The sequence below is a fragment of the Streptomyces sp. NPDC003635 genome (assembly GCF_053587635.1).
Genome location: NZ_JBSFOK010000016.1, coordinates 1 through 57,118, shown reverse-complemented (window position 1 = coordinate 57,118; position 57,118 = coordinate 1). Strand labels below are relative to the sequence as shown.

47 protein-coding genes (1 of these 47 cut by a window edge) are annotated in these 57,118 nt (G+C 72.6%); 29 read left to right on the top strand and 18 right to left on the bottom strand.

The window, feature by feature from the left end; all coding sequences use genetic code 11:
* From ACWDRW_RS17370 to ACWDRW_RS17345, 6 genes are all read left to right on the top strand, one after another.
* Positions 1–479, top strand: the 3' portion of a protein-coding gene (locus tag ACWDRW_RS17370; protein WP_451724047.1) for a sugar kinase. The gene continues 115 nt to the left of window position 1, outside the view; only the last 479 of its 594 coding nucleotides appear in the window; its start codon lies off the left edge, out of view; the stop codon is at positions 477–479.
* A 92-nt stretch (positions 480–571) separates the two neighbouring features.
* Positions 572–3,409 (top strand): SNF2-related protein, encoded by a 2,838-nt coding sequence (locus tag ACWDRW_RS17365; RefSeq protein WP_451724044.1) that lies wholly within the window; start codon positions 572–574, stop codon positions 3,407–3,409.
* The gene (locus ACWDRW_RS17360; RefSeq protein ID WP_451724043.1) at positions 3,406–5,853 is read left to right on the top strand and encodes an SWIM zinc finger family protein; all 2,448 of its coding nucleotides are present in this window, start codon (positions 3,406–3,408) and stop codon (positions 5,851–5,853) included. Before ACWDRW_RS17365 ends, ACWDRW_RS17360 begins: the two co-directional genes overlap by 4 nt.
* Positions 5,854–6,007: 154 nt before the next feature.
* The gene (gene pcaDC / locus ACWDRW_RS17355) at positions 6,008–7,315 is read left to right on the top strand and encodes a bifunctional 3-oxoadipate enol-lactonase/4-carboxymuconolactone decarboxylase PcaDC (protein ID WP_451724041.1); all 1,308 of its coding nucleotides are present in this window, start codon (positions 6,008–6,010) and stop codon (positions 7,313–7,315) included.
* Positions 7,316–7,364: 49 nt separating this feature from the next.
* Positions 7,365–8,000 carry an MBL fold metallo-hydrolase gene (locus ACWDRW_RS17350; RefSeq protein ID WP_451724040.1) on the top strand — a complete coding sequence of 212 codons (636 nt, stop codon included), beginning with the start codon at positions 7,365–7,367 and terminating at the stop codon, positions 7,998–8,000.
* A 30-nt stretch (positions 8,001–8,030) separates the two neighbouring features.
* Entirely contained in the window at positions 8,031–8,810 is a 780-nt protein-coding gene (locus tag ACWDRW_RS17345; RefSeq protein WP_451724038.1) for an exodeoxyribonuclease III, read from the top strand.
* 10 nt (positions 8,811–8,820) lie between these two features.
* On the opposite strand, the gene ACWDRW_RS17340 is transcribed toward ACWDRW_RS17345, so the two are convergent.
* Both ACWDRW_RS17340 and fdxA read right to left on the bottom strand, forming a co-directional pair.
* Positions 8,821–10,587, bottom strand: coding sequence for an SGNH/GDSL hydrolase family protein (locus ACWDRW_RS17340; RefSeq protein WP_451724037.1), 1,767 nt, complete (start codon positions 10,585–10,587; stop codon positions 8,821–8,823).
* Between the two features lie 117 nt (positions 10,588–10,704).
* Positions 10,705–11,028, bottom strand: coding sequence for a ferredoxin (gene fdxA, locus ACWDRW_RS17335; RefSeq protein WP_451724035.1), 324 nt, complete (start codon positions 11,026–11,028; stop codon positions 10,705–10,707).
* A 238-nt stretch (positions 11,029–11,266) separates the two neighbouring features.
* Here fdxA and ACWDRW_RS17330 point away from each other — a divergent pair, with 238 nt between their 5' ends.
* The 4 genes from ACWDRW_RS17330 to ACWDRW_RS17315 all read left to right on the top strand — a co-directional run bounded on the left by ACWDRW_RS17330 (position 11,267) and on the right by ACWDRW_RS17315 (position 14,538).
* Complete coding sequence (locus ACWDRW_RS17330) at positions 11,267–12,205, top strand: DMT family transporter (RefSeq protein WP_451724033.1); 939 nt, start codon at positions 11,267–11,269, stop codon at positions 12,203–12,205.
* 687 nt (positions 12,206–12,892) lie between these two features.
* The gene (locus tag ACWDRW_RS17325; RefSeq protein ID WP_451724032.1) at positions 12,893–13,042 is read left to right on the top strand and encodes a hypothetical protein; all 150 of its coding nucleotides are present in this window, start codon (positions 12,893–12,895) and stop codon (positions 13,040–13,042) included.
* Complete coding sequence (locus ACWDRW_RS17320) at positions 13,039–14,358, top strand: glutamate-5-semialdehyde dehydrogenase (RefSeq protein WP_451724031.1); 1,320 nt, start codon at positions 13,039–13,041, stop codon at positions 14,356–14,358. Before ACWDRW_RS17325 ends, ACWDRW_RS17320 begins: the two co-directional genes overlap by 4 nt.
* Positions 14,359–14,373: 15 nt before the next feature.
* Entirely contained in the window at positions 14,374–14,538 is a 165-nt protein-coding gene (locus ACWDRW_RS17315) for a hypothetical protein (RefSeq protein WP_451724029.1), read from the top strand.
* Positions 14,539–14,666: 128 nt separating this feature from the next.
* Here the strand turns inward: ACWDRW_RS17315 and proB are convergent, their stop codons facing one another.
* From proB to ACWDRW_RS17300, 3 genes are read right to left on the bottom strand one after another with little or no spacing between them, the layout of a single operon-like run.
* On the bottom strand, positions 14,667–15,878 hold the full coding sequence (gene proB, locus ACWDRW_RS17310; RefSeq protein WP_451724028.1) for a glutamate 5-kinase: 1,212 nt from the start codon (positions 15,876–15,878) through the stop codon (positions 14,667–14,669).
* Positions 15,875–16,885, bottom strand: a complete 1,011-nt coding sequence (locus tag ACWDRW_RS17305) for an alpha/beta fold hydrolase (protein WP_451724026.1) — start codon at positions 16,883–16,885, stop codon at positions 15,875–15,877. Before ACWDRW_RS17305 ends, proB begins: the two co-directional genes overlap by 4 nt.
* Positions 16,882–18,654: a WhiB family transcriptional regulator gene (locus ACWDRW_RS17300; protein ID WP_451724024.1), complete on the bottom strand. Its 1,773-nt coding sequence runs from the start codon at positions 18,652–18,654 to the stop codon at positions 16,882–16,884. The genes ACWDRW_RS17305 and ACWDRW_RS17300 overlap by 4 nt, the downstream gene beginning before the upstream one ends.
* Positions 18,655–19,096: 442 nt before the next feature.
* On the opposite strand from ACWDRW_RS17300, the gene ACWDRW_RS17295 reads away from it, so the two are divergent.
* Positions 19,097–20,158: a PhlD gene (locus tag ACWDRW_RS17295; protein WP_451724021.1), complete on the top strand. Its 1,062-nt coding sequence runs from the start codon at positions 19,097–19,099 to the stop codon at positions 20,156–20,158.
* A gap of 165 nt (positions 20,159–20,323) precedes the next feature.
* Here the strand turns inward: ACWDRW_RS17295 and ACWDRW_RS17290 are convergent, their stop codons facing one another.
* From ACWDRW_RS17290 to ACWDRW_RS17255, 8 genes are all read right to left on the bottom strand, one after another.
* On the bottom strand, positions 20,324–21,049 hold the full coding sequence (locus ACWDRW_RS17290) for a TetR/AcrR family transcriptional regulator (RefSeq protein ID WP_451724019.1): 726 nt from the start codon (positions 21,047–21,049) through the stop codon (positions 20,324–20,326).
* Positions 21,050–21,184: 135 nt separating this feature from the next.
* On the bottom strand, positions 21,185–21,754 hold the full coding sequence (locus ACWDRW_RS17285) for a TetR/AcrR family transcriptional regulator (RefSeq protein ID WP_451724017.1): 570 nt from the start codon (positions 21,752–21,754) through the stop codon (positions 21,185–21,187).
* Positions 21,755–21,872: 118 nt separating this feature from the next.
* On the bottom strand, positions 21,873–23,495 hold the full coding sequence (locus ACWDRW_RS17280; protein ID WP_451724016.1) for an FAD-dependent monooxygenase: 1,623 nt from the start codon (positions 23,493–23,495) through the stop codon (positions 21,873–21,875).
* On the bottom strand, positions 23,479–24,750 hold the full coding sequence (locus ACWDRW_RS17275; protein WP_451724015.1) for an MFS transporter: 1,272 nt from the start codon (positions 24,748–24,750) through the stop codon (positions 23,479–23,481). Before ACWDRW_RS17275 ends, ACWDRW_RS17280 begins: the two co-directional genes overlap by 17 nt.
* A gap of 40 nt (positions 24,751–24,790) precedes the next feature.
* Positions 24,791–25,636 carry an SAM-dependent methyltransferase gene (locus tag ACWDRW_RS17270; RefSeq protein WP_451724013.1) on the bottom strand — a complete coding sequence of 282 codons (846 nt, stop codon included), beginning with the start codon at positions 25,634–25,636 and terminating at the stop codon, positions 24,791–24,793.
* 1 nt (position 25,637) lies between these two features.
* Complete coding sequence (locus tag ACWDRW_RS17265) at positions 25,638–26,432, bottom strand: class I SAM-dependent methyltransferase (RefSeq protein ID WP_451724010.1); 795 nt, start codon at positions 26,430–26,432, stop codon at positions 25,638–25,640.
* Positions 26,433–26,471: 39 nt separating this feature from the next.
* Complete coding sequence (locus tag ACWDRW_RS17260) at positions 26,472–27,188, bottom strand: hypothetical protein (RefSeq protein WP_451724009.1); 717 nt, start codon at positions 27,186–27,188, stop codon at positions 26,472–26,474.
* Positions 27,189–27,670: 482 nt separating this feature from the next.
* A complete protein-coding gene (locus tag ACWDRW_RS17255) occupies positions 27,671–27,832 on the bottom strand; it encodes a hypothetical protein (protein WP_451724008.1) in 162 nt (53 codons plus the stop codon).
* A gap of 426 nt (positions 27,833–28,258) precedes the next feature.
* Here ACWDRW_RS17255 and ACWDRW_RS17250 point away from each other — a divergent pair, with 426 nt between their 5' ends.
* Together ACWDRW_RS17250 and ACWDRW_RS17245 are read left to right on the top strand one after the other, a co-directional pair.
* Complete coding sequence (locus tag ACWDRW_RS17250; RefSeq protein ID WP_451724006.1) at positions 28,259–28,699, top strand: DUF6278 family protein; 441 nt, start codon at positions 28,259–28,261, stop codon at positions 28,697–28,699.
* A gap of 126 nt (positions 28,700–28,825) precedes the next feature.
* The gene (locus ACWDRW_RS17245) at positions 28,826–29,569 is read left to right on the top strand and encodes an amino acid ABC transporter ATP-binding protein (RefSeq protein ID WP_451724003.1); all 744 of its coding nucleotides are present in this window, start codon (positions 28,826–28,828) and stop codon (positions 29,567–29,569) included.
* Positions 29,570–29,796: 227 nt separating this feature from the next.
* Here the strand turns inward: ACWDRW_RS17245 and ACWDRW_RS17240 are convergent, their stop codons facing one another.
* Positions 29,797–31,356 (bottom strand): CocE/NonD family hydrolase, encoded by a 1,560-nt coding sequence (locus tag ACWDRW_RS17240; RefSeq protein WP_451724002.1) that lies wholly within the window; start codon positions 31,354–31,356, stop codon positions 29,797–29,799.
* Between the two features lie 116 nt (positions 31,357–31,472).
* A complete protein-coding gene (locus tag ACWDRW_RS17235; RefSeq protein WP_451724000.1) occupies positions 31,473–32,231 on the bottom strand; it encodes a hypothetical protein in 759 nt (252 codons plus the stop codon).
* Positions 32,232–32,313: 82 nt separating this feature from the next.
* Here ACWDRW_RS17235 and ggt point away from each other — a divergent pair, with 82 nt between their 5' ends.
* Complete coding sequence (ggt, locus tag ACWDRW_RS17230) at positions 32,314–34,113, top strand: gamma-glutamyltransferase (RefSeq protein WP_451723999.1); 1,800 nt, start codon at positions 32,314–32,316, stop codon at positions 34,111–34,113.
* On the opposite strand, the gene ACWDRW_RS17225 is transcribed toward ggt, so the two are convergent.
* Positions 34,114–36,651 (bottom strand): ATP-dependent Clp protease ATP-binding subunit, encoded by a 2,538-nt coding sequence (locus ACWDRW_RS17225; RefSeq protein ID WP_451723998.1) that lies wholly within the window; start codon positions 36,649–36,651, stop codon positions 34,114–34,116.
* A gap of 192 nt (positions 36,652–36,843) precedes the next feature.
* Between ACWDRW_RS17225 and ACWDRW_RS17220 the strand changes: the two genes are divergently transcribed.
* From ACWDRW_RS17220 to ACWDRW_RS17180, 9 genes are all read left to right on the top strand, one after another.
* Positions 36,844–37,095, top strand: coding sequence for a helix-turn-helix domain-containing protein (locus ACWDRW_RS17220; RefSeq protein WP_451723996.1), 252 nt, complete (start codon positions 36,844–36,846; stop codon positions 37,093–37,095).
* 129 nt (positions 37,096–37,224) lie between these two features.
* Positions 37,225–39,189, top strand: a complete 1,965-nt coding sequence (locus tag ACWDRW_RS17215) for a hypothetical protein (RefSeq protein ID WP_451723994.1) — start codon at positions 37,225–37,227, stop codon at positions 39,187–39,189.
* 159 nt (positions 39,190–39,348) lie between these two features.
* Positions 39,349–40,191: a nitrilase-related carbon-nitrogen hydrolase gene (locus tag ACWDRW_RS17210; protein ID WP_451723992.1), complete on the top strand. Its 843-nt coding sequence runs from the start codon at positions 39,349–39,351 to the stop codon at positions 40,189–40,191.
* Positions 40,188–41,477, top strand: a complete 1,290-nt coding sequence (locus ACWDRW_RS17205; protein WP_451723990.1) for an aspartate aminotransferase family protein — start codon at positions 40,188–40,190, stop codon at positions 41,475–41,477. The genes ACWDRW_RS17210 and ACWDRW_RS17205 overlap by 4 nt, the downstream gene beginning before the upstream one ends.
* 13 nt (positions 41,478–41,490) lie before the next feature.
* Complete coding sequence (locus tag ACWDRW_RS17200) at positions 41,491–43,032, top strand: PucR family transcriptional regulator (RefSeq protein WP_451723989.1); 1,542 nt, start codon at positions 41,491–41,493, stop codon at positions 43,030–43,032.
* Positions 43,033–43,187: 155 nt separating this feature from the next.
* The gene (locus ACWDRW_RS17195) at positions 43,188–44,030 is read left to right on the top strand and encodes a nitrilase-related carbon-nitrogen hydrolase (protein WP_451723987.1); all 843 of its coding nucleotides are present in this window, start codon (positions 43,188–43,190) and stop codon (positions 44,028–44,030) included.
* Positions 44,031–44,061: 31 nt separating this feature from the next.
* A complete protein-coding gene (hydA, locus tag ACWDRW_RS17190; RefSeq protein WP_451723984.1) occupies positions 44,062–45,456 on the top strand; it encodes a dihydropyrimidinase in 1,395 nt (464 codons plus the stop codon).
* A gap of 11 nt (positions 45,457–45,467) precedes the next feature.
* On the top strand, positions 45,468–46,487 hold the full coding sequence (locus tag ACWDRW_RS17185; RefSeq protein ID WP_451723983.1) for a TIGR03842 family LLM class F420-dependent oxidoreductase: 1,020 nt from the start codon (positions 45,468–45,470) through the stop codon (positions 46,485–46,487).
* A 143-nt stretch (positions 46,488–46,630) separates the two neighbouring features.
* On the top strand, positions 46,631–48,148 hold the full coding sequence (locus tag ACWDRW_RS17180) for an NCS1 family nucleobase:cation symporter-1 (RefSeq protein WP_451723981.1): 1,518 nt from the start codon (positions 46,631–46,633) through the stop codon (positions 48,146–48,148).
* Positions 48,149–48,167: 19 nt separating this feature from the next.
* Here ACWDRW_RS17180 and ACWDRW_RS17175 read toward each other — a convergent pair whose 3' ends face one another.
* Both ACWDRW_RS17175 and ACWDRW_RS17170 read right to left on the bottom strand, forming a co-directional pair.
* Complete coding sequence (locus ACWDRW_RS17175; RefSeq protein WP_451723978.1) at positions 48,168–48,836, bottom strand: hypothetical protein; 669 nt, start codon at positions 48,834–48,836, stop codon at positions 48,168–48,170.
* A gap of 147 nt (positions 48,837–48,983) precedes the next feature.
* Positions 48,984–49,985, bottom strand: coding sequence for a carboxymuconolactone decarboxylase family protein (locus ACWDRW_RS17170; RefSeq protein WP_451723976.1), 1,002 nt, complete (start codon positions 49,983–49,985; stop codon positions 48,984–48,986).
* 167 nt (positions 49,986–50,152) lie between these two features.
* Here ACWDRW_RS17170 and ACWDRW_RS17165 point away from each other — a divergent pair, with 167 nt between their 5' ends.
* From ACWDRW_RS17165 to ACWDRW_RS17140, 6 genes are all read left to right on the top strand, one after another.
* On the top strand, positions 50,153–51,247 hold the full coding sequence (locus ACWDRW_RS17165) for a sensor histidine kinase (RefSeq protein ID WP_451723973.1): 1,095 nt from the start codon (positions 50,153–50,155) through the stop codon (positions 51,245–51,247).
* Positions 51,244–51,909, top strand: a complete 666-nt coding sequence (locus ACWDRW_RS17160) for a response regulator (RefSeq protein WP_451723971.1) — start codon at positions 51,244–51,246, stop codon at positions 51,907–51,909. The genes ACWDRW_RS17165 and ACWDRW_RS17160 overlap by 4 nt, the downstream gene beginning before the upstream one ends.
* A 45-nt stretch (positions 51,910–51,954) precedes the next feature.
* On the top strand, positions 51,955–53,775 hold the full coding sequence (locus ACWDRW_RS17155) for a gamma-glutamyltransferase family protein (RefSeq protein WP_451723969.1): 1,821 nt from the start codon (positions 51,955–51,957) through the stop codon (positions 53,773–53,775).
* Between the two features lie 91 nt (positions 53,776–53,866).
* A complete protein-coding gene (locus tag ACWDRW_RS17150; protein ID WP_451723967.1) occupies positions 53,867–54,715 on the top strand; it encodes an inositol monophosphatase family protein in 849 nt (282 codons plus the stop codon).
* An 86-nt stretch (positions 54,716–54,801) separates the two neighbouring features.
* Complete coding sequence (locus ACWDRW_RS17145; protein WP_451723965.1) at positions 54,802–56,211, top strand: phytoene desaturase family protein; 1,410 nt, start codon at positions 54,802–54,804, stop codon at positions 56,209–56,211.
* The gene (locus ACWDRW_RS17140) at positions 56,208–56,717 is read left to right on the top strand and encodes an O-acetyl-ADP-ribose deacetylase (protein ID WP_451723961.1); all 510 of its coding nucleotides are present in this window, start codon (positions 56,208–56,210) and stop codon (positions 56,715–56,717) included. The genes ACWDRW_RS17145 and ACWDRW_RS17140 overlap by 4 nt, the downstream gene beginning before the upstream one ends.
* Positions 56,718–57,118: the final 401 nt, after the last annotated feature.

Here is a 57,118-nt window from a genome sequence, read left to right as displayed (position 1 = left end):
TCATCGGCGTCCCGGCCGGCTATCTGGTGATCTCCGCCAACCAGAGCCGGGACAGCGGCAAGGACAAGGAGGCCAAGTACTCGGCGAGGGGACTCACCGAGGGCTGGCCGTCCAAGGTCCAGCGCCGCCTCTATCAGGTGCCGATACCGCATCCGGCGAACCAGGTCGCGTACTACGAGACCAACAACTGGCGCACCAGCCGTCTCTACGTCCAGTTCCAGACCACGCACGCCGGTCTGGACGCCTTCCTGGCCGAACTGGGTCTGAGCCGGGACAACCTGAAGCGCGACGACATCACCATCGGCGGCCGCGACCAGAAGGTCACCGGCTGGAAGTTCGCGGGCGAGGGCTCCCGGCCCGGCGACAACTTCGGAGTCGTCCGCGAGCAGAAGAACCCGGCGCCCACCCAGGACATAGTGGTGAACACGGGCAACCCGACCTACCCGATGGTGTACGTCGTCTCCCGCACGGTGCCCTGACCGAAGAGTTCCTCCGGGGCCGATTGTCAGAGGCCGCCCGTAGAGTCGAAGACGTCCGATCCGACTCAGGTGACGGGAGGTGACAGATGCCCATGAGCGAGACGGCCGTGCTGGACACCGGACGCGGCGGCGATGTCCGTACGGCGGACTCGGTCCCCGTGCGGCTCGCCGCTGTCTTCCTGCCCGCGCCGCTGCCTCGTGAGGGCCGGATCGCCTTCTGGGACCCTGCGGACGGCCCCCTGCCCGCCGGTCCCGAGCCCACCGAACTCACGGTCGTACGACGGCACGGCTCCGGGGTGCGCCGCAGGCCCGCCCCCGCCCTGACCCTCCCGCTCGACACCGCGCTGCCCCTCCTGGTGCGCGCCCGGCGCGACCCCGCCGCCCATCCGGCCACCGCGGCCTGGGGGGCCGCCGCCCAGCACGCCCTGCGCCTGACCGCGCGCGGGCGGCTGCTGCCCGGACTGACCCCGACCGGCCACGACGCCTGGCGGGCCGGACCGCTCGACCCGGACGACATCGCGCACCTGCGGGCCATCGCCGCCGCCCTGCCCCACGAGGGCCACGCGGTACCGCTGCCCGGCCCCGGCCCGCTCCGGCTGCCCGAGCCGGAAGCGCTGATGCGTTCCTTCCTGGACGCGGTCGCGGACACCCTGCCCCGCACCCCGGCCGCTCCGTACGCCTCCGGCAGGCCCTTCGCGGACCGTCGCCCGCAGCGGCTGCCCGAGGCCCACGACTGGGCCGCCGAGGTCGCCGCCGGGATGGACGCGGGCGTGCGGATCTCACTGCGCCTGGACCTGGCGGCGGCCGACCTGTTCGACGCCGAGGAGGGCGTGCGCGGCGCCGGAGCCGCGATCGTCCAGGTGCACAGCCTCGCCGACCCCACCCTGGTCGCGGACGCGGCGGCACTGTGGGCGGGCGAGGCGGACGCCGCCTTCGGTCCGCGCGCGCGAGTCGACGCGGCCCTCGCGGTGCGCCGCGCGGCCCGGGTCTGGCCACCGCTGGACCGGCTCGCCGAGCAGGACGCGCCCGATGTACTGGCCCTGTCCGAAGAGGAGTTGGGCGATCTGCTCGGGGTGGCGGCGACGCGGCTCGCCGCGGCGGGCGTCGCCGTGCACTGGCCCCGGGACCTCGCCCAGGATCTGACCGCCACCGCGGTGGTACGGCCCGCGCCGGGCTCGGCGACCGACGGCACCGGCTTCTTCGAGAGTGAGGAACTGCTCCAGTTCCGCTGGCAGTTGGCGCTCGGTGGGGATCCGCTCAGCGAGGCCGAGATGGACGCGCTCGCCGAGGCGCACCGGCCGGTCGTCCGACTGCGGGACCACTGGGTGCTGGTGGACCCGGCGCTGGTCCGCAAGGCCCGCAAGCGCGAACTCGGCCTGCTCGACCCGGTCGACGCGCTGTCCGTGGCCCTCACCGGAACCGCGGAGGTCGAGGGCGAGACCGTCGAGGCGGTGCCCGTCGGCGCCCTGGCCGCGATGCGCGACCGCCTGACGGCCGGGATCCATCCCGCCGAGCCACCCCCGGGTCTGCGCGCCACCCTGCGCGACTACCAACTGCGCGGGCTGGCCTGGCTCGACCTCATGACCTCCCTAGGCCTCGGCGGCTGTCTCGCCGACGACATGGGCCTCGGCAAGACCATCACCGTCATCGCCCTGCATCTGAAGCGGGCCCGCCGCGAGCCGACTCTGGTGGTCTGCCCGGCCTCCCTGCTCGGCAACTGGCAGCGCGAGATCAACCGCTTCGCGCCCGGCGTCCCGGTCCGCCGCTTCCACGGCCCCGACCGCACCCTGGACGACCTGACCGGCGGCTTCGTCCTCACGACGTACGGCACCATGCGCACGGCGGCGCCCGCGCTGGCGCGGCAGGCGTGGGGCATGGTCGTCGCGGACGAGGCACAGCACGTGAAGAACCCCTACTCGGCCACGGCGAAGGCGCTGCGCACGATCCCGACGCCGGCGCGGGTGGCGCTGACCGGCACGCCGGTGGAGAACAACCTCTCCGAGCTGTGGGCGCTGCTGGACTGGACGACCCCCGGACTGCTGGGCCCGCTGAAGTCCTTCCGGGCGCGGCACGCGCGTGCGGTGGAGAACGGCGAGGACGAGGAGGCGGTGCGGCGGCTGGCCCGGCTGGTGCGGCCCTTCCTGCTGCGGCGCAAGAAGTCCGACCCCGGGATCGTTCCGGAGCTGCCGCCCAAGACGGAGACGGATCATCCGGTGCCGCTCACCCGCGAACAGGCCGCGCTGTACGAGGCGGTGGTGCGGGAGTCGATGCTGGCCATCGAGACGGCGGAGGGGATGGCGCGGCGGGGGCTGGTCCTGAAGCTGCTCTCCGCGCTGAAGCAGATCTGCGACCATCCGGCGCTGTATCTGAAGGAGCCCGCGGCGGCCGACGGGCTGCTCGCCCGCTCGGGCAAGCTGGCGCTGCTGGACGAACTGCTGGACACGCTTCTGTCCGAGGACGGTTCGGCGCTGGTCTTCACGCAGTACGTGGGAATGGCCCGGCTGATCACGTCTCACCTGGGGTCCCGCGCGGTGCCGGTGGATCTGCTCCACGGCGGCACACCGGTCCCGGAGCGGGAGCGCATGGTGGACCGCTTCCAGGCGGGCGGGACTCCGGTCCTGGTGCTCTCCCTGAAGGCGGCCGGCACCGGCCTGAACCTCACCCGCGCCGGTCACGTCGTCCACTTCGACCGCTGGTGGAACCCGGCCGTGGAGGAACAGGCCACCGACCGTGCCTACCGCATCGGCCAGACCCAGCCGGTGCAGGTCCACCGTCTGATCACGGAGGGCACGATCGAGGACCGCATCGCCCAGATGCTGGAGTCCAAGCGCGCCCTGGCCGACGCGATCCTCGGCTCCGGCGAATCGGCCCTCACGGAACTGACGGACCGCGAGCTGTCCGACCTGGTCTCCCTGCGGAGGCCGACATGACGAACCCATCGGACGAGGCCCGCCGCGCACTTCGGGAGGCGCGGGAGCGGGGGACGGGGCGCACGGGTGCGCCCGAGCGGCGCTTGACGCACGGGCTGGGGCAGGCGGCGGCGGGGGCGGCGACTGAGCCGACATCGAGTCGGGCTGACACGACGGCGGAGCTGGACGAGGGCGTCGGGGAGAAGACGGGGGCGGCGGAGAAGGCCGGGGCGGTGGCGGAGGTGACGGCGGGGGCGGCGTCCGAGCCGACGTCGAGTCAGGCTGACGCGACGACGGAAGCGGAAGAAGAGCCGCAGGCGTACGACGGCGCGAAGGCGGAGTCGAGGGCGAAGGCAGGCATGGCGGCCGAGGCGGTGGACACCGTGGCGCGGTCGGAGGAGGGGCGACGAGCCCGCCCGTCGGACGCGGCCCGGGCCGCACTGCGCCGGGCGGTCTCCGGTGGCCATGGCCCGCGTACGGACGTCGATTCCGAGACCACGGCGACCACGCCGGCCCCGGAGGCCGAGGGCCCCGGCGCCGGTCAGCAGACGCCACGCCCCGCGGACGTCGCCCGTGAGGCGCTGCGCGCGGCACGCCGTGAGCGGAGTCGACCCACTCCGGCCCCGGCGACCCCGGTCACCGAAACCACCCGCACTCCCCGCCACCCGGCTCGCAACGACGCGTCCGCGGTCCGAGTCCGCGCGATGCGGGAGCTACTCGCCAACGCCTTCAAGATGCCCCCCGACCTCGCCGACACCGACGAGCCGGACTCCCCGGACGAGTCCTCCGGCGGCCCGCGCCCGGCCCCCCGCCGCCGGACCGCTCCGGACCCTGCCACCCGTGCCACCGCCGCCGAGCCGGACTCCCCGGACGAGTCCTCCGGCGGCCCGCGCCCGGCCCCCCGCCGCCGGACCGCTCCGGACGCTGCCGCCCGTGCCACCGCCGCCGAGCCGGAGTCCCGGGACGAGTCCTCCGGCCGCCCCGCGCGACCGGCCGCCCCTCGCCGTACCGCCGCCCACAGCGCCACCCGCAGCGACGTCACACCCACGCCCCCCGCCCGTACCGCCGCCCACAGCGCCACCCGCAGCGACGTCACACCCACGCCCCCCGCCCGTGACGCCGCACACGCGTCCCGCGCCCGTGATGCCGCACCCACGCCCCCCGCCCGTGACGCCACATCCACGCCCCACGTGCCGCGCTCCATGGCCGCGCCCTCCCGGGACGGGGAGCTTCGGCGTACCTTTCCCGCGTTTCCGGCGCGAGGGTCCGGGGAGGGTGGGTTCGCTCGGACCTGGTGGGGGAACGCGTGGGTCGCGGCGCTGGAGCAGGGGGCGCTCGACGGCAAGCGGCTGGCGCGTGGTCGTGGGTATGCCGAGCAGGGGCATGTGGACGCCATCACCGTCACGCCCGGGCTCGTCCTGGCGTACGTCAAGGGCAGCCGACCCCGGCCGTACCGCGTGCAGGTGCGGCTGCGCACGCTCGACGACGCCGACTGGGAGCGGTTCCTGGACGTCGCCGCCGAGCGGCCGGGGCACATCGCCGCGCTGCTCGACAAGGAGATGCCGCACTCCCTCGCCGAGTGCGGAGTTCCCCTCCTGCCCGGGCCGGGGGAGCTGGACCCCCGGTGCAGTTGCCCCGACTCCGGCCACCCGTGCAAGCACGCGGCCGCCCTCTGCTACCAGACGGCACGTCTGCTCGACGCCGACCCCTTCGTCCTGCTCCTGCTGCGCGGTCGGGGCGAGCGCGAACTGCTGGACGCCCTGTCCCGTCTCAGCGCCGCCCGCGCGGCCCGTGCCGCCCAGGACCAGGGCCCGGCGCCCCTGCCGGGCGTACGGGCGAGCGAGGCCCTCGCGCCCCGCCGACTCCCGCCCCTGCCACCGCCGTTGCCGGTGCCGCCGCACCCCGAGCAGCCCCCGGTCTACCCGGCCGCACCGGGCGGCCCGGACCCGTTCGCGCTGGACCAACTGGCCACCGACGCCGCGGCCCGCGCCCACGCCCTGCTCGGCACGGGCCGCGACCCGCTCGCGGAACTGACGCTGTGGCAGGACGCCGTACGCCTCGCGGCGGCGCGCCCCGGTTCCGGCCTGACCGCGGGAACCCGCGCCCTGTACGCCGACCTGGCCGCCGCCTGCGATCGCACGCCGGCCGACCTGGCGCGGGCGGTCGCCGCGTGGCGGCAGGGCGGAGCGGAGGGGCTCGCCGTACTGGAAGAGCCCTGGGACCCGCCCGCCGGCCGTTTCGACCGGGCCCGCCCGCTCCTGCTCGCCGCCGACCTCCCCGCCTTCCGCCCCTGGCGCAACCACCTCACCCACCCGCGCGGTCACGTCCAGCTCCGCCTGGGCCGAGACGGCCTCTGGTACACGTACGAATCCGAACCCGGCCAGGAGGACTGGTGGCCCCGCGGCACCCCGGACCTGGACCCGGTCGGCGCCCTGACCGGCCTCGGCGGCCCGGTCGAACCGTGAGCGGGGCCGACGCGCGGGTTCCGCCCGGAGGCGGCGAAGGCGACGGCGCGCGTGGCGTGAAGGTTCTTCGCGGCGCCGTCACAAGGTGGGACGGCTTGCGCGGGGTTCCGACCCGCGCACGAAGGAAGTGGTGAGATGTGAGAGCGTGCAGGGCGTGAGTGAGACACCGACGAACACCCTGCAATACCGCTTTGACGGGCCGGAAGACGCCCCCGTACTCATTCTGGGTCCCTCACTGGGCACGACCTGGCACATGTGGGACCGTCAGGTTCCCGAACTGACCAAGCAGTGGCGCATCTTCCGGTTCGACCTGCCGGGACACGGCGGCGCCCCCGCGTACCCCGGTGGATCCGTCGCCGAGCTCACCGCACGGCTGCTCGCCACCCTGGACGGCCTCGGTGTGCAGCGCTTCGGCTACGCGGGCTGCGCGCTCGGCGGCGCGATCGGCGTCCAGCTGGCCCTGCGTCACCCCGAGCGGCTCGCCTCGCTCGCGCTGATCGCCGCCTCGCCCCGCTTCGGCACGGCCGACGAGTTCCGCCAGCGCGGGGTGATCGTCCGGACGAACGGCCTCGACCCCATCGCCCGCACCTCGCCCGAGCGCTGGTTCACGCAGGGCTTCGCCGCCGCCCAGCCCGCCATCACCGACTGGGCCGTGCAGATGGTGCGCACCACCGACCCCGGCTGCTACATCGCCGCCTGCGAGGCGCTGGCCTCCTTCGACGTCCGCGGCGAACTGACCGAGGTGGGCGTGCCCACGCTCGTCCTGGTCGGCTCCGACGACCAGGTCACCGGTCCCGCGGAGGCCCGCACGCTGGTCGCCGGCATCCCCGACGCCCGGCTCGCCGTGGTCCCCGGCGCCTCCCACCTCGTACCGGTCGAGCAGCCGGCCGCCGTCACCGATCTGCTGGTCAGGCACTTCTCCACGGCCTGGCAGCCCGCCCACGACTCCTCCACCGGCCAGGTCGCCATCCCCGCCGCCGTCAAGCCGGTCCTCCCCCAAGCGCCCGTCGCGCCGTTGCAGCCCGCGCCCATCGCCGAGATCGCCCCGGCGGTCGTCCCCGCCCCCCTGGGCGGCGGACGGCCCGACCCGTACGACGCGGGGATCAAGGTGCGCCGTGAGGTGCTCGGCGACGCGCACGTCGACCGGGCGCTGGCGCAGGCCGACGAGTTCTCCGGTGACTTCCAGGAGTTCGTCACCCGGTACGCGTGGGGCGAGATCTGGGACCGGCCCGGCCTCGACCGCCGCTCGCGCAGCTGTGTCACGCTCACCGCCCTGGTGGCCGGCGGGCACCTGGATGAGCTCGCCTTCCACACCCGCGCCGCCCTGCGCAACGGCCTGACGCCCACCGAGATCAAGGAGGTGCTGCTGCAGGCCGCCGTCTACTGCGGCGTACCGGCGGCGAACAGCGCGTTCACGGTGGCGCAGCAGGTCATCCGCGAGGAGACCACGCCGGCCGAATGAGGCTGCCCCGCGGCGAGCTCCCCCGGCCCCGCGGAGGCAGGATGGTGCCATGAGGTTCACGAAGAAGTCGCACGCCTGCGTCCGTCTCGAGAAGGACGGGCGCACGCTCGTCCTCGACCCCGGAGTCTTCAGCGAGGAGGATGCCGCCCACGGCGCGGACGCGGTCCTCGTCACCCACGAGCACCCCGACCACTTCGACGAGGGTCGGCTGCGCACCGCCCTGGAGGCCGACCCGGCCCTGGAGATCTGGACCCTGAAGTCCGTCGCCGAGAAGATCTCGGCCGCCTTCCCGGGCCGGGTGCACACCGTCGGCCACGGCGACTCCTTCACCGCCGCCGGCTTCGACGTCCAGGTGCACGGCGAACTGCACGCGGTCATCCACCCGGACATCCCGCGCATCACCAACGTCGGCTACCTCGTCGACGGCGGCCGTGTCTTCCACCCCGGCGACGCCCTCACCGTGCCCGACCACGCCGTCGAGACGCTGATGCTCCCGGTGATGGCCCCCTGGAGCAAGATCTCGGAGGTCATCGACTACGTGCGTGAGGTCAAGCCGCAGCGCGCCTACGACATCCACGACGCCCTTCTCACCGACCTCGCCCGGCCCATCTACGACAACCAGATCGGGGCACTGGGCGGCGCCGAGCACCTGCGGCTGGCGCCGGGGGAGAGCGCGGCGCTCTGATTGTCAGTGCCGCCGGGTAGGTTGTGAGGCATGCGCATCGCGACCTGGAACGTGAACTCGATCACCGCCCGCCTGCCCAGGCTCCTGGCCTGGCTGGAGAGCAGCGGCACGGACGTGCTCTGCCTCCAGGAGGCCAAGGTCGGCGAGGACGCCTTCCCGACCGAGCAGCTGCGCGAGCTGGGCTACGAGTCGGCGGTCCACGCGACCGGGCGGTGGAACGGCGTGGCGGTGCTCTCCCGCGTCGGCATCGAGGACGTCGTCAAGGGCCTGCCCGGCGACCCCGGCTACGACGGCTCGGTGGAGCCCCGCGCCATCTCCGCGACCTGCGGGCCGGCCCGCGTCTGGTCGGTGTACGTGCCGAACGGCCGTGAGGTGGACCACCCCCACTACGCCTACAAGCTCCAGTGGATCGAGGCGCTGAAGGCGGCCGTCGCGGGCGACGCGGGCGGCAGCCGCCCGTTCGCGGTGCTGGGCGACTACAACGTGGCGCCGACGGACGACGACGTCTACGACGTGGCCGCCTTCGAGGGCCTCACCCATGTCACGCCGGCCGAGCGGGCGGCCCTCGCCTCCCTGCGTGAGGCGGGCCTCTCGGACGTGGTCCCGCGTCCCCTGAAGTACGACCACCCCTTCACGTACTGGGACTACCGCCAGCTCTGCTTCCCCAAGAACCGCGGGATGCGCATCGACCTTGTCTACGGGAACGAGCCGTTCGCGACGGCGGTCAAGGACGCCTACGTGGACCGCGAGGAGCGCAAGGGCAAGGGCGCGTCGGACCACGCGCCGGTCGTGGTGGACCTGGACGTGTAGGACCGCGCGGTCACGGCATCAGCGCGCGGAGGTCGATCGAGGCCGCGAGGGCCGCGAGCCCCGCGTCACCCGGGTGCAGATGGTCCCCGCTGTCGTACTCCGGCAGGATCCGGGCGGGGTGCGCCGGGTCGCGCAGGGCCGCGTCGAAGTCCAGTACGGCGTCGAAGACCTTGGCGTCCCGGATCCACGCGTTCACCTCGGTCCGCTCCGCGTCCACGGCCGCCGTGCAGCGGGCCTCGCCCCCGCACGGGACGATCGTGGCCGCCAGCATCCGCAGCCCGCGCGCGTGCCCCCGGTCCGCGAGCTGCCGCAGCCCCTCGATGACCTGTTCCGAGGTCGCCCCCCAGCGCACGTCGTTGACGCCCTCGAACACCACCGCGGAACGGGCCGACGGCTGGGCGAGGACGTCCCGGTCGAACCGGTTGAGGGCGCTGATCCCGGCGGTGTCGGTGGAGACCCCGTCGCCGGGGTAGCGGTCGGCGATCACACGGTTGCCGGAGATCCCCTGGTTGAGCACGCCGTAGTGCGGCACCTCGTCCTGTGCGAGCAGCCGGGAGGCCAGTACGTTCGGCCATCTCCGGTTGGCGTCGACCGTGGACCTGTCGCCGTCGGTGATCGAGTCCCCGAGCAGTACCACGGACCCGGGCCCGCCGCTGACGTCCACCGCCCCGAGCAGCGGCCAGTGCGTCACGGTCGAGGTGTACGCCGTCCCCGTCCCGTCGGCCGAATGGTCCCCCGGCTCGCTGACGTACGACCGTTGCTGCGCCAGCCGGTGCACGGGCGCCGCCGTCACCGTGCCGGGCAGATGAAAGCTGACCAGCAGATTCGTGTCGGCCGGCACCTCGAAGCCGAGCGGGTCGGCGAACACCTGCCCGCCCGCGGGGATCTCGGTGCCCGAGGCGCCGTCGAACGACAGCGGGACCGGCTCCCCCAGCGGCACGGCGCCCGACGCCTGGACGGCCACCGTGGCGCCGCCGATCCGTACCGGCGCCGCCGCGAACGTGTTGTCGAACCGGACGCGGACCCGCGACCCGCCCGCGGAGGTGTGCACGACCAGCCGCAGCGTCCGGTCCGTCCACGGGCCCACGGCCGTGTGACCGCCGGTCGCCGTGGTCCAACTGCCCGTCCACCCACGGGTGGCGGTGCGCACGGACAGCGCGAACACATGCAGTCCGGCCGCGCGCGGCAGCCGTACCGACGACACCGCCCGGCCCGCCGCGAGCGGCACTGTGACGACGTACAGCCGTGCCCGCTCGGCGAGTTGGCCGCCCGGGGTGTTGACGTGCGGAAGAGCCAGCGCCTTGGTGGCGAGCGGGCCGGTGCGCCAGTCGGGGGCGGTGAGGCGGTACGGCGTACGCGTGCCGTTCCCGTACGTGACGGTGCCGGCGCCGGTCACGTCCTCGCCGGTGGTGCCGGCGACGAGGAGGGCGAGGGCGTCACCGCTGCCGTGGACGCGAACGTTCTGGCCGTCGGCGAGAACGTTGTCGGGCTCGCCCGGCGCGCGGTCCGGCCAGGTGAGCCGGGCGCCCTGCACGGTGAGCGCCCGGCCGGGGCTCCAACCCGCGGCGGCCAGGTCCGCGGCCGACAGGGAGGCGCCGGAGCCGTCGAAGTCGGCCATCTCGGGGCGGGTGTCGGCGCTGATCGCGGTGTTGTCGAAGAGCCGCTCCAGGGGGACCGGTTCGGCCGCGGTCGTCGCGGCGGCGGTCGCGGACGACACGGGCAGCACACCCGTGATCAGCGCGCACACGACCCCCGCGCCCCGAAGACTCAAGCGCACGTCCCGCCCCTCTCCTCGGCCCTTTGCTGACGTGATGTCAGGCGGGCACGAAGCTAGGGACGTGGCGGGCGTACGTCAACGAGGGCCGTGTGAACAGCCGTCGAACTCACCCGTTCGTCACGGAGTGGCCGACACCGGCAGCTCGGCGACCACGGGGTGGTCGGACTCGACGGGGCCGAGGCCCGCGGCGCCGCCGGGGGAGCCGAGCTCGGCGAAGAACTCCGTGTCGGCCCGGCGGAAGTCCGTCCACTCGCCGGGGACGTCGTCCTCGAAGAAGATCGCCTCGACCGGGCAGACGGGCTCGCAGGCGCCGCAGTCGACGCATTCGTCCGGGTTGATGTACATCTTCCGCTGGCCTTCGTAGATGCAGTCGACGGGGCACTCGTCGACGCAGGCCTTGTCCTTGAGGTCGACGCAGGGCTGGGCGATGACGTACGTCATGGCGACTCTCCGTGGTCCAGGGTCCTTGCCGGGCTGGTGAGTTCGGTGAGGGTAGGCGGCGGGGCAGGAATCCCCGTGGACGTCGGATGGAGTCCGTCTCGAACCCCCTCCGGTGTGGCCGGGGGCACGGCTGTGCTGGTTGCGGGGGGTAATTCAGCGTCCGTAGACTTCAACGCAGAATGAAATACCGGACGATCGAAATATCCCGCTCCTGTGTCCGGCGCGGTGAAAGGACGTCGTGAACACCGTGTTCTCGGTTCTGGTGCTCGGCACGGCCTCCGCGCTCGCGTACGCGGCCGCGGCGGTCGCGCAGCGGGTGGCCGCGCTGCGGGCCGCCGGGCCGGAGGGAGTGCGACTGCGGAGGTCGGGGACGTGGCTGGCCGCCCTGCTGTTGAACGGACTGGGGGCGGTGCTGCACACGGCCGCGTTACGGTACGGCTCGCTCGTCGCCGTGCAGATGCTGGGGGTGCTGACCCTGGTGGCGGCGCCCCTGCTGTCGTCGCTCGTGCTGCGGCAGCGGATGACCTCGGCGCAGTGGTCGGGGACGCTGCTGACCGTGGCCGGGGTGGTGGGACTGCTCACGCTGGTGCCCTCGGCGGGGGAGAGCCGGACGCTCGATTCGGGGGAGCTGATCGGGGTCGTGGTGCTGACCGCGGTCGCCATGGGGGTACCGGTGGTCGCGGCGGCGGTGGCCCGGGGGGCGACGGTGGCGAGTCTCTCGTACTCGGCCGCGGCGGGGGTCGCCTTCGCGTCGGCTTCGGCCCTGGCCCAGACCGCGGTGCTGCGGGTGACGGGGGAGAGCTCCGGGAGTCTCGCGTCGACCGTGCTGGTGGCGGGCGGGGTGCTGTTCCTGGCTCCGGCGGGGCTGGTGCTGTGCCAGCTCGGTTACCGGGGTGGACTGGAGGCGCCGCTCGCCACGGTGACGCTGGTGAATCCGGTGTTCGCCGTGGTGCTCGGGGTGGCGGTGCTGGGGGACCGGTACGAGACGGGGCTGATGACGGTGGCGGGGGGCCTGCTCGCCGCGGTCGCCGCCGGACGGGGGGTGTTCGTGCTCGCGCGCGCCGAGACGGACGGAGCGCCGGAGGGGTCCCGTCCCCAAGTGGCGGCGCCTGGAGGGCACTTCTGGGGGATACGGCTGCGGCGGACCTCTTCGGCGGTGGTGGCGGGGCGCCGGTGAGTCGGTGGCCCCGGCCGCGGTTCGAATCCCGATCGGGCCACCCGTGCGGCTTTTGTGGTCGGGTGCGGGGGTCTGGCGGTGTTTGCTCGGCCCGGCTGTGCCTTCGGTTGTGGGTCATTCCCGCCCGTACCGCCTGTGCAGGGTGCGTGGTCGGGTGCGGGTGGACCCTGTGAGGGTGGTTCGCCGTAAGTGGCGGCGCCTGGCGGGCACTTCTGGGGGATACGGCTGCGGCGGACCTCTTCGGCGGTGGTGGCGGGGCGCCGGTGAGTCGGTGGCCCCGGCCGCGGTTCGAATCCCGACCGGGCCACCCGTGCGGCTTTCGTGGTCGGGTGCGGGGGTCTGGCGGTGTTTGCTCGGCCCGGCTGTGCCTTCGGTCGTGGGTCATTCCCGCCCGTACCGCCTGTGCAGGGTGCGTGGTCGGGTGCGGGTGGCCCCTGCGAGGGTGGTTCGCCGTCGGCGGCAGCGGGGTGTCGGTGGCGCCCGCCCCGGTCGGAAGGTCGGTCGTCGGGCCTCGTCGGTCGCGGTCGTGGAGGCTTGCTCGAGCGTCGGGGCAGGGGGGCTCGGGCGCTGGAAACGCCGGTCTTGTCGGGTGTCCTGGCACGTGTAACGCTCCACTCAGGTGAGTTCACCAGCCGTTGAGTTCCCGGCGTCCTTCGGGGCGGCGTCCGTACAGCACAGGGAGTTCCTATGAGTGGCACTGGTACGGGTCTCACCGTCGCTCCGGAAGAGGCCGAGGCGCTCGCCTGGGTGATGCTGGCCGAGTTGTCGGGGACCGAGCCCGCGCCGCCGCCCAGGGTCGAGGTGGACGCGGTCGTGGGGGACGGCGGTGGGGAATGACCGCCGATGTCTCCGTCGGCGCCCGGAGCACGCGGGCGGAGGCCGGCGAGGGGGACGTGCGGGGCGCCGCCCTCGCCGCCCGGACCGCCGCCCGGCTCCTTGCCGGCATCTCCGGTGAACTACGCGACGCCGCGCTGCTCGCCATCGCCCGCCGGCTGACCGTCGACCCCGCCGACATCCTCGCCGCCAACCAACGCGACCTCGCCGCCGCCCGGGCGGCCGGGCTCTCCGCGAGCGTGCTCGACCGGTTGACCCTCACTCGAGAGCAACTGGACGCGCTCGCCGGCACCGTACGTTTCCTCGCCGCCCAGCCGGACCCCGTCGGCGCCGGGGTGGACGGCACCGTCATGCCCAACGGCCTGGAGGTACGCCGGATCAGGGTGCCCCTCGGCGTGGTCGGGATGATCTACGAGGGGCGCCCCAACGTCACCGTCGACGCCGCCGCCCTCTGCCTCAAGAGCGGCAACTGCGCGCTGTTGCGCGGCTCGTCGACCGCCCGGCACACCAACGCAGCCCTCGTCACCGCCATGCGCAAGGCGCTCGCGGACACCGGCGTCCCCGTCGACGCCGTACAGATGGTGCCCGGGACCACGCACGCCGCCGTACGCGAACTCATGTCCCTGCGCGGCCTGGTGGACGTCCTCGTCCCACGCGGCGGCGCCGAGCTCATCCGGACCACCGTGCGCGAGTCCGCCGTACCCGTGATCGAGACCGGTGTCGGAAACTGCCACGTCTACGTCGACGAACACGCCGATCTCGACAAGGCGCTGGCGATCCTGCTCGACGCCAAGACCCAGCGCACATCGGTGTGCAACGCCGCCGAGTCGCTGCTCGTCCACGCGGCCGTGGCACCCACCTTCCTGCCCCGCGCCCTGTCCGCGCTGGTGGAGCGAGGCGTGGTCGTGCACGGCGACGCACCAGTGCGGGACTGCCATCCCGCCGTCATCACGGCCAACGGCGAGGACTGGGGCCGTGAGTACCTCGACCTGGAGATCTCCGCCGCGGTCGTCGGATCCCTGGACGACGCCGTCGAACACATCCGCCGGTACGGCACCGGGCACACGGAGGCGATCGTCAGCGACTCGCAGTCCGCCGTACGCCGCTTCGTCGCCGCACTGGACACCGCGGTCGTGGCGGTCAACGCCTCCACCCGCTTCGCCGACGGCGGCCAGCTCGGCCTCGGCACAGAACTCGGCGTCTCCACACAGAAGTTGCACGCGCGCGGCCCCATGGGTCTCACCGCGCTGACCACCACCAAGTACGTCCTGGTGGGTGACGGTCACACCAGGGGCGGAACCACCGCCCGACTGGCCTAGACGGGAGGTCCGTTCATGCAGATCCGCATCATCACGAAGACGAAGCCGGCGGGCCGGCTCGTGTACCGGGACGACGCCGCGCGGCGGAGCCGCCGCCGCGCCGCGCCGGCACCGCCGCTGGGGCTCGCCGGGGTCGACAACGACCCCGCCGAACTCCACATCGTCCGCAGTATCGACTGATCGGGCCCGAGGCGGGGAGTGACGGCCCCGCCCTCGGCTGTCCGGCCCCGCCGCCGACTGTTCGGCCGGGGAACCCCACAGGGCGGCGCCCGTCGGATCTCGCGACGGGCGCCGCCCCGTGTCCGGACTCAGATGCCCGGCCCGCCCGCGTCCCGCGCCGCGAACTCGCGGGCCGGCAGGACCCGTACGCTGACCTGGCGGCGCAGTTGGGCCGGCAGGCCACCGCGGGCCGCCGCCGGGAGCAGGACCAGGTCGTCCTGGTGCACCACCTCGCGGCCGGACCGCCCGCGCAGCAGCGACAGCTCCTGGAAGCCGAGCGAGGCGAGGCCGCGGGCGACCACATGTCCCTCCTCGTCGAGGAGTTCCACCGGGTCGCCCGCCACGAACTGACCCGCGGCACGGGTCACCCCCGTCGCGGGCAGCGCGCCCCGGCCCTGGACCAGGGCGTGCACCGCGTCCGCGGTCAACTGCACGGTTCCGCGGGGGCTGCTGGCGTGCTCCAGCCACAGCAGATGGTCGGAGTTGCGGTCCCCGGTGCGGTGGAACAGCGTGCCCGTCTCCCGTCCGGCCAGGGCGTCGGCGGCGTGCCGGGCGGCGGTGAGGACCACCGGGACGCCCGCCCCGGTCGCGATCCGCGCCGCCTCCACCTTGGTCTTCATGCCGCCGGTGCCGACCTTGGACCCGGTGCCGCCCAACTCCACGTGTGCCAGGTCCTGTTGACCGCGCACGTCCTTCAGGCGCTGTGCCCCCGGGCGCCGGGGGTCGCCGTCGTAGAGGCCGTCGATGTCGGAGAGGAGCACCAGCAGGTCGGCGCGGACGAGGTGGGAGACGAGGGCGGCGAGCCGGTCGTTGTCGCCGAAGCGAATCTCCGACGTCGCCACCGTGTCGTTCTCGTTGACGACCGGCACCGCGCCCATGGACAGCACCTTGGCGAGCGCGCGGTAGGCGTTGCGGTACTGGGCCCGCCGGCCGATGTCGTCGGCGGTGAGCAGGACCTGCCCGACCCGCAGGCCGTAGCGGGCGAAGGAGGCCGTGTACCGGGCCACCAGCAGGCCCTGGCCCACACAGGCCGCGGCCTGCTGCCCGGCCAGGTCCTGCGGGCGCTCGGCGAGTCCCAGAGGGGCGAGTCCGGCGGCGATGGCGCCCGAGGAGACCAGCACGATCTCGGTGCCGGTGGCCCGGGTGCGGGCGAGGACGTCGACGAGGGCGTCGACGCGGTCCGAGTCCAGGCCGCCGACCGCCGTCGTCAGCGAGGACGAACCCACCTTCACCACGATCCGCCGGGCCCTGAGCACATCGGGGCGCAGGGCCTCGGTCGCCGGGTTCGTGGGCCCGGTCATCGTTCCGCTCCCGTTCCGAGGGCGAGTTCCCGAGGCGCGCTCGGGGAATGCTCGCGCCGCTCTCGTAGGTCGCGCAGGAGCGCCTGGACGGTCTCCACGACCAGCACCGGGCGCTCGTACGGCAGGTCATGGCCCTGTTTCGGCACGGTGTACAGGGTCGCTCCCGGGATGTCGTCGGCCAGGCGCTGGGCCTGGACGGGGGGTGTGTAACTGTCCAGGGCGCCGACCAGGATCCGGGTCGGCACCCGGCCGAGCGCGCCGAGCCGCCCCGCGCAGTCGTGGGTGGTGAGCGCGGCGAAGAACTCGGCGACGGTCAGCGGCGGGATGGCTCGCAGCGCGTGCGCGTCGGCCCGTGCGGAGTCGGTCTGCGGGCCCCGCCCGAACAGGACGTGCCACAGGGGGGCGGTGGAGGGGTGGGAGAGCGGGCCGGTGAGCAGCCGGTGCACGGTCCTGGCCCAGCCGGGGGAGCGCAACAGGCCGTCGGTCACCAGCCGTTCGGCCTGTGCCCGCCGCTGCGCGCTCCGGTCCCGGGGGACGAACGGCACCGCCCCCACGTCCTCCACGCAGGTCGAGAACAGCGCGGTGCCGGACACCCACGATCCGAACAACTCGGCTCGCGCTACGGCGAGTTGCTGTACGGCCATACCGCCCATGGAGTGTCCGACGAGCAGGACGGGCCCGTCCTGCGGCGCGGTCGCCCGGCGCAGCACGAGGTCGAGGTCCTGCCCGAGCAACGCCATGTCCAACGGCGCGGTTCCCCGCGTGGACCGGCCGTGCCCGCGCTGGTCGTAGGTGACCGCGCGCAGGGCGGGAAACCCGGGCCGCGGCCGGGTCAGCGCGTCGATGATCGGCCGCCAGTCGATCGCCGACATGGTCCACCCGTGCGACAGCAGCACGGTGGCCTCGGCGTCCGGTGACCCATGCGCGTATACGACGATCTCGGCGCCGTCGTCCGTGACGACGGTCCCGGCGAGCCGGCGCGCGTCAAGCGCGCTCGCGGCGCTCATGACGTCCCGCCGCGGGGGTTCCCCGGAACGGGCCGGATGGTGATGGTGATCCGCGGACTGCCCGGAGCCACGAAGGTTTGTGCGGACCCGCTGGTCAACGTCACCCGGGGCCTCTCCGGCAACCGCCGGGCCTTCAACGCGAGCAACGCCCGCATCCGATCCGCCGACACCACCCCGACCTCCCGCCGCGCCTCCCACCCGAGCGGCTCGGGAGAAGGGTTCAGGGGGAGGGGCCGAGCGACGCGCGGACCCTCCGGGTCGACCGGGGTGTGGGCACGGTCGCGGGGGGTGGGGGCCGGGGTGGGGGTCGGGGGGAGTGGCCGACGCGTGCGCTGACCCTCCGGGGCGAGCGAGGTGGGGGCCGGGGTGCGTCGGCCGTCGGGGGTGAGCGGGGTGGGGGCAGGGGCGCGGGGGATGGGGGTGTGCTGTCCGTCGGGGGCGGGCGGCGCGTAGGAAGGGTTCCGGGTGGCGCCCGGGGTGCGCTGTCCGTCAGGGGTGAGCGGTCCGCGGCCCGGCTGCGCGGGGGCCGGCCCGCGTGCACGCCGACCGTCGGCGGTCAGCGGCGCGTGGGAAGGGTCACCCGCGGCGGGCCCCGGCATGCGCCGGTCGTCACTGGCGACCGGTCCACGGGCAGGCTGAGCGGGGATCGCCCCCTGCGCTCGCCGACCGGCGGGGGAGAGAGGGCCGCGTGGCGGGTTCGTCGGCACGGGGTTCGTCGCTCGCCGACCGGCGGGGGCGAGAGGGCCGCGTGGCGGGTTCGTGACCACGGGATTCGTGGCCCGCCGCCCGTCGGGGGCGAGGGGTCCGCGTGGCGGGATGGCGGACGTCCCGCCGGGCAGCCGCCGCTCCTCCGTCGGCATCGCGCTCCGCGTGGCGCCCGTTGTGGCCCGCCGTCCGTCCGTCGGCATCGCGCTCCGCGTGGCGCCCGTTATGGCCCGCCGCCCCTCGACCGGCACCGCGCCCCGCGCACCGCCCGTCGTGGCCCGCCGCCCCTCCACCGGCGCCGCCCCCCGCGTACCCCCTGCGGCCCCCGCAGTTGCCCGGCCTTCCCCCGTAAGGGCTGACCGGGTGCGGTCCGTAGGTACCGGCCCCGCCGGGTGGCCTCCGGCGGGTGGGATCGGGGGGCGTGCCGGGGTCGTGGCTCGGCCTCGGGTGGCGTAGCCGGAGAGCGGCGTACGGCCGAGGGCCGTCACGCCGCTCCGTATCTCGGGGCGTTCGACGCCGACCACCCCCTGCTCCCCGGCGGACCGGCGCACCCGCTTGCGCGGTGCCCGGGGCGTCGGCATGCCGCTCACCGGACCGCGTGTGCATGAGGACGCCAACTCGGCCAGTTGCCAAGCCTGTTGGACCTGTCCGAAGCTGATGCCGAGGGCGCCCGCGATGCGGCGCGGAGTCCAGCCGTGCCGACGCAGGTACCACACGTACGCCGGTCGCTCCCGGGGCGTCGCGCTCAGCCTGCGCCCGCCGCCCGCCAGGTACGCGGCCAGTTCCGCTCCGGTGGACTCCAGCGTGCCGGCGACACGCAGCAGCTCACGTCGTTCCCGCGCGTTGAACCCGCCCCAGATCCCGGCGCCCTCGTCGCGCACCAGTGCCTCGCGCAGACACTCCCGGGCCACCGGGCAGCGCCCGCACAGTCGTTTGGCGATGGCCTCCCGGTCGAGGCCGCCGGAGGCTCCGGGGAGCGGGAAGAAGGTCTCGGGGTCGGTGTCGCGGCAGGCCGCGCGCTCGGTCCAGGGGTCGGGGTCCGCGTGGTGCGGTGGTGCGTGCATGGCGGTCGGCCCTTTCTCGGTGTGAACCCGGTGGCCGGTGCAAGCGGCTGTCCGCGGCCGGTGTCTCGGCTGTCCGCCCGGATTGAATTCCATGCGCGTTGAATTTCGCTCTAGTTGGAGTCAACTCCGCCCGCGTACCTTCGAATTCAGAGGCCAGCCCGGGAAGCCACCGGTAGCAGAAGGCCTCTGACGCAACGTTTCTGCACAGGCTCTGTGCCGCCGCGCGCGCCCGTTCGTCGTGTGCGCCCTCGGCGAGTAGCGCCTATCAGGCGCCTGCGAAGGACAGCACCGTCAGACACCGGGGGGAGTGTTCGGCATGCGCAAATTTCCATGGCTTGAGCCAACAAGCGGCGACTGCGACGTCGTTCGGGTGCCCAACCGCCGGGCTGGACGTGATCAGCGCCTCCTTCAACAGTTGGCTTTCCACCGCTTTGGAGATCTCGTGACCGTCGTCACCGCGCCCGTTGTCGCGCTGCCCCGCTATCAGGTCACAACCGACGAACTCGTCGAACAGATAGTTGAGTTGTACCCGGACCATCCGCGGCTCGAGTCCGTCTGCCGGGCCATCCGCGCCACCACCGTGCAGACGCGCTGGTACACCCGTCCCCCTGGCGAGCGGCTGGCCACGCCGCACTCGCTCGCCCAGCAGACCCGCGACCACCTGCACGACTCCCTGGAGCTGGCCGAGAGGGCGGCCCTGGGTGCGCTGCGGGAGGCCGGCGTGGCGCCCGGCGACGTCGACGCCGTGGTGGTGACCAGCGCAACCGGACACACCATGCCCGGCCTCGATGTCCGGCTGGTGCAGCGGCTGGAGCTGCGTCCGTCCGTCAGGCGGATAGCCGTGACCCAGGTCGGCTGCTGCGGTGGGGTGTTCGGCATCTCCACCGCCATGGAGCTGGTCGCCGCCCGTCCGGCTGCCACGGTCCTCGTGGTCTGCGCCGACGTGTTCAGCTACTACCTCAACCCCGTGGACACCGGAATGGACGGGATGATCTTCAAGGGTCTCTTCGGCGACGCGGCCGGCGCCTGCGTAGTACGCGGCCAGGCGAACGGCCCGCGCATGGAACTCATCAGTTCCTGGGAGTGTCTGCACGCCGGCAGTCAGGACGTGGTCGGCACCCGTACGTCGGGCGACGGGCTCCACGGATACAACTCGCCGGAGTTGCTGAACGCGATCCGGGGTGTTCTGCCGAGGCTGAACGACTGGCTGGATGTCTCGGCGCCGGCCGACGACGACGGCGCCCCGGAGTTCGTCGTCTCGCACACGGGGGGCCCTAAGATCATCGACACCCTCGCCGCAGGTCTGGGTGGACCACCCATGTTGTTCGGCCTGACCCGTGACTCCCTGCGCGACGTGGGCAATGTCGGTTCCGTCTCCGCGCTGGAGGTGCTGGAGCGGACCTTCGCCAAACCGCCTGCCGACGGAGCGCGCGGACTGCTGCTGGCGGTCGGGCCGGGCGTCGCCATGATGGCCGTGAAGGCCGTCTGGCGCGACGGCGTCTGACGCGGCCTCCTGCAGCACGGCAGCGCGCGGAACCCACGAATCGAATCGACCCGGAGGGCCCTCGGGGGCCTTCCGGGCCCGTGTGTTGCCCTGTGCGACGGCTGGGGGGACTGGGCCCGCGGACCCTTCCCGTCCTTCGGGCGGGCGGGAAGGGTCCGACAGGGCCTAGCCTTCCACGCGCTCACCCGGCATACGGGGCTCCAGGTTGACGGACAGACGCAGTTCGAGGGCCGGTACCACCCAGGAGATGAACTCGTCGTACTCCATGTCCGCCAGGGGCTGGACCTTCAGGACGTAGCGCAGGATGGCCAGCCCGATGATGTGGGCCGAGGCCAGTGCCGCGCGGGCTTCGGAGTCCGCCACCTCCTTGTAGCCCGTCGAATTCGTCCAGGCCTTGGTGCTCGCCTCGATCCGGTACCTGAGCACGTCCGACGTGACGCTGTCAGCAAGTCCCGCGCGGTAGATGGCGGTCATGGCGTAGCGCGTGTGCTCGTTCTCCCAGAAGGAGAAGTAGGTGTGGGCGAGCCAGGTCGCCTCCGAGGTGGCGTTATCGGCAATCGGCATGCCGTCGAAGGCGGCCGAGACGCTGAAGGACGAGTTGACCGCGGCGTCGAACACCCCCTCCTTGTTGGTGAAGAAGTGGTGCACCAAGGCCGGGTCCACGCCCGCCCGCTCGGCGATGGCGCGGATGGTCGTCCGGGCGTACCCGCGGTCGGCGAAGAGATGGAGCGCAGATTCCAGGATCTGTTCCCTGGTCCCGCTGTCGCCGGGGCGGCGTCCGCTGCGGGCGCGCTTCGGCCGCGTCCGCCGGGCCGGCGGAACGTCGTTGGAACCGGTCCTCTCAGGCTCCCCCGGGGCGGAAGCGGAACCGTTGGAACGCCTGGAAGTCATGAGATCACTGCACTCTGGATGGGGAGCTTCGGAACGAGTAATTCACTGTACAGTGAAAATATCTTATCAGGTGGGACATCCTGAGGCCATGAACATACGGAGTCTTGGGTTCTTCCTTACTCCGACCGTTCCTGTTCACTCCGCCGCCAGAACTGTTCGCATCGAGGGGGCGATCAGCTCGGCCAGCGCCGTCACCGGGAGATCGGCGATCGGCCGGAGCCGCAGGACGTAGCGCGTGAAGGCCACGCCCAGCAACTGCGCCGCGAGTATCCCGCTGCAGGCCGTCGCCCGTTCCGCGCCCAGGGCGCCGCGCAGACTGCTGGTGAACTGTTCGTGCAGCATCTGCCGCAGATGCTCGGCGGCCCGCTCGTTGGTCGCCGCGCAGCGCAGCAGCAACCGCATCGACCCCTCGTCCAGGTCGTCCTCCCACGGCGCGAGGAAGTGCGTGATCAGCTCCCGCGGCAGCAGCTCCGTGGGCGTGCCCGTGAAGTCCGGTAAACCGAGGTCCACGTCGAGCGCCGCGTCGAAGAGCTGCTCCTTGCTGCCGAAGTAGCGCATGACCATGGACGGGTCGATGGACGCCGTCGCGGCGATGGCCCGTATCGTCGACCGCTGGTAACCGTCGGCCGCGAAGTGCATCCGCGCCGCGCGCAGTATGGCCTCGCGTGTGCGCTGGGAACGCGTCGACAGCAGCTGTTGTGCCATGGCGACGAGCCTTTCTGCGTCCTGTGCGTGCGCGTGCCCGCGCGGCGGTGGCCCGCCGCGCGGAACGCGGGTCGAGAGGTCCGGCCGGGCTGAGGGGGTCCTCCACGGTGTCCTCTCGTCACGTGTGCTCGGCGCGGGCGGGCTCCGTGTCGGGTGTCCCGGCCTGTTCCCCCTGGGCCGGACGGGCCGGCGCGGCGGTGGCGGCGGCCGGCCGGCGCTGCGGGGCCGGGCCCTCGGTGCCGCACCAGCGGTGCAGCGCCTGCCGTACGCGCTGCTGCCGGCCGGCGGGCGACGAGGTGCTGTCCACCCAGGCAGCGTAGCCGTCCGGGCGGACCAACACCGTGCTGACACCCGCGAGTTGGGGGAGCGGTCCGTCGACCCGGACCGGGCAGACCCGGGAGCCCCAGGCTTCGGCGAGTTCGGCGGCGGCGCCGTCCGCGCTCACGTCGAGCAGCAGGAACCTTCCGTCACGCATGAGCTCGTAGAGCCGCACCGGCGCTCCTTCCGCCTGCGGGACCGCCAGGTCCGGCACCCGCTGTCCGGGGCGCAGCCGGGCGCCGCCCAGGGCGGTGGGACGGCCCCGCCCGGCGTACCCGGCCCGCAGCCCGGAGATCGCCTCGCCCGCGAACTTCTGGATCCGGCGCCGCCCGAGGAGCCGCGCCAGCACCATCCGGCGCAGCCCCGTCACCACCGGTGAGGGGTGGGTGGCCATCCGCGTCGCGTGGTCGGTGGCCTTCAGGATCCGCTGCGCCTGCGGCCGGCGCTCGCTCTGGTAGGTGTCGAGCAGCCCGGCCGGCGCCCAGCCCTGGAGCGTGGCCGCCAGCTTCCAGCCGAGGTTGACGGCGTCCTGGATACCGAGGTTGAGGCCCTGCCCGCCGAGCGGCGAGTGCAGATGCGCCGCGTCGCCCGCCAGCAGCACCCGGCCGGTGCGGTACTGGTCGGCGAGCCGCTGGTGGATCTTGAACCGGGCCAGCCACCGCGGATCGTGCGGCTTCGGGTCGAAGCCGAGCACCTCCGTCAGCCGCTCCGACAGCTCCTCAAGCGTCACCTCGTCGCGCGTCCACGGGTGGTCCCGGTGCCCCACCGCGACCCGGTAGAACCCGTCCCCGAACGGCACCGACACCATCATCGCGCCGCGCCCGGTCAGGATCGTCACGTCCTCCGGCGGCGGTGTCTCCAGGCGTACGTCCGCCAGGATCGGCGCGATGTCGTACGTACGGCCGCGGAAGGCGATCCCCGACAGCTCGCGCACCGCGCTGTGCGCGCCGTCGCAGCCCACCACGTAGTCGGCGGACTCCTCCCACTCACCGGACTCGGTGCGCACCTGCAGCCGTACCCCGGTGGCGTCCTGCTCCAGGCCGAACACCTCGGCCCCGCGCTGCACGATCACCCCAAGGTCGATCGCGCGCTGCTGCAGCGCCTCCTCGGTGCGGCTCTGCGGGACCACGTACAAGGCCGGAAAGGGACTGTCGATCGCGGTGAAGTCGATGGCGGCGCCCTGTGCCGGCAGCATCCGGCCGACCGGCCGGCCCACCGCGGTGAGCGAGGCGGCGTGCCCGCGCAGATCGAGCACCTCCAGCGTCCTCGGGTACAGGGCCATGGCCCTGGACTGCCCGGACGACTCGGTACGGCGCTCCAGGACGGTGCAGGCGACTCCGGCGGCGGCCAGTTCACAGGCCAGCGCGAGGCCGGTCGGGCCTGCTCCGACGATGATCACGGATTGTTCAGGGGTGGGTGCCATGGGTCTCTCCTTGGACATGGGTCAGCGATACGGCCGGTGCGGTCGGCGCACCGGAAACGGCGGACGGCCGGCCTGCCCGCGCCGCCCAGGCACCGGAGCCGAGGGCCAGGGCGCCGAGGAGCAGCCAGCCCACTGCGCCGGGCTCCACCACGAGAAACGTGACGACGAGCGGACCGTAGGTGTTGCGGGCGGCGTTGCCCAGACTGAAGAAGGCCAGATAGACCTGGCGCCGGTCCTGAGGCGCGAGGTCGTAGGAGATCGCCCAGGCGGCCGCCTGCTGGTACATCTCCGCGAACGCCTGGAACGCCACCGCGCCGAGCAGCACCGTCACCGCCGCGGCCGTCGGCAGTGCCCCGGTGGCGGCCAGCGCGCAGCAGCACACGGCGAGCAGCAGCCCGCTCAGCCGCAGCGCGCGGCCGCCGTCCTCGGCGGACTCGATGCCGCGGGTCGCGCGCACCTGGAAGAGCACCACGACGGCCGTGTTGAGCACCAGCGTCCAGGCGATGACGGACCGGGGCAGGTCGTCGTGGGCCAGCACCCACAGCGGGATGCCGACGGTCAGCACCGTCACATGCAGGCTCGCCACGGAGTTCAGGCAGGTCAGCATGGTGAACCGGCGGTCCCGCAGGACCGTGAGCCGCCGCTTCCACGGCAGCGGCCGGCCCCCGCCGGCACCGCCCGTCCGCAGTCGGGTCACCACGACGGCGGCCAGCACGAACGAGAGCGCGTTGACGTACACGACGGTCAGATAGACCCCGTCGCTGTCCCACAGCAGCGCCCCGGCGGCCGCGAGACCGCCGAGCGTGAGCCCCAGGTTCTGCAGCGACCGCGCCATCCCCATGGCGCGCACCCGCCGCCCGGCGTCCACGGCGGCCCCGAACATCCCCTGCACCAGCGGCGCGGCGGCGCGGTCGGCCACCGCGAGCAGGGAGACCACGAGCAGGAAGGAGCCGAAGGAGGACGCGAACGGGAAGCACGCCAGCAGCGCCGCCCGGGTCAGATGCGCGGCGATCAGCGTCCGACGCGGCCCCGCCCGGTCCGCGAGGATCCCGGTGGGCACCAGCAGTGCGAAGGACACCGCGCCCGCGACGCCCAGACCGAGCCCCACCTCGGAGCTGCCCAGCTGCAGGTAGCGGGTGAGGAAGACGACGGACACCGCCAGGTAGAGCCCGCTGCCGAGCGCGTCCACGAACACCGCTGCCAGCAGCGCGAGCGCGCTGCGGGGCAACCGCTCCCGCTCGGCGGGCCTCTTCATGCCGGCTCCGATCGTCGGAGGTTCAGTGGGCGGCGGAGGATCAGTAGTAGTCCCGCATCAACTCGTCGACCCACGCGGGCTGTACGACGGCCTCGCGCGGGCCGAACTGCGTCAGGTGCGGTTTGAGATCGAGGACCGGCGTCCCGTCCACGGCGTCCAGGCCCCGCACATGGACGCCGAGCCCGTCCACCTTCAGCAGCTTGCAGCGCGAGACCCCGATGCGGTTGGGGCGGTTCTTGGCGCGCTGGGCGAAGATCCCGGCCCGCGGCCAGTCGGGGTTGCCGCGCGGATGGCGGGCCCCGGTGTGGATCCTCTCCGGCGCCACCCGGTGGAAGTGGAAGACGACCTCCAGATGGGAGAAGGCGTCCAGGCCCAGCAGCGCCTCGGGGGTGAACCGCTGGGCGTCCAGCCGGATCACCGAGGTCACGTCGCCCCAGTAGTCGTCGGAGAGGTCGGCACGGTCGGTGTGCACGCGCCCGATCGGCACCAGGTCGGTCACGGCGCCCGGCCGGGGCTCCTCCAGATGCGCGAACCACACCTCGTCCCGGACCAGCAACTCACCGGTGACGGCCCGCTGCACGGTCAGGAAGATCTCGTCCGCCGGCACCCGGAGCAGTTCCGCGAGCCGCTCCTGGACGAGCAGCACCAGCGCGCGCAGTTGGTCGTGGGCGAAACTCTCCCTGCACACCACGAACCCGACCGGGGCCGGGCGGACGTCCTGGGCACGCCACTCGGGCCGGTGATAGGTCCCCGGCTCCAGCCGCTGCCACCACACCCAGCACCGACCGGCGGGCAGCCCCAACAACTCCGTGACGTCGCAGGCGAGTTGCTCCAGGACGGCGCGGCCGGGGCTCGCGTCGGGTGAGAACAGCCTGATGATCGGCATGTCAGCCCACCCCGCCCAGTGGCTTGACGCCGATCACCAAGCAGGTCCGTACGGGGACGAAGAACTCCTCACCGCACCGCCGGATCCCCAGCGCCTCGCGGTGGGCCGCCGGCGCCCCGGCGAGCCGGTGGCGGATCGCCGCCGCACCGGTGCTGTGAGCGGCGGTCTCGCACCAGCGTCTCACCGGCGTCCCGGCCGGGCTCTCCACCTGGCCGCCGCGTGCGGCCACGAGCTCGAGCCCGGCGCCCCGGAAGAATCCCACCCAGCTCTCGACGAGATGGCTGCGACGATGTCCGGGATCGCGCAGACTCTCCAGCTCCTGCCCCAACGCGTCGATCGCAGGGTCCGCGTGGCCCTCCAGGTCGATCACCGCCAGTCGCCCACCGGGGCGCAGCAACCGAGTCATCTCGCGGACGGCCTTCGGCACGTCGCCGAAGCGGTGCGCGGCGAGCCCGGACACGACCAGGTCGAACGAGGCGTCAGGGAAGGGGAGTTCCTCGGCCGCCGCCCGCACCGTCCGCACCGCGGCCGACCGCCGCGCGGCGCGTCGCCGGAAGGCTTCCAGCGACGCGGGGTCCTCGTCGACACCCACCAGTCGGTCCGGGTACTCGTCCGCGAACGACAGTGCCAGTCGCCCGGTGCCGCAGACGACGTCGCAGATGGCGCTGCCGGTCTGGAGGCCGAGCAACTGGTGCAGAGCCCGTGTCGTGGGGCCCGGCCGGTGGAGCCCGCCGACGGCGAGGTGGCCGTCGGCGCCTGCGTCCTGCCGACCGGGGAGGGTCTCACTGGCGGGCATCTGCTTCCCCTTCCTGGGGTGCCGCGAACTGACGTGACGTCATGTACCGACGCCGACGAGCGAGGTGAGGACCGGCAGCGGGTCGCGCGCCGGTCCGGGCCCGCAGGGATGCAGGGTGTGACCGAGCCCTTCGAGCACATGGACCCGGACCGCGGGCGAGTGGGTGCCGATCAGTCGGCGGGCGGACCAGTCGGCGTACATGGCCGGCTCGAACACCACCGGCGGAAGTTCGTCGTCGGCACCCTCGGTCAGATAGCCGACCAGGTCGAAACCGCCGTAGATCAGCTCGATCAGGGGAATCCGCGAGGCCAGGAAGGTGTCCGTCTCCACGATCGTGCCGATCAGGACGACTCGGTCCGCGCGCGGAGGCGCGCCGGACTCCAGGAGCCGCAGCAGTGCCTGGCCGCCGAGCGAGAAGCCCACCAGGACGAGCGGGCCGGTCATCAGATGCCGGTTGCCGTCCAGCAGGCCTGCGAGCCGCCCCGCGCGTCTGAGCTCATCGGTCGCCGAGGTGGGCGCGAGGAGGTCAGGGGCAGGCATGTCGCACTGCAACACCTGTGCCCCCATGGCCACCAGACGTTCCGTCAGGCGGTCCAGCAGGAGGTCGTCGCGGCCCTCGCCGTCGAGAGCGGAGACCGTGCCGGGACCGGCGAGCAGCACGGTCGAGCGGGCCGGTCCGGCGGGAAACGACCGCTGGGTGCGGTAGGCGGCGCCGTCCGGATCCCGGCGCCACTGGACATGACGGTGGACGCTCATGAGTGCACCTCCGGTCGGCCGTGGGCCGGGCGCTCGCCACGGCCCCTCGCGTTGCGCGGAGTCGGGCACACACCCTGGAGGACGGCTCGTCGCAGCACGCCTCGACACCGAACGGGGTCGCCGTAGAGGAGGTGCCGCGTCACTCCGGTGTCGCCGGAGGTGCTCCAGCCGCTCGCGGGAGTCCGGGGTACCTGCAACCGCGGAGCGAGGTCCGTGTCCGCACCACCCGAGCCGATCGTCTCCCCCATCGCGGTCTCCTCTCCTGTTCCGGCCCGGGGGCGGTGCAAGGTCGCGCCGCGCCCGGCGTTCGCGCGGCCTTTCCCGGCCCGTCCCTCACGGGCCGGGAAGGCCGTGCAGCGCTCGCCCCGAATCCGCTCCCTCGGCGGCCCCGGGGTTCCCTCGAGCGCTCTTCCGCGGACCCGTCCCTCTACGAGCCCGGGGGGTTTCGCCGTGCCTCGGTTCGCGCGGCCGCGGCAGTGGGGTCAGACCTCGACCTCGATGACCGTCGGCTCCGTGATGTTGGTGGCTTCCAGCAGGAGGGTCTCGCTGGGCGCGGTGGCCGAGGCGGCGCTGACCGCGCTGAGCGTGACGCCGTCCGGGCTCGGCTCCAGGTGGATTCGGATGACCTTCGTCTCTTCGGGCATGTCCGTGTTCCCTTCGATGAGGGGCGGCAGCGTTCGCGCCGCCCGCGGACGGGGCCCGCTCACGACGCTGGGAGCGGGGTCGGTGGGAGTCCGGCGAGAGCGCTGAGCACGGTCGGCAGGGGGCCCGTCAGGACCTGTCCGACGCGGGGTGGCATGGCCGGCGTGCGTCACGGTCCGGAACGGCGTGGTAATGGCGGAGAACGTTGTGCGACGTTGGGCGGAAGGGGCGGCCAATCCGCCCTCGTTCACCTGGAATTGGATCTTCCGCACGGGTCCCCGCCTCCCGGAAGGCCAAAGTCAACATACGTTGAACTCATGACCTGATGAACTCTACGGAGAATGAATAAGCTTTGGCAAGAGGTTTCCGGGTGGCTGGTTCCCGCGTGCCGGTGGTGCCGGTGGCATGGTCGGTGCGAGGCTGAGCGTATGAACATCCCTTTCCTCGGCGGTTGGCGCAAACGGCGCGGTCCTGCCTTCGGTGTCGCGGTGTTCTCCGACGGTGACGACAGCCACGAGGGCATCGCGGAGCTGCTCTCCGAGTGCGATCTGCTGCGTTCCCAGGCGACCCTGGAGGGGGTCCGTCTCGACGACTCCGCGGCCTCGCTGGAGGCCCTCGACCAGCTGCTTCCACGCTGGCGGGACGACGAGGAGGTGCTGCCCTGGCTGGGCAACGACGCCGGCCTCTACCTCGGCACGGTCATCGTGCGCACGGTCCCGGGCGCGCAGTGGGAGATCTGGCCCAACGGCCAACCTGTCGTACGGCTCTCCTCGGGCCGCGAGTTCGATGTCGTCGCCTCCGGGCACGAATGGGCCTCCAGTGGCGTGCCGGAGCTGTCGCAGCTCTACGCCGAAGTCGCGGAGGCGTGAATCAGTGGCCTGAGCTGCGGTTTAAATACGGCTTATGCCCGAAAAGTGCGTGTCGTCAGTTAACGCCCGTCTTATCTGGGTAGTTTGCGGCAACCACGACACAGCTGAGAGTGAGTGGGGCTGGGCATGGTCGTCGATCCGCTGATCGAGCTGCGTGACGTCAACAAGTACTTCGGTGAGCTGCACGTCCTCCAGGACATCAACCTCATCGTCGGCAAGGGGGAGGTGGTCGTCGTCATCGGCCCTTCGGGGTCGGGCAAGTCGACCCTGTGCAGGGCGATCAACCGGCTGGAGACCATCCACTCCGGCACGATCCTGCTCGACGGGCAGCCCCTGCCCGACGAGGGCAAGCCCCTCGCGCGCCTGCGCGCCGACGTCGGCATGGTCTTCCAGTCCTTCAACCTCTTCGCCCACAAGACCGTGCTGCAGAACATCTCGCTGGGCCAGGTCAAGGTCCGCGGACGCAAGAAGGAGCAGGCGGACAAGCGCTCCCGGGAACTCCTGGACCGGGTGGGACTCGCCGACCAGGCCGACAAGTTCCCGGCCCAGCTCTCCGGCGGTCAGCAGCAGCGGGTGGCCATCGCCCGCGCCCTCGCGATGGACCCCAAGGTCATGCTCTTCGACGAGCCGACCTCGGCGCTCGACCCCGAGATGATCAACGAGGTCCTCGAGGTGATGCGTCAACTGGCCCACGAGGGAATGACCATGGTCGTGGTCACCCATGAGATGGGCTTCGCCCGTTCCGCGGCCAACCGCGTGGTCTTCATGGCCGACGGCCGCATCGTCGAGGACCGCGCGCCCGAGGAGTTCTTCACCACCCCCGAGAGCGCGCGCGCCCGGGACTTCCTGTCCAAGATCCTCAAGCACTGAGCGGGGAGTGCGACCCATGCCGCCTGCCACAGGTGTGTCCTCAAGCCCCGCCCACGGCCCCGGAAGTGCCTCACGCCGAGCCTCGACTACGATGAGCGGTTCGTCCCCCTAAGGGCACCGTGCCGGTCGAACAGGGGACGCTGCTGCCGGGGTTCGATCCCCCCGCGGCCCCTCGACCGCGGGGGGCAGCAGACACAGAGCCATACCCGCCCGGCGGCAGCCGGAGATCACTGCTCGCGCAACGGGACCGACACGTAACTCGGGTCGTTCGCCGGTGAGGAGAAGGTCAGCTGCGCGCCGGTCGGGTTGTGCTCGCTGTAGAGCGGGTCGACCGTGTCGACGACCAGGGCGAGCCGGTGCCCTGCCGGGACGTCGTAGGCCGTGGAGAACAGCTCCAGGTCGACGCCGAACGGCTTTCCGGGCGTACGTCCGTGGAAGGTGTACGGCGCGTTGCTGACCAGCTTGCCGAGGCCGAGCGGCCCCACGTCGTAGAGGTAGGCGACGAGGGTGCCGCTCTCCTCGGTCGGGGTGAGGGTGGTGTGCAACCGGGCCGTGCCGCGCACCCGCCCGGTCGTGGCGTACTTCTCCGACTGCCATACGGCCGCCCAGCGGCGGGGCAGCAGCGGGATGGACGCCATCGGGGGCAGCTTGACGAACTGGTCGAGGAGACCGGACAGCACCACGAGCCCGCCGTCCGCACCGGAGTTGACGTTCGCGCGGATCGTGGTGGAGCCCGCCAGGGCGATCTTCCGGCTGGTCGCGCCGACCGACTTCCAGTCCGGGTAGCCCTCGTAGCCGCCGGTGGAACGGGACTTGAGCCGGACCGGCTGCTCCTGGTCGATGCCGTTGGCCTCGCCCTTGAGGTAGTGGTCGAACCAGCGCTCGGTGTCGGTCCACACGTCGTTGGGCAGGCCGAGCAGTCCGGTCAGTTCGGCGGTGGCGTGGTCGCCGGGGCGGAACTGCAGGCGCTTGGGGCCGGTCAGCTTCTCGTAGAAGTCCGCGTACTGGTTGGGCGGGAAGATCGAGTCACCCCACGCGTTGGCGAGCAGCACGGCGGGGGCGTTGGCGTTGAGCTGGTCCAGGTAGGTCGTGACTGAACGTTTCTTCCCCCAGGCGATCATCGCGTCCTCCTTGCTCAGGTCGGAGGACCGGAACGCGTCGAAGATCTCCCTGAGTTCGGCGCTCTGCCGACCGGTGACCAGGCTCGCCCCGTCCAGCAGCGAGGCGGCCTGGGTGTGCTGGGTGCGGCCCGAGTAGATCGAGCCGATGAGGTCCGCCCAGCCGCTGAGCGCGGCGACCGCTCTGACCCGCTCGTCCCGGGCGGCGGTGAGCAGGCTGATGCCCGCTCCGTACGACACCCCGCCCATACCGACCCGGGCCGCGTCGGCCGGGGTGTTGGCGAGCGCCCAGTCGATCACCCGGGAGGCGTCGGCCACGTCGGGCGGTCCGGCCACTTCTATCTCGCCGCCGGACTGCCAGAAGCCGCGGACGTTGTAACTGAGCACGATGTAGCCGGAGTTCGCCAGCCGCTGGGCCTGAGCGAGGTACTCGACCTGAGGCGTGCCCCAGCTCGTGGGGAACACCAGCAGCGGGAAGCGGCGCGAACCGTCGGCGCCGGCCGGGGTGACGACGTTCGCCTTGAGCGTCGTACCGCCGTCTCCGCTGATGTCGACGAAGCGGACCCCTCCCGTCGACGCCGACGCCGAGGTGACGGGGCCGATGCCCGCGACGAGGGTCGCCGAGACGATGCCCACGGCGGTGGTACGCAGGGCCTTGCGATGTCCCACGGGTCACTCCTCACTCGTGTCAGTGCAAAGTGACCCGACGGTAACCGCGATCCATTACCGCAGGTAACCCGTCGGTAAGTTACGTGGGAGTAACGATTGTTGGCCTGTGAACGAATTCAGGAGGCGCGGTGTGCGTTGCGCGGGGCCGCCGGTGCCGGCAGCGGCTGCTGGGCGGCCCGGGTCACGTCCGCCACCAGCTCCACCACGTCCGGGCCGTACGCCTGCGAGTTGACGACCTTCAGCAGCAGGACGAAGGAGTTGCCGCCGTGCTTGCGGGCGAGGCGCTCGTGGTTGCGGGCGAGATAGCGCGTGGCGGCCTGGTTGGTGATGGCCCGCTGCCCGCAGAAGAGGAACACCGGACGCGCCTCGCGCCGTTCGCCCGCGGTGAGCCGGGCCAGCAGGACGTACTCGGTGACCCCCGCTTCCAGCCGGTAGCGTTCGCTGCCGATCTGGAAGGCGCCGCGGTCCGGGCCGGGTTCGGGATCGATGTTGACGCGTACACCGGGCAGCATCGCCGACATGTGGGCCAGCATGCGCCGGTTGGACCCCGGACCGCCCACACAGAACTCGGTGCGCTCACCGAAGCCCTGCTGCACACCGTCCTGGGTCACCATCTGCAGATGCGCCCCGCAGTCCTTGATCAGCGCGGCGAGCTCCAGCAGGGCGAACACGTCGAAGCGGTGCACCGCCGGCTCGGAGGTGGAGGGGTCGCGGTTGACGACGAGCAGGGACTCCGAGTTCTCCGGCAGCCCGAAGAACGTCTGCTTGCGGCGGAGCTTGCGCCGCCACAGATAAGTACGGGCGATCCAGCCCAGTCCCGCGCTGATGGCCGCCGCCACCACGCCGAGGACGATGTTGCGCACGTCGTCATTCATGGGGGCGCATGGTAGCGGGTGCTCCTGACGGGGCCATGTCCATCCCCTAGGCTGCGTGAACGGTCCCTGACTGGAGGTGCGGATGCGTCGTCCTGGCGTGCGCAAGCTGTCGGTCCTGGCGGTCTCGGCCGTCGTCGTGTCGGTGGGGGCGGCCGCGCCTCCCACCGCCGGGAGTACGGGAGTCGAGAAGGTCCCCCTCGCCGTCGGGTACGGCGGCGCCGTCGCCAGCGTCGACCCGGACGCCTCGGCCGCCGGCATCGAGGTGCTCAGGAAGGGTGGCAACGCCGTCGACGCGGCCGTCGCCACCGCCGCCGCGCTGGGTGTCACCGAGCCCTACTCCGCGGGCATCGGCGGAGGCGGCTACTTCGTCCACTACGACGCCGAATCCCGCACGGTACGCACGATCGACGGCCGCGAGACCGCCCCGCTGAGCGCGGACTCCGGGCTCTTCCTGGAGAACGGAACGGCGATCCCCTTCGCCGAGGCGGTCAGCAGCGGGCTGAGCGTGGGGACCCCCGGCACGCCCGCCACCTGGCAGCGGGCGCTGGACAAGTGGGGGAGCAGAAGCCTCGGCACGCTGCTGAAGCCCGCGGAGCGGCTCGCCCGGGACGGGTTCACCGTCGACGAGACCTTCCGCGCCCAGACCGCCGCCAACGAGACCCGGTTCCGCTACTTCCCGGACACCGCGAAGCTGTTCCTGCCCGGCGGCGAACTGCCGGTCGTCGGAGCCACGTTCAAGAACCCCGACCTCGCCCGCACCTACGCCGAACTGGCGAGGAAGGGTACCGGCGCGCTCTACCGCGGAGAGCTCGCCGGGGACATCGTCGACACCGTCAACCACCCGCCCGTGGACCCCGCCTCCGGCTGGAAGGCCCGGCCCGGCGATCTCACCGCCGAGGACCTGGCCGCCTACCGGACCAGGCTCCAGGCGCCCACGAAGACCTCCTACCGCGGGCTCGGCGTCTACTCCATGGCGCCCTCCTCCTCCGGCGGCACGACCGTCGGCGAGGCCCTCAACATCCTGGAGAGCACCGACCTGGCCGAGGCGAGCGAGGTCCGGTACCTCCACCGCTTCGTCGAGGCGAGCCGGATCGCCTTCGCGGACCGGGGGCGCTGGGTCGGCGACCCCGCCTTCGAGGACGTACCGACGAAGGAACTGCTGTCGCAGAGGTACGCCGACTCGCGGGAGTGCCTGATCAAGGACGACGCGGTGCTGACCAGCCCGCTCGCGCCGGGCGACCCGCGTGAGCCGGCGGCCTGCGGCGCGGGCGGTACGGCGGCCCCGACGACGTACGAGGGCGACAGCACCACCCATCTCACGGTCGCCGACAAGTGGGGCAACGTCGTCTCGTACACCCTCACCATCGAGCAGACCGGCGGCAGCGGCATCACGGTCCCGGGCCGCGGCTTCCTGCTCAACAACGAGCTGACGGACTTCTCCTTCACCCCGGCCAATCCGGCCGTGCACGACCCGAACCTGCCCGGTCCGGGCAAGCGGCCGCGCTCCTCGATGTCCCCGACGATCGTCCTCGACGGACACAACCGGCCCGTGGTGGCGCTCGGTTCGCCCGGCGGCGCGACCATCATCACCACCGTGCTGCAGACCCTCACCGGCTTCCTGGACCGGGGTCTGCCGCTGGTCGACGCCATCGCCGCGCCGCGCGCGAGCCAGCGCAACCAGACCACGACCGAACTCGAACCGGGCCTGTGGAGCAGTGAGATGAGGACCCGGCTGGAGTCCATCGGGCACGGCTTCCGGCAGAATCCGGAGATCGGTGCGGCGACCGCCGTCCAGCGGCTGCCCGGCGGGAAATGGCTCGCCGCCGCCGAGAAGGTCCGCCGGGGCGGCGGCTCGGCGATGGTCGTGCGCCCGGCGCCGTAGTCACAACTCGGGGGCGGGCATGGCCTCTTGCGCGCGGAACACCAGACGCCCGTCCTCGAGGTCCACCGTCACCTGCCCGCCCGCCGCGACCCGGCCGTCCAGCAGCAGCCGCGAGAGCTGGTTGTCCACCTCGCGCTGGATGGTGCGACGCAGCGGGCGGGCGCCGTACTCGGGCTGGTAGCCGCGCTCGGCGAGCCAGTCCACCGCGCGGTCGGTGAACTCGACCGTGACGTCCTGCGCGTGCATGAGCCGGCGCGTCCGGTCCAGCAGCAGATTCGTGATCCGCCGCAGCTGCTCCGGGTCGAGCTGGCGGAACACCACGATCTCGTCGATCCGGTTGAGGAACTCGGGCCGGAAGTGCTCCCGCAGCGGCCGCAGGATCCGCTCCCGCCGGGCCTCCTCGTCCGCCTCGTCCCCGCCCGCGCCGAAGCCGATCCCGGCCCCGCGCCGGGTGATCGCCTCCGAGCCGAGGTTGCTCGTCATGACGATGACGGTGTTGGTGAAGTCGACCGTGCGGCCCTGGGAATCGGTCAGCCGGCCGTCGTCCAGGACCTGGAGCAGGATGTTGAAGACGTCCGGGTGCGCCTTCTCCACCTCGTCCAGCAACAGCAGCGAGTACGGATGCCTGCGCACCACCTCGGTGAGCTGTCCCGCCTCCTCGTGGCCGACGTAGCCGGGCGGGGCGCCCACCAGCCGGCTGACGGTGTGCCGCTCCTGGTACTCGCTCATGTCGAGCCGGACCATGCGTTCCTCGCTGCCGAACAGCGCCTCCGCCAGCGCCCTGGCCAGCTCCGTCTTGCCCACGCCGGTCGGGCCGAGGAAGAGGAAGCTGCCGATCGGCCGGTCCGGGCTGGCGAGCCCGGCCCGCGAGCGCATGACGGCGTCGGAGACCACCCGCACGGCCTCGTCCTGGCCGACGACCCGCTCGTGCAGATGCTGTTCGAGGCCCAGCAGCCGGTCCTTCTCCTCCTCGGTCAGACTGGCCACCGGGATACCGGTCAGCCGGGACACGACCTCGGCGACGGCCTCGGCGGTCACCTGGAGGTTCTGTCCCTCGTCGGCCGCGCCGTCCCCGGCGGCGTCCGCGATCCGCTGCTTCAACTCCACGATCCGGTCCCGCAGTTGGGTGGCCTGCTCGTAGCTCTCGTCCGCGACGGCCTGGTCCTTGTCCCGGGCCAGCTGCTCGACCTCGCGCTCCATGGCCCGCACGTCCGTGCCCTTGGTGCGCGAGCGCAGCCGCACCCGGGCGCCCGCCTGGTCGATCAGGTCGATCGCCTTGTCCGGCAGCCGGCGGTCGGTGAGGTAGCGGTCGGACAGCTCCACGGCCGCGACCAGGGCCTCGTCGCTGTAACGGACCTGGTGGTGGGCCTCGTAGCGGTCCTGGAGGCCGCGCAGGATCTCGATCGCGTCCGCGGGGGTCGGCTCGGGCACCAGGATCGGCTGGAAGCGGCGGGAGAGCGCCGCGTCCTTCTCGATCCGCCGGTACTCCTCCAGCGTGGTGGCGCCCACGATGTGCAGCTCGCCGCGCGCCAGGGCCGGCTTGAGGATGTTCCCGGCGTCCATCGAACCGCCCTCGCCGCCGCCCCCGGCGCCGACGACGGTGTGCAGTTCGTCGATGAAGACGATCAGCCGGTCGGAGTGGGCGCGGATCTCGCCCACGATGTTGGTCATGCGCTCCTCGAAGTCGCCCCGGTAGCGGGTGCCCGCGACGACGCCGGTCAGATCGAGCGTGACGACCCGCCGCCCGCTCAGTACGTCCGGGACGTCGCCGTCGGCGATCCGCTGCGCGAGGCCCTCCACGACGGCCGTCTTGCCGACGCCCGCGTCGCCGATCAGCACCGGGTTGTTCTTGCCGCGCCGGGAGAGCACCTCGATGGTCTGCTCGATTTCCTCCTCCCGTCCGATGACCGGGTCGATCCGGCCCTGACGGGCGAGGTCGGTGAGGTCGCGGCCGTACTTGTCCAGCGTCGGGGTGTCAACGGAGCGGGGCCGCTCGGGCCGCTGCGCGGTGTCCTGCGCCTCCGGCGGCAGGCCGGCGCCGAAGCGCGCCGAGTTCAGGATGTGCCCGGCTGCCGAGTCGGGGTTCGCCGCGAGGGCGCTGAGCACGTGCTCGGGGCCGATGTAGCCCGCTCCCCGGGCCCGGGCCAGGTCGTGGGCGTCCAGCAGGGCGCGTTTGGCGGCCGGGGTGAGGGACAGCGAGGTCGGCGGGGGGACCTCGCCCGGCGGGTGCTGGACGGGCCCTGAGCGCTCGTCGATCTCCGTGGCCAGGGAGTCGGGGTCAGCCCCGGCCCGGCTCAGCAGGCTCCGGGTCGGCTCGGCGGAGACCGCGGCGCGCAGCAGGTGCTGGGTGTCGAGGTCCCGGCTGCCGTGCTCGGCGGCGTACTGGGCGGCGCCGCGGACGAGTTCCCTGGCCGGTTGGCTGAGCAGTTGGCCGATGTTGATCTGGCGGGGTCCTGGACGCGGGCCGCCGAAGAATCGGGCGAGGAATTCGCCGAAGGGGTCCCCCTCCGGACCTTCCGGGAAGAAGCCGCTGGTCATCGGTACCGTACCTTCGCTGACGACGTACCGGAGTCGGGTAACCCGGACATGGTGCGCTTATGTCAGGTTGGCATGGATATCTTCGGTGGGCATGTGCAGGCGCGTGGTGCGGGGGTGCCTGGTGTGGTGCGGCACCTGAGGACGGCTCCAGAGCCATCGCGCCAATTACTATACCGGTATTAGAATGGTCGCATGGTGCGCACCCCACTGACCCCTGAAGAGCGCGAGCGCGGCGAGCGGCTCGGGCGCCTGCTCCGCGAGGCGCGCGGCGACCGCAGCATGGCGGAGATCGCGGCGAGCGCCGGCGTCTCCGCGGAGACGCTGCGGAAGATCGAGACCGGCCGGGCGCCGACGCCGGCGTTCTTCACGGTGGCCGCGCTGGCGCGCGTGCTCGGTCTGTCGATGGACGAGCTGGCCGGGCTGTGCGCGCCGGTCGCCGCGTGAGCGTTCGCACGTCACGTTCCGGCAGGGCGGGCGTACTCTGCGTTCGGCCGGAAAACTCCCCGTAGCGCCCCCGTAACACGACTGGTGTTGCCTACGGACCGGAGTGCTCCGGTCTGGCGGGAGTTGGGCATGACTGTGGAACAACTCCCGGCTCGGGTACGGGAGTTCGCGAACTACCTGAACGGCCTGACGGCGCGCCTCGATCAGGGCGGCGGCTGGTGCGGGGTGTTCTGGCAGCGCGACCCGGACGGCATGCGGGCCTGCCTCGACGGGCGTGAGGTGCCGCCCTGGGACGTGGTGGAGGCGCTCCTGCAGGACCTCGCGGGCGAGTACGGCCCGGAGGCCGCCAGCGCCGAGACGGAGGGGGCGCGGGCGCTGCACACGGCCGCGCTGCTGGCCTACGACAGCCGTCCCGGCGGCCGGGACGCCCTCGGCGACCGGCTGGACGTCATGCTCCGTGAGCAGCGGTACGCGGCGGAGCGGCAGGTGGAGCTGGGCCGGTCCCTGGCCGCCGCCGTCGGCCGGGCCGAGGCCGACGCCCTGCGCCTCGACCTCGCCTGGGCCCGCGACGACCACGCCCGCGCCACCGCGCGCTGCGCCGAGATCAGGGCCCGCATGGCGGAGCTGGACCGCCGTTCGGCCGACGACCGGGCGACGAGGCTGCGACAGGAACGCCTCGCTTCCGGACCGCCGCCCACCCCCGAGCCGCACCCCACCGCCCCCGGCCAGGCAGGAACCCCGCACCTCCCGCCCCACGCCGGAACGACCGAGGCGCCCGGCATGGCGTTCCGGGCGGGAGGTGCCCCGGAACGGGGGAGTGTGTTCGAGGGTGGGGGGACGCCGGGGCAGGGCGTCGTGTCCCGGGCGGGTGGCGTTCCGGAGCAGGGGAGTGTGTTCGACGGTGGGGGGACGCCGGGGCGGGACGCTGCGTACCGGGCGGGAGGTGCCCCGGAACGGGGGAGTGTGTTCGAGAATGGGGGGACGCCGGGGCAGGCCGCTGCGTCCCGGGCGGGTGGCGTTCCGGAGCAGGGGAGTGTGTTCCGCGCTGGGTCGGCACCGGCGCAGGATGCCGGGTACCGGGCCGGTGGCGGTCCGGCCGGCGGTGCCGCCTTCCCTGCCAGGCGGAATTCCCCGCAGGCCACCGCGGGCCCGGCTGGCTGGAACCCGGCGCGGGATTCCGCCCCCGGGACCGGCGAAAGCCCCGCCCCCTGGACCGGCGAAGCCCCCGCCGGCAGTCTGCCCGAGCCCCGGACCCAGGAGTCCGTCGCCCAAGCGCCCGTCGCCCAGCACGCCCCGGAACCCCCGGCACCTCCAGCCGAGCCCCAGCCCTCAACGCACCCCGCCGACCCCCAACCCCCCGCCCCCAAGCAGCGCAAGCGTCGGCGAGGTGGGGCTCGGTTCGCCGGGATGGTCGAGGAGGAGGTCGAGGCCGTCGTCGTGCCGCCCATCGCCGTGCCGGTGCTGCCCGAGGCGCCGGCTCAGGGGCGCCGTAGCCCCAGGGGCGCTCGTTTCGCCGGTGCCGAGGCCGTGGAAGCGCAGGAACCGCGGGTGGAGATCGCGGACGGCGGTGACCGACGGGAGGTCGTGGGCGCCGTCGAGAGGCTGGTGCGGTTGCGGCACGAGGGGCGCAGCGGTGAGGCGCACGCGCTGCTCGTCGAGATCACGTACTCGTCCGCCGCGCGCTACCCGCTGCTCGCCGTGGAACTGCAGCGGGCCGGGCTCGGGGCGGACTGGGCCACGCTGCTGTGGGAGGCCGCCTCGCTGCCCGCCGACCGGCTCGTCGCGGCGGCGGACGCGCTGGTCGCCGCGGGCCGGGGCGCCGACGGGGAGCAGATCCTGCGGCAGGGCGTCGTCCGCTCCGCCGAGGAGATCGGGCGGGCCGTGCTGGCACTCGCCGGAGAGGGGCGCCGACGGGAGGTCAGCGCCCTGCTCGACGCCTACGTCCGGGTCCGCACCCCGGAGGAGGCCGCCCGCAGCGTGGCCGTGGACCCGGTGACCCTCGTACCGTTGCTGCTGGAGGCCGCCCGAGGTGTCTCGGACGAGCGCCACTGGGACCTCGTCCACGCGCTGAGGGTCGCCGGATTCGCCGCCTGACCGGGTGGGCCCGATCACCCACAGGAGTGTGAAACCGGATCGACTCAGCGGGTTCACGGCGATGGTCTTGGCAAGCCCGTCCGGGAGGCTTACGTTCGTGCCTCTACGGCCTGCGTCTACGGGCGTAGAGGCTCTGACGTCCCGTCGAAGGAGCAGCTCATGGCCAACGTCGTTCGCGCCGCTCTGGTCCAGGCCACCTGGACCGGCGACACCGAGTCCATGGTGGCGAAGCACGAGGAGCACGCCCGTGAGGCGGCCCGCCGGGGCGCCAAGGTGATCGGGTTCCAGGAAGTCTTCAATTCCCCCTACTTCTGTCAGGTACAGGATCCGGAGCACTACCGCTGGGCCGAGCCCGTGCCGGACGGCCCGACCGTCCGCCGGATGCGGGAGCTCGCGCGCGAGACCGGCATGGTGATCGTCGTGCCGGTCTTCGAGATCGAGCAGTCCGGCTTCTACTACAACACCGCCGCCGTGATCGACGCGGACGGCTCCTACCTCGGCAAGTACCGCAAGCACCACATCCCGCAGGTCAAGGGCTTCTGGGAGAAGTACTACTTCAAACCCGGAAACGCGGGCTGGCCGGTCTTCGAGACCGCCGTCGGCAAGGTCGGCGTCTACATCTGCTACGACCGGCACTTCCCGGAGGGATGGCGGCAACTGGGCCTCAACGGAGCCCAGTTGGTCTACAACCCGTCCGCGACGCACCGCGGCCTCTCCTCGTACCTCTGGCGCCTGGAGCAGCCCGCGGCGGCCGTCGCCAACGAGTACTTCGTCGCCGCGATCAACCGCGTCGGCGTCGAGGAGTACGGCGACAACGACTTCTACGGCACCTCGTACTTCGTCGACCCCCGAGGACAGGTCGTGGGGGAGGTCGCGAGCGACAGCAAGGAGGAACTCCTCGTCCGCGACCTCGACTTCGACGTGATCGAAGAGGTCCGGCAGCAGTGGGCCTTCTACCGCGACCGCCGCCCCGACGCCTACGAAGGGCTGGTGCAGCCGTGACCGGGGACGACCTGCTGGGACGCCACCGCCGGGTGCTGCCCGACTGGCTCGCCCTCTACTACGAGGACCCGCTGGAGATCACCCACGGCGAGGGCCGGCATGTCTGGGACTCCGACGGCAACCGTTACCTCGACTTCTTCGGCGGCATCCTCACCACGATGACCGCGCACGCGCTGCCCGAGGTGACGAAGGCGGTGAGCGAACAGGCCGGGCGGATCATCCACTCCTCGACCCTGTACCTGAACCGCCCGATGGTCGAACTCGCCGAGCGGATCGCCCAGTTGTCCGGCATCCCGGACGCCCGGGTCTTCTTCACCACCTCCGGCACCGAGGCCAACGACACCGCGCTGCTGCTCGCCACCGCGTACCGGCGCAGCAACACGGTCCTGGCCATGCGCAACAGCTACCACGGCCGTTCGTTCAGCGCGGTCGGCATCACCGGCAACCGCGGCTGGTCGCCGACCTCCCTGTCCCCGCTCCAGACGCTGTACGTCCATGGCGGGGTGCGCACGCGCGGTCCGTACGCCGCACTGGACGACCGGGAGTTCGTCGCGGCCTGCGTCGAGGACCTCAAGGACCTGCTCGGCCACACCAGGGCGCCCGCGGCCCTGATCGCCGAGCCCATCCAGGGCGTGGGCGGCTTCACCTCGGGCCCGGACGGGCTGTACGCCGCCTTCCGCGAGGTGCTCGCCGAGCGCGGCATCCTCTGGATCGCGGACGAGGTGCAGACCGGCTGGGGCCGTACCGGCGAGCACTTCTGGGGCTGGCAGGCCCACGGCCAGAACGGCCCGCCGGACCTCGTGACCTTCGCCAAGGGCATCGGCAACGGCACGTCCATCGGCGGGGTGATCGCCCGCGCGGAGATCATGAACTGCCTGGACGCCAACAGCATCTCGACCTTCGGCGGCACCCAGGTCACCATGGCGGCCGGCCTCGCCAACCTCACTTACCTCCTCGAACACGACCTCCAGGGCAACGCCCGGCGGGTCGGCGGGCTGCTCATCGAGCGGCTACGGGCGGTCGCCGCGCAGGTGCCGCACGTACGGGAGGTGCGCGGGCGCGGACTGATGATCGGGATCGAGCTGACCCGGCCCGGCACCGACCAGGCGGACCCGGAGGCCGCGGCCGCCGTGCTGGAGGCGGCCCGCGCGGGCGGACTGCTCATCGGCAAGGGCGGCGGCCATGACACCAGTGCCCTGCGGATCGCCCCGCCGCTGTCGCTGTCCGTCGCGGAGGCCGAGGAGGGTGCCGCGATCCTCGAACGCGCTCTGAGGAGCCTTCAGTAAGGGAAACTCCGCCATGTCCACCACCTTGGAACCTGCCCTGTCGGTCCGTCAGGTCCTCACCCTGGAGCGGGTGCTCGCCGGGGAGCCCGAGGTGGTGGCCGCAGCGGGGCAGCTCGACCGGCTCGTGCGCTGGGTCCATGTGGCCGAGGCAGCCGATGTCGGCGTGATGCTCAGCGGCGGCGAGATGGTGCTGACCACCGGGGTGCTGCTGGCCGGGGACGAGAGCGCGCAGGCCGAGTACGTGCAGTCCCTGCACCGCGCGGAGGCGGCGGCCGTGGTCCTCGGACTCGGCCGTGCCTTCCCGGCCCCGCCGGAGGTGATGCGCAGGGCGGCCGAGCGGTGCGGGCTTCCCATGGTGGTGCTGCACCGGCCCTTCCCGTTCGCCGAATTGACCGAGGAGGTTCAATCGCGCCTGGTGCGGCGGAAGTTCGCCGCGGTCAGCCTGTCGGAGTCGGTGCGGACCGCCCTCACGGGCCTGATCACCGCGGGCGCCCCGCTGCAGCGGCTGCTCGACGAGATCGCGCAGCACAGCGCCTGCCCGGTCGTCGTCACCAACCTCGCCCATCGCGTCCTCGCGACGGCCGGGGAACGCCCGGCCGTCGACGATGTGCTGCGCGACTGGGAACGCATCGCCCGGCAGGCCGGCGGCAGCGAGGGCGGCGGCTGGATCCGCGCCGAACTGGGCGGGCGGGGCGAACGCTGGGGCCGGATCGTGCTGTGCGGCTACCGCGGGGACACCGCCACCGGACGGCTGCTGGCAGACCGGGCCGCCGAGGCCCTGGTGCTGCACCGCATGCTCGGCGGCAACTCCGCCTGCACCTGGGAGGAGCAGTCCGCGCAGAGCCTGCTGACCGACCTGGTCAGCGGGGTCGTACCGGCCAGGCAGCTGCTGCCGAGGGCGCGGGCGGCCGGACTGCCCGTCAACCGGCGGGCGTTCGTGCCGCTAGTGGTACGACACGGCGAATCCGCCCAGGTCGAACGGGTCCTGCGGATGGTGGGCCTGTCCGGCATCGTCGCCGAGCTCGCCGACTCCGTCACCGCCGTCCTGCTGAGCCTCGCCCGGGACCAGGACGCGGCCGTGCTCACCGCCAACCTCGCCACCCGGCTGCGCGCGGAGGCGCCGCGCACGGTGGTGGCCGCCGCGGACTCCCGGGCGGACTGGGACGACGTACCGGCCGGGCTGCGGGAGGCGCAGCACGTCGCCGACGCCGTGACGGACGCGCTCGACCTCCCCGTCGTGGTGCGTCTGCGGGACGTCCATCTGCGGGGTCTGGTACGGCTGTTGCGGGACGACCCCCAGGTGCAGTCCTTCGCGGAGCGGGAGTTGGACGGGCTGCTGCGCGGTCCCGAGGAGGATCTGCTGGCCGTGCTGCGCACTTACCTCGCCACCGGCCGCAACAAGTCGCGCACCGCGCAGCTCCACCATGTCTCCCGGCCCGCGCTGTACCGACGGCTCGAGGCGATACAGGCCCGGCTCGGTGTGGACCTCGACGACTTCGAGCAGGCCGCCTCGGTGCACATCGCCCTGCTCGCGCACGACGCGCAACAGGGCTGAAACATGGAACGACCTGGGAAAACGGCGGTGAAACATGGGACCACGGCAGAGTGACACCGTGGCACGCCGGATGCCCGCAGACGTGACACGGTGCAACTCAAAGCAGACCCGCGGACTTCCTAGTCTCGCTGCACACCGAGCGACCGGAGGTCCCGATGAGCCGAGTGATCCGTGCCGCCCTGTTCCAGACCGCGTGGACGGGCGACAAGGAGTCGATGATCCAGGTGCACGAGCACGCGGCCCGCGACGCGGCCGCGCAGGGCGCCCAAGTGCTGTGCTTCCAGGAGCTGTTCTACGGACCGTACTTCTGCCAGGTGCAGGACAAGGCGTTCTACGAGTACGCCGAGCGGATCCCCGAGGGCCCGACGGTACGGCGCTTCCAGGCGCTGGCGAAGGAGCTGGGTCTCGTCCTCGTGCTGCCGATGTACGAGGAGGAGCAGCCGGGCGTCCTGTACAACACCGCCGCCGTGATCGACGCGGACGGTTCCTACCTCGGCAAGTACCGCAAGACCCACATCCCCCAAGTGCAGGGGTTCTGGGAGAAGTTCTACTTCCGCCCGGGCAACAGCGGCTGGCCGGTCTTCGACACGGCCGTCGGGAAGATCGGCGTCTACATCTGCTACGACCGGCACTTCCCGGAGGGCTGGCGGGCGCTCGGTCTCGGCGGTGCCGAGATCGTCTTCAACCCCTCGGCCACCTCGCGCGGACTCTCCCGCTACCTGTGGCAGCTGGAGCAGCCGGCGGCGGCCGTCGCCAACGAGTACTTCGTGGGCGCGATCAACCGGGTCGGCGTGGAGGACCTCGGCGACAACGACTTCTACGGCACCACGTACTTCGTGGACCCGGAGGCCCAGTTCGTCGGCGAGGTGGCGTCGGACAAGGAGACCGAACTGGTCGTCCGCGATCTGGACCTGGCCAAGCTCCGCGAGGTCCGCGACCGCTGGCAGTTCTACCGCGACCGGGCGCCGGGTGCGTACACGCCGCTGACCGCGCCCTGACCGCCCCGCCGACCCTTTGGAGGAGAGGGACATGAGCAGCCGTACCGTCATCACCGGCGGTCTCGTCATCACGGCGTCCGACGAGGTCCACGCCGACGTCCTGATCGAGGACGGCCGGGTCGCCGCCCTCGCCGTGCCCGCTACGCAGAGCTGGAGCGCGGACCGGGAGATCGACGCCACCGGGAAGTACGTCATCCCGGGCGGGGTCGACGCCCACACCCACATGGAGCTGCCGTTCGGCGGCACCTTCGCCTCCGACACCTTCGAGACCGGCACCCGGGCCGCCGCCTGGGGCGGTACGACGACCATCGTGGACTTCGCCGTGCAGAGCGTCGGGCACAGTCTGCGCGAGGGTCTGGACGCCTGGCACGCCAAGGCCGAGGGAAACTGCGCCATCGACTACGGCTTCCACATGATCGTCTCGGACGTGAACCAGGACACGCTCAAGGAGATGGACCTGCTGGTCGAGGAGGGCGTCACCTCCTTCAAGCAGTTCATGGCCTACCCGGGCGTCTTCTACTCCGACGACGGCCAGATCCTGCGGGCCATGCAGCGCTCCGCCGAGAACGGCGGCCTGATCATGATGCACGCCGAGAACGGCATCGCGATCGACGTACTGGTGGAACAGGCGCTGGCGCGCGGGGAGACCGATCCGCGCTACCACGGCGAAGTGCGCAAGGCCCTGCTGGAGGCCGAGGCCACGCACCGCGCGATCAGGCTCGCCCAGGTCGCGGGCGCCCCGCTGTACGTCGTGCACGTCTCGGCCATGGAGGCGGTGGCCGAGCTGGCGCGGGCGCGCGACGAGGGGCTCAAGGTCTTCGGCGAGACCTGCCCGCAGTACCTGTTCCTGTCCACCGACAACCTCGCCGAGCCCGACTTCGAGGGCGCGAAGTACGTGTGCAGCACGCCCCTTCGTCCCAAGGAGCACCAGGCCAAGCTGTGGCAGGGCCTGCGCACCAACGACCTCCAGGTCGTCTCCACCGACCACTGCCCGTTCTGCTTCGTCGGCCAGAAGGAGCTGGGCCGGGGCGACTTCTCCAAGATCCCCAACGGCCTTCCGGGGGTGGAGAACCGGATGGACCTTCTCCACCAGGCCGTCGTCGACGGGCACATCTCGCGTCGCCGCTGGATCGAGATCGCCTGCGCGACCCCGGCCCGGATGTTCGGGATGTACCCGAAGAAGGGCACGATCGCGCCGGGCTCGGACGCGGACATCGTCATCTACGACCCGGGGGCCGCCCAGGTCATGTCGGCGCAGACCCACCACATGAACGTCGACTACTCGGCCTACGAGGGCAGGCGCACCACCGGCCGGGTGGAGACGGTCCTCTCGCGCGGCGAAGTCGTCATCAGCGAGCGGGAGTACACCGGCCGTGCCGGGCACGGGGTCTACACCCCCCGCTCCACCTGTCAGTACCTCACCTAGGAGTGGCGCACATGGACTTCGGACTCGTCCTGCAGACCGACCCGCCGGCCTCGAAGGTCGTCAGCCTGATGAAGCGCGCAGAGCGCAACGGCTTCACGTACGGCTGGACCTTCGACTCGGCCGTGCTGTGGCAGGAACCGTTCGTGATCTACAGTCAGATCCTGTCCAACACGACCAAGTTGACCGTCGGACCGATGGTCACCAACCCGGGCACCCGCACCTGGGAGGTCACCGCCTCCACCTTCGCCACCCTCAACGACATGTTCGGCAACCGCACGATCTGCGGTATCGGCCGCGGCGACTCCGCGATGCGGGTGGCGGGGCGCAAGCCCAACACCCTCGCCCGGATCAGCGAGGCCATGAAGGTCATCCGCGCCCTCGCCCGCGGTGACGAGGCCGACCTCGGCGGCACGGTCGTCCACTTCCCCTGGATCAAGGAGGGCGCCGAACTCCCGGTGTGGATGGCCGCGTACGGTCCGAAGGCGCTGCGGATGACCGGCGAGGAGGCCGACGGTTTCATCCTCCAGCTCTCCGACCTGTACCTCACCGAGTACATGGTGAAGGCGGTCAAGGACGCGGCGGCCGCGGCCGGCCGGGACCCCGGGGACGTGAAGGTCTGCGTGGCCGCCCCCGCGTACGTCACCGAGGACGACTCGCCCGAGGCGCTCGCCCACGCGCGGGACCAGTGCCGCTGGTTCGGCGGGATGGTCGGCAACCACGTGGCCGACCTGGTGGCGAAGTACGGCGAGCACTCGGCCGCCGTACCCGAGGAGCTCACCGACTACATCAAGGCGCGGGAGGGCTACGACTACTCCCACCACGGCCGCGCCGACAACCCCGACACCGCCTTCGTGCCCGACGAGATCGTCGACCGGTTCTGTGTCATCGGGCCGGTGGAGAAGCACATCGAGAAGCTGACCGCGCTGCGTGAGCTGGGCGTCGACCAGTTCGCCGTCTACGACATGCACGACGCCCAGGAGGCCGTCATCGACGCGTACGGAGCGCGGGTCATCCCGGCCCTCAACGGCTGAACTCCCCTCTGAGGGACGTCCTTTGAACTCCCCCTCCCCGCCGTCCCGGGGAGGGGGCCCCAGGGCGCTCGTTCCGGAGCGCACCCCCCATCGGCGCCACCCGCACGGCCTTTCCCGTCCCACCGTCCCTGATTGGCCTGCCCATGACCGACACCGCTCCCACGGCGATACCGCCGTCCTCCCAAGTCACCCTCGCCGACGGCCGGGTGGAGCTCGCCCCGGGATCCCCGCCGCCCAGCGGCCGCTACGCCAACGACGACCTGCTGCCGGTCCCGGTGGAGAAGCGGACCTGGACCACGTACAACTTCTCCGCGCTCTGGGTCGGCATGGCCCACAACACCGCTTCCTGGACCCTCGCTTCGGGTCTGATCGCGGTGGGCATGGACTGGAAGCAGGCGGTGCTCACCATCGCCCTGGCCAATGTGATCGTGCTGGTGCCGATGCTGCTCACCGGGCACGCGGGGCCCAAGTACGGCATCCCCTTCCCGGTGTTCGCCCGCGCCTCCTTCGGCATCCGCGGCGCCAACCTCCCGGCTGTCGTGCGGGCGTTGGTGGCGTGCGGCTGGTTCGGGATCCAGACCTGGATCGGCGGCGAGGCGATCTTCTTCCTGGCCGGGAAGCTCATCGGCGACGGCTGGGCGGACGCCGGGAAGATCGGCGGGTACGCCTGGACCATGTGGCTGTCCTTCGCGATCTTCTGGGCGATCCAGGTCGCGATCATCTACCGCGGCATGGAGACCATCCGCCGGTTCGAGAACTGGGCCGCTCCCTTCGTGCTGGTCGGCGCCTTCGTGATGCTGTGGTGGATGAGCGACAAGGCCGGCGGCTTCGGCCCGCTGCTGGACCAGCCCTCCAAGCTCGGCTGGGGAAGCGACTTCTGGGCCCTGTTCTGGCCGTCCCTCATGGGCATGATCGGCTTCTGGTCCACGCTGTCGCTGAACATCCCGGACTTCACCCGGTACGGCAAGAGCCAGAAGGCGCAGACCTGGGGCCAGGCCCTGGGGTTGCCCACGACCATGACGTTGTTCGCGTTCCTGTCGGTGATGGTCACCTCCGGCTCGGCGGCGGTGTACGGCGAGCCGATCTGGGACCCGGTGCAACTGGCCGCCAAGACCGACAACGTGGTCGGACTGCTCTTCGCCCTGGTGACCGTGCTGGTGGCGACCCTGTCGGTGAACATCGCCGCCAACCTGGTCTCGCCGGCCTTCGACTTCTCCAACATCGCGCCCCGGAAGATCAGTTTCCGTACCGGCGCCCTCGCGACCTGCGTGCTCGGCGTGCTGATCTTCCCGTGGAAGCTGTACTCCGACCCGCAGGGCTACATCTTCACCTGGCTCGGCCTGGTCGGCGGTCTCCTCGGCACGGTCGCGGGCATCCTCATCGCCGACTACTGGCTGCTGCGCCGGGCCCGCCTCGACCTGACCGACCTGTACCGCGCGGGCGGCCGTTACTGGTACGACGGCGGCTGGAACTGGCGGGCCGTCGCGGCCTTCCTGGCCGGAGGTGTCCTGGCGATCGGCGGGGCGGACTTCGATCCGCTGATCGACGGCACCCCCGTCCCGGCGCTGTCGTCCCTGGCGGACTACGGCTGGGCGGTGGGCCTCGGCACCTCGATGGTGCTGTATCTGGTGCTGATGCTGGCGCGCGGCCGGCGGGAGTGACAGGGACGCCGGAGGACGGTCAGCCCTCGCGGCCGTCCTCCAGCGCCGCCACCGCGGCCTTCGCGGCCTGGATGGCGCCCTTGTTGATCTCGTCCGAGCTGGGCGCCTCCTTCGTCTCGAAGTCGCTGCCGTTGTAGGTGACGACGACCAGCGCGTTGGCCACCCGGGCCAGCACGACGCCCTCGCGGGTCTTCTGCTCGTCCTCGGTGGTCAGGTTCACCACCGAATAGCCCGCGTCACCGAGGCCGGGCACCTCGCCGCCGCCGCTCTTGTCCTCCACGCGCCCCTCGTACGACTTCTGCGCCGCCTCGTCCGATTCCGTGATCTCGAAGGAGACGTCGAGCCAGCGGTAGTCGTACCCCTTGAGGGCGTTCCAGGAGCAGGTGCGGCGCACGTCGGTGTCGGTCGACGGGATCTCCTTGCCCGCGGACTTGGCGCCCGGCACGAGCGAGCCGACCGTCTTGGCGGGGACGCTGTCGCAGGGCGCGGGGGCTTCGGTGTACGTCTTCGACGCGGCCGAGGCCGAGGGCGCCGAGGCGGACTGTTGCTCCGTCTTCTCCTGCGCCTGGGGCTTGGCCTCCGGTGTCGCGGCGAACGGACCGGACGTCAGCGCCCAGCCCGCCACGGCGAGTACCACGACGGGGGAGAGACGGGCGGTGAGAGTGAGCGGCAGGGAAAGGGGACGCACGGCGCACATTTCGTGGGGGACGGTGCGGAGGAGTCCGCACTGCGGACGGGACCGCAGTGTTGCACGACTCCCTGTGGGGCGGAAGTGCCAATTCCCTCCGTGCATGGGCGGTGACTCTGCCTCACCACCAGCGGGTTGTATGTCCCGCTATGTCCGTGCGATCGGGCGGCTCAGCGCGGACTCGATCCGGTCGACGGCCGTGAACGCCCCGTACGCCACGAGGTGCACCAGGCAGTGGTCGGTGTGCTCGGGGCGCCGCCAGGCCGCCACGTCCTCGTCGGTGATCCGGTACGGCGCCAGGGCCGCCAGCAGCGCGAGCCGCGCCCCCGGCCGCTCCCGACGGTCCGGGATGCCCTCCAGGCCGATACCCGGGTGCCGCCCGTCCCAGTGCCACATCGTCTCCAGTACGACGGCCTGGTCCTCCGGGTCGAGCAGGTCGGCGCCCGCCATCGCGGCCCTCAGCAATGCCGCGTAGGCCGGTCCTACGGCGGTGTCGCCGGCCCACGCGGGTGCCTCGCCGGGGTCCGTCCGGTCCAGCAGCGCCAGGGAGTCGCCGGGCACCGCGGGGCGGCGCACGGTCCTGGCGAGCGCACGGCCCGCGAGACTGCGGACCACCCGGAGGCGCTGGGCGTTGCCGGGCAACAGCTTCTCGGTCAGCAGCGCCGAGACGATCCGGTTGATGAAGTGGAAGGAGAGCGCGGTGCCGAGGTAACCGGGCGCGTGCTCGCGGGGAAAGGGGTAGGGCTGCTTCGTCGGGCTCGGCACCCGGGTCCGCCTGCCCCAGTCCAGCACACGCGCGTGCTCCTCGTCGTCCGGGCGCTCGCCCCGCGCGAGGCGCTCGGCGAGGGCGTGGTCGCCGGTGGCGTGCAGCAGCACGGTGTGGGCGTCCACGCAGAACGGGCACTGGTTGGCCTGGGAGACCCCGTAGGCCGCGAGTTCCTTGCCGGTGCGGTCGCCGGGTCCCGCGATCAGCGACTCGCGCATCAACGCCCAGGTCGCGGTGAGGAGTTCCGGTGCCGAGGAGAGCACCACGAAGGTCACCGGTTCGTCGATGCCGAAGTCGCGGGCGAGCTGCTCGTACGCCTCGGCGACGCGTCCGGTGGCCGCCTTGGGCGGCGGGGGCTGGGTGTATCGGAAGGGTGAGGTCATGGACAGCAGCGTGCGCCGGGGTGGTGGTCCGGGTCGTCGTACCGCCGAAGGGAGTTGGCGCTGCGCCGGCCGGGCGGCCGGGAACGCGGCACTACTACGCGGGGAGTAGTCGCGGAGTTGTCCACAGGGCTGACGCCGGTGTCGGCGGATGCGTCTACTGTGCGGTCATGAGCGGGATCTCGGTCACACGCAGGCATCTCGCCGACGCGTCCCTGGCGGTCGTCGTCGGCGCCCTCGTGCTGACCGCGTCCGCTTTCGACGCGGACACCACGGCCGTGGACCACATGTTGATCGTCGTCAGCTGCGCGGCACTGGGGTTCTACCGGCCGGCCCCGCGGGCCGTACTGGCCGTGACGACCGTCGGCGGCGCCGCCTACGTGCTGCACGCCCAGCCCGGAACCCTGGCCGCCCTCCCCGTCATCGGCGCCGTGCACACCGCGGCCCGGGTCGGGCACCGGGCGCTCGCGGCGGCGGGCGGCGCGGTGTTCCTGGCGGCGTACGCGGCGACCGGCCCCGGCACGGCGGAGAAGTCCGCGCTGCTCGCGGGCTGGCTCCTGTGCGCGGTGGTGACCGGGCTCGCCGACCGCAACTGGCAGGCCTACCTGCGCCAGACCGAACAACGCGCCCTGGAGGCGGAGCGCACGAGAGAGGAGGCCGCCCTGCGCCGCGCGGGCGAGGAACGCCTGCGCATCGCCCGGGAGTTGCACGACTCCCTCACCCACAGCATCTCGATCGTCAAGCTCCAGGCGGGCGTCGCCGTCCATCTCGCGCGCAAGCGGGGCGAAGAGGTGCCGCCCGCCCTGCTGGCCATCCAGGAGGCGAGCGGGGAGGCGATGCGCGAACTGCGGGCGACTCTGGAGGTGCTGCGCACGGACGAGCCGACCGGCACCCCGGCGCTGTTGGTGGAGCGGGCCCGGGCGGCGGGACTGGCCGCCGAGCTGGCGGTGACCGGGGACGAACGCCCGCTGCCCGCCACCATGGACCGGGCCGTGTACCGCATCGTGCAGGAAGCACTCACGAACGCGGCCCGGCACGCGGGACAGGCGAAGGTCCGCGTCGAACTCGCCTACGAAGACGAGTGGCTGACGATACGGGTCGAGGACGACGGCAACGCGTGCCCGGACCGCCCGCCCGTGCCCGGCATCGGCCTCACCGGCATGCGGGAACGCGTCACGGCCCTCGGCGGCACCCTGCACACGGGCCCGCGCGCGGAGGGCGGATTCGTCGTACGGGCGGAACTGCCCTTGGGGGGCGCCGCGTGATCCGGGTGGCGCTCGTCGACGACCAGGCGTTGATGCGGGCCGGGTTCCGGGCGCTGCTGGAGGCCGAGGACGGCATCGAGGTGGTCGGGGAGGCCGCCGACGGGGAACGGGGCGTGGCCCTCGTACGCTCCGAAGTGCCGGACATCGCGCTGATCGACGTACAGATGCCGGTGATGACGGGCATCGAGGCGACCCGCGCCATCGCCACCGACCCGGCCCTCGCGGCGGTCCGCGTGGTGATGCTCACCAACTACGGCCACGACAGTTACGTCTTCGAGGCGCTGCGCGCGGGCGCGAGCGGTTTCCTGCTGAAGGACACCGAACCGGCCGACCTGCTCCAGGCGATCGAGGTCGTGGCGCGCGGCGAGGCGCTGCTGTCCCCGTCGGTCACCCGCACCCTCATCGGCGAGTTCGTGGCGCGCCCACCGGACCGGGCGACGGCACCCGGCCTGGAGTGCCTGACCCGCCGCGAACGCGAGGTGACGGCCCTGGCCGCGCGCGGACTCAGCAACGAGGAGATCGCCGAGCACATGGTGATCAGCCCCTTCACCGCCAAGACCCACGTCAGCCGCGCCATGACCAAACTCGGCGCCCGCGACCGCGCGCAACTGGTCGTCTTCGCCTACGAGTCCGGTCTGGTCACGGCGCGCGGCGCGAACTGACCCGCGTACGATCGCACCGCCGTCCGCGCAGTGAAGGAGCCGCCCGTGTTCACCAGCCGCCCCACGCTCCAGGGCACCTTCGGCATGGTGTCCTCCACGCACTGGCTGGCCTCCCAGTCGGCGATGGCCGTCCTGGAGAGCGGTGGCAACGCCTACGACGCCGCCGTGGCGGGCGCGTTCGTGCTGCACGTCGTCGAACCGCACCTGAACGGGCCGGCCGGCGAGGTCCCGATCCTGCTCGCCCCGGCGGGCGGCGAGGTACGGGTGCTGTGCGGCCAGGGCGTCGCCCCGGCCGGCGCGACCGTCGCGCACTACCGGGGCCTCGGCCTGGACCTGGTCCCCGGCACCGGACCCCTCGCCGCCGCCGTGCCCGGAGCCTTCGACGCCTGGATGCTGCTGCTGCGCGACCACGGCACCAAGTCCCTCGCCGAGGTCCTGTCGTACGCGATCGGATACGCCGAGCACGGGCACGCCCCCGTGGAGAACGTCGGCGCCACCGTCGAGGCCGTACGCGAGCTGTTCGAGACGGAGTGGACGTCGTCGGCGCGGGTGTACCTGCCGGACGGGAAGCCGCCCCGCCCCGGCCGTCTCTTCCGCAATCCCGCCCTCGCCGCCACCTGGAAGCGCCTGCTCGCCGAGGTGGCCGGAGCGGGTGACCGGGAGGCCGAGGTCGAGGCGGCCCGAGCGGTGTGGCGCACCGGGTTCATCGCCGAGGCGCTCCTGCGGCAGGTACGGCGGCCCACCCTGGACACCAGCGGCGAGCACCACACCGGCACCCTCACCGGCGATGACCTTGCCGGGTGGTCCGCGACGTACGAGGCCCCGGTGACGTACGACTGGAACGGCTGGACGCTGTGCAAGGCCGGACCCTGGAGCCAGGGCCCGGTGCTGCTCCAGCAGCTCGCGCTGCTCCCCGCCGAGCTGCCGCCGTACGGCTCCGCCGACTGGGTCCATCTGCTGGTCGAGGGCTGCAAGCTGGCCATGGCCGACCGGGAGGCCTGGTACGGGGACGCGGCCGAGGTGCCGGTCGGCGAGCTCCTGTCCGGCGAGTACAACGCGGCCCGGCGTGCCCTCATCGGCGACAGGGCCTCCGACGAACTGCGTCCCGGCAGCCCTGGTGGCCGGACCCCCCGGCTGAGCGCCCACGCGGGCGTGGTGATCGACGACGGCCCGTCCGCACCGGGCGCGGGTGAGCCCACGGTCGCGCGGCACTCGACCTCGCCGGTGCCGGGAGAGCCCGCGGTGGGCGGCGACGGGGCCACGCGCGGGGACACCTGCCATCTCGACGTCGTCGACCGCTGGGGCAACATGATCGCGGCCACCCCGAGCGGCGGCTGGCTCCAGTCCAACCCCCTCGTGCCCGAACTGGGCTTCCCGCTCGGCACCCGGCTTCAGATGACCTGGCTGGAGGAGGGCCTCCCGGCCTCGCTCACCCCAGGCCGCCGCCCGCGCACCACCCTTTCCCCGTCGCTTGCCCTGCGCGACGGGGAGCCGGTCCTGGCGTTCGGCACGCCCGGCGGCGACCAGCAGGACCAGTGGCAGCTGCACTTCTTCCTGGCGGTCGCGCTGCGCGAGCGGGTGCGCGGGAGCCTTGATCTCCAGGGTGCCATCGACGCCCCGAACTGGCACAACGACAGCTTCCCCGGCTCTTTCCATCCGCGCGGGACGCGGCCGGGCAGCGTCACGGTCGAGTCGCGCACGGACGCCGAGGTGATCGAGGAGCTGATCCGGCGGGGCCACCGGGTGACCCTGGGCGAGCCCTGGTCGGAGGGGCGGCTGTGCGCGGTGGCGCGTGATCCGCGGACGGGGGTGCTGTCGGCGGGCGCCAATCCCCGGGGGATGCAGGGGTATGCGGTGGGGCGGTAGAGCTTGCGGCGAATCCGCGTATTCACGCCCATTCCACCCGGCGTACACCCACCCGGCGGGGATTGTCAGTGCGGCGTGCTCTCATGGAGACATGATCGTAGACACGGAAACCATCGACGAGTTTCTCGCTCGGCGCTCCTCCGACGTGGAGGCAGCCGTCCGTCAGGCCGCCGCTCAGGAGATCATGCCGCGCTGGCGCAGGCTCGCCGCCGACGAGGTCGACCAGAAGAGCGGACCGCACGACCTGGTGACGGACGCGGACCGCAAGGCCGAGCTGTACCTCACCGAGGCGCTCGGCACGCTGCTGCCCGGCTCCGTCGTGGTCGGCGAGGAGGCGGTGCACGCCGACCCCGCGAGCTACGAGGCGCTTCAGGGAGAGGCGCCGGTCTGGATCGTCGACCCCGTCGACGGCACCCGCCAGTTCGTGCGCGGCGAGACCGGCTTCGGCACCCTGGTGGCCCTGGCCCGCGGCGGCGAACTCCTCGCCTCCTGGACCTACGCCCCCGCCCGCGACCAACTGGCCACCGCGATACGCGGCCAGGGCGCCCGGCTCGACGGCGAGCGCCTGCGCTCCGGTGCCCCGGACCCGTCCCGCGACCTCCGCGTCGCCACCTCCCACCCCGACTACACCACCGACGCCCAGAAGCGGGCCCTGCTCGGCCTGTGGACGGACGGCGTGACACCGCGCTCCTGCGGCTCGGCGGGCCTCGAGTATCTGGACGTCGCCCGGGGCGAGTTGGACGCGGTCGCGTTCAGCTGGGAAGCGGCATGGGACCACGCGGCGGGTCTGCTCCTGGTGGAGGAGGCGGGCGGCGCCCACCTGACCCTGACGGGCGAACCGTTCCGGATAACCGGGGGCAACGCTCTGCCGTTCACGGCGGCCCGGGACGAGGAGACGGCGCGGCGAGTGAGGGAACTGCTCCAGCAGGGGACGAGCTGACCACCCGCCCCGAGTTCATGCGCGCACCAGGCATATCCTGACCTTGAGTGCCCATCGGCTGACGAAGGGGTCCGAAGGTGCCGTCGATGCTCGATGCTGTCGTCGTAGGGGCGGGACCGAACGGCCTGACCGCCGCCGTGGAGCTGGCCCGCCGCGGCTTCTCCGTGGCGCTGTTCGAGGCCAGGGACACCGTCGGCGGAGGCGCCCGCACCGAGGAACTCACCCTGCCGGGGTTCCGCCACGATCCCTGCTCCGCGGCACACCCCCTCGGCATCAACTCGCCCGCGTTCCGCGCTCTGCCGCTCGCGCGGTACGGCCTGGAGTGGCTGCACGCCGAGCTGCCGATGGCGCACCCGTTCCCGGACGGCACCGCGGCCGTGCTCTCCCGCTCGGTCGGAGAGACGGCCGCCTCCTTGGGCGCGCGGGACGCGGGCGCGTACCGCAGGCTGGTCGAGCCCTTCCTGCCCCAATGGGACGCCCTGGCGCGGGACTTCATGTCACTGCCGTTGTCCGCGCTGCCCCGCGACCCGGTCACCCTGGCCCGCTTCGGGCTCGTCGGACTGCCCCCCTCGACCTGGCTCACCCGACGCTTCCAGGGCGAGCGGGCCAAGACCCTGTTCGCCGGGCTGGTGGCCCACGTCATGGCCCCGCTGGGCGGCTTCGCGACCGGTGCCGTCGGCCTGGTCTTCGCGCTGGCCGCGCACGCCCGCGGCTGGCCGGTGGCCCGTGGCGGCTCGCAGTCGATCTCCGACGCGCTGGCGGCGTACCTGAAGGACCTCGGCGGCACGATCCACACCGACTACGAGGTCAAACGCCTCGACGACCTGCCGCCCGCGCGGTCGTACATCTTCGACACCTCGCCCACCGCGCTGGCCCGCATCGCCGGCCTCGGCAGCTACTACCACCGCTTCCGGTACGGCGCAGGCGTCTTCAAGATCGACTACGCGCTGGACGGGCCGGTCCCGTGGACCGCGCCGGAGGCCCGCGCGGCCGGCACCGTGCAGATCGGCGCCGACAGCAAGGAGATCGGCACCGCGCTGCGCGCCGCGTCCCGGGAGGGGAACGCGCCCGAGCGGCCGTTCCTGATCACGGTTCAGCCCAGTGTCGTCGACCCCGGCCGGGCCCCGGCCGGACAGCACGTCTTCTGGGCGTACGCGCACGTGCCCAACGGCTGGACGGGCGACCTCACGGACCGGATCGAACGCCAACTGGAGCGCTACGCACCGGGGTTCCGCGACCGTGTCCTCGCCCGCGCCACAGCGGGACCGCCCGAACTGGCCGCCCGCAACGCCAACTACGTCGGCGGTGACATCGGCTCCGGCGCGGCCTCCGGGCTGCAGCTCATGCTGCGCCCCAAGCTGTCCCTGTTCCCGTACTCCACCCCGCATCCGGCGGTCTTCATCTGTTCCTCGGCCACCCCGCCCGGGCCCGGTGTGCACGGGATGTCGGGGCACAACGCGGCGAAGGCCGTCTGGAGAAGGCTGAGGCAGACATGACCACCATCACGCTCGTCCAGGGCGACATCACCCGTCAGAGCGCCGACGCCATCGTCAACGCCGCCAACTCCTCGCTCCTCGGCGGCGGGGGAGTGGACGGCGCGATCCACCGCCGCGGCGGTCCGGCGATCCTGGAGGAGTGCCGCAAGCTGCGCGCGTCCCGGTACGGCAGGGGCCTGCCCACGGGCAAGGCGGTCGCCACCACGGCCGGCGCGCTGGACGCCCGCTGGGTCATCCACACGGTGGGCCCGGTCCACAGCGAGACCGAGGACCGCTCCGGCCTCCTCGCCTCCTGCTACCGCGAATCCCTGCGTGTGGCCGACGAGTTGGGTGCCCGCACCATCGCCTTCCCGGCCATCTCCACCGGCGTCTACCGCTGGCCGATGCGGGATGCGGCCCGCATCGCGCTGGAGACGGTACGGGCGACGGAGACAGCGGTCGAGGAAATCACCTTCGTCCTCTTCGACGAGCCGGCACACGAGGCGTTCGCCGCGCAGCTTCACTGACGCAGCCCCGGGCCTCCGACGCGCGCCGGTGCCGGTGCGGATCCGCTGGCCGCTGCGGCTCCGCTGGTCGGTGGCGCGGTGGCGCGGTGGCGCGGTGGCGCGGTGGCGCGGTCGCGGTGGAGAAGATGTTCGGCAGCCGGGCGGAACAGCCGACGGCGGCCTGACATCGCCATGCCGCAGCGATCGGCGGCGACCCGACCGCTCTGTCGCGTAGCCGGTCGCGGGGGCCGAGAGCCGTGCCGTACGGCCGGTCGTGGCGTGACCGTCGTATGCGGGTCGCGGACCGCCCGCCTGTCGTGCCGCACGGCCGGTCGCGGGGGCCGCCAGCTGTGCCGGACGGCCGGTCGCGGGGGCCGCCAGCTGTGCCGGACGGCCGGCCGCGGGTCCGCCGGCCGTGCCGT

Bases quoted from the DNA above. Each gene is read 5' to 3' on its own strand.
- ACWDRW_RS17145 (WP_451723965.1), top strand. From the start codon at position 54,802: ATGCTCGATGCTGTCGTCGTAGGGGCGGGACCGAACGGCCTGACCGCC.
- ACWDRW_RS17275 (WP_451724015.1), bottom strand. From the start codon at position 24,750: ATGAAGAGGCCCGCCGAGCGGGAGCGGTTGCCCCGCAGCGCGCTCGCG.
- ACWDRW_RS17245 (WP_451724003.1), top strand. From the start codon at position 28,826: ATGGTCGTCGATCCGCTGATCGAGCTGCGTGACGTCAACAAGTACTTC.
- ACWDRW_RS17235 (WP_451724000.1), bottom strand. From the start codon at position 32,231: ATGAATGACGACGTGCGCAACATCGTCCTCGGCGTGGTGGCGGCGGCC.
- ACWDRW_RS17185 (WP_451723983.1), top strand. From the start codon at position 45,468: ATGGACTTCGGACTCGTCCTGCAGACCGACCCGCCGGCCTCGAAGGTC.
- ACWDRW_RS17270 (WP_451724013.1), bottom strand. From the start codon at position 25,636: ATGCCGATCATCAGGCTGTTCTCACCCGACGCGAGCCCCGGCCGCGCC.
- ACWDRW_RS17265 (WP_451724010.1), bottom strand. From the start codon at position 26,432: ATGCCCGCCAGTGAGACCCTCCCCGGTCGGCAGGACGCAGGCGCCGAC.
- ACWDRW_RS17360 (WP_451724043.1), top strand. From the start codon at position 3,406: ATGACGAACCCATCGGACGAGGCCCGCCGCGCACTTCGGGAGGCGCGG.
- ACWDRW_RS17195 (WP_451723987.1), top strand. From the start codon at position 43,188: ATGAGCCGAGTGATCCGTGCCGCCCTGTTCCAGACCGCGTGGACGGGC.
- hydA (WP_451723984.1), top strand. From the start codon at position 44,062: ATGAGCAGCCGTACCGTCATCACCGGCGGTCTCGTCATCACGGCGTCC.
- ACWDRW_RS17200 (WP_451723989.1), top strand. From the start codon at position 41,491: ATGTCCACCACCTTGGAACCTGCCCTGTCGGTCCGTCAGGTCCTCACC.
- ACWDRW_RS17300 (WP_451724024.1), bottom strand. From the start codon at position 18,654: ATGCACGCACCACCGCACCACGCGGACCCCGACCCCTGGACCGAGCGC.
- ACWDRW_RS17365 (WP_451724044.1), top strand. From the start codon at position 572: ATGAGCGAGACGGCCGTGCTGGACACCGGACGCGGCGGCGATGTCCGT.
- ACWDRW_RS17250 (WP_451724006.1), top strand. From the start codon at position 28,259: ATGAACATCCCTTTCCTCGGCGGTTGGCGCAAACGGCGCGGTCCTGCC.
- ACWDRW_RS17170 (WP_451723976.1), bottom strand. From the start codon at position 49,985: ATGACCTCACCCTTCCGATACACCCAGCCCCCGCCGCCCAAGGCGGCC.
- ACWDRW_RS17150 (WP_451723967.1), top strand. From the start codon at position 53,867: ATGATCGTAGACACGGAAACCATCGACGAGTTTCTCGCTCGGCGCTCC.
- ACWDRW_RS17350 (WP_451724040.1), top strand. From the start codon at position 7,365: ATGAGGTTCACGAAGAAGTCGCACGCCTGCGTCCGTCTCGAGAAGGAC.
- ACWDRW_RS17325 (WP_451724032.1), top strand. From the start codon at position 12,893: ATGAGTGGCACTGGTACGGGTCTCACCGTCGCTCCGGAAGAGGCCGAG.
- proB (WP_451724028.1), bottom strand. From the start codon at position 15,878: ATGACCGGGCCCACGAACCCGGCGACCGAGGCCCTGCGCCCCGATGTG.
- ACWDRW_RS17165 (WP_451723973.1), top strand. From the start codon at position 50,153: ATGAGCGGGATCTCGGTCACACGCAGGCATCTCGCCGACGCGTCCCTG.
- ACWDRW_RS17315 (WP_451724029.1), top strand. From the start codon at position 14,374: ATGCAGATCCGCATCATCACGAAGACGAAGCCGGCGGGCCGGCTCGTG.
- ACWDRW_RS17290 (WP_451724019.1), bottom strand. From the start codon at position 21,049: ATGACTTCCAGGCGTTCCAACGGTTCCGCTTCCGCCCCGGGGGAGCCT.
- ACWDRW_RS17210 (WP_451723992.1), top strand. From the start codon at position 39,349: ATGGCCAACGTCGTTCGCGCCGCTCTGGTCCAGGCCACCTGGACCGGC.
- ACWDRW_RS17345 (WP_451724038.1), top strand. From the start codon at position 8,031: ATGCGCATCGCGACCTGGAACGTGAACTCGATCACCGCCCGCCTGCCC.
- ACWDRW_RS17305 (WP_451724026.1), bottom strand. From the start codon at position 16,885: ATGAGCGCCGCGAGCGCGCTTGACGCGCGCCGGCTCGCCGGGACCGTC.
- fdxA (WP_451724035.1), bottom strand. From the start codon at position 11,028: ATGACGTACGTCATCGCCCAGCCCTGCGTCGACCTCAAGGACAAGGCC.
- ACWDRW_RS17180 (WP_451723981.1), top strand. From the start codon at position 46,631: ATGACCGACACCGCTCCCACGGCGATACCGCCGTCCTCCCAAGTCACC.
- ACWDRW_RS17225 (WP_451723998.1), bottom strand. From the start codon at position 36,651: ATGACCAGCGGCTTCTTCCCGGAAGGTCCGGAGGGGGACCCCTTCGGC.
- ggt (WP_451723999.1), top strand. From the start codon at position 32,314: ATGCGTCGTCCTGGCGTGCGCAAGCTGTCGGTCCTGGCGGTCTCGGCC.
- ACWDRW_RS17320 (WP_451724031.1), top strand. From the start codon at position 13,039: ATGACCGCCGATGTCTCCGTCGGCGCCCGGAGCACGCGGGCGGAGGCC.
- ACWDRW_RS17280 (WP_451724016.1), bottom strand. From the start codon at position 23,495: ATGGCACCCACCCCTGAACAATCCGTGATCATCGTCGGAGCAGGCCCG.
- ACWDRW_RS17285 (WP_451724017.1), bottom strand. From the start codon at position 21,754: ATGGCACAACAGCTGCTGTCGACGCGTTCCCAGCGCACACGCGAGGCC.
- ACWDRW_RS17220 (WP_451723996.1), top strand. From the start codon at position 36,844: ATGGTGCGCACCCCACTGACCCCTGAAGAGCGCGAGCGCGGCGAGCGG.
- ACWDRW_RS17215 (WP_451723994.1), top strand. From the start codon at position 37,225: ATGACTGTGGAACAACTCCCGGCTCGGGTACGGGAGTTCGCGAACTAC.
- ACWDRW_RS17255 (WP_451724008.1), bottom strand. From the start codon at position 27,832: ATGCCCGAAGAGACGAAGGTCATCCGAATCCACCTGGAGCCGAGCCCG.
- ACWDRW_RS17140 (WP_451723961.1), top strand. From the start codon at position 56,208: ATGACCACCATCACGCTCGTCCAGGGCGACATCACCCGTCAGAGCGCC.
- ACWDRW_RS17260 (WP_451724009.1), bottom strand. From the start codon at position 27,188: ATGAGCGTCCACCGTCATGTCCAGTGGCGCCGGGATCCGGACGGCGCC.